The organism is Mycobacterium sp. NGS57 (genome assembly GCF_059812405.1).
In genome coordinates this window covers 1-56,235 of the sequence record NZ_JCALCP010000009.1, presented here as the reverse complement: position 1 = coordinate 56,235, position 56,235 = coordinate 1, and the positions used below count along the sequence as shown (strand labels likewise).

The 56,235-nt window shown below is 69.9% G+C and carries 55 protein-coding genes (1 of these 55 only partly in view); 21 read left to right on the top strand and 34 right to left on the bottom strand.

Annotated elements, in window-relative coordinates:
• The 4 genes in view from AC5Y43_RS17975 to AC5Y43_RS17960 are tightly spaced (at most 51 nt apart) and all read right to left on the bottom strand, a layout consistent with a single transcriptional unit that may run on beyond the window.
• Positions 1-288 carry the 5' portion of a TlpA disulfide reductase family protein gene (locus AC5Y43_RS17975; protein ID WP_499974654.1) on the bottom strand. The gene continues 297 nt to the left of window position 1, outside the view, so only the first 288 of its 585 coding nucleotides appear in the window; the start codon lies at positions 286-288; the stop codon falls past the left edge of the window.
• The gene (locus AC5Y43_RS17970) at positions 285-893 is read right to left on the bottom strand and encodes a histidine phosphatase family protein (RefSeq protein ID WP_499974652.1); all 609 of its coding nucleotides are present in this window, start codon (positions 891-893) and stop codon (positions 285-287) included. The genes AC5Y43_RS17975 and AC5Y43_RS17970 overlap by 4 nt, the downstream gene beginning before the upstream one ends.
• Positions 893-2,236, bottom strand: a complete 1,344-nt coding sequence (gene hemL, locus AC5Y43_RS17965; protein ID WP_499974651.1) for a glutamate-1-semialdehyde 2,1-aminomutase — start codon at positions 2,234-2,236, stop codon at positions 893-895. The genes AC5Y43_RS17970 and hemL overlap by 1 nt, the downstream gene beginning before the upstream one ends.
• Before the next feature lie 51 nt (positions 2,237-2,287).
• Complete coding sequence (locus AC5Y43_RS17960) at positions 2,288-2,629, bottom strand: hypothetical protein (protein ID WP_499974649.1); 342 nt, start codon at positions 2,627-2,629, stop codon at positions 2,288-2,290.
• A gap of 66 nt (positions 2,630-2,695) precedes the next feature.
• Here AC5Y43_RS17960 and AC5Y43_RS17955 point away from each other — a divergent pair, with 66 nt between their 5' ends.
• Both AC5Y43_RS17955 and AC5Y43_RS17950 read left to right on the top strand, forming a co-directional pair.
• Positions 2,696-3,091: a nitroreductase family deazaflavin-dependent oxidoreductase gene (locus AC5Y43_RS17955; RefSeq protein WP_499974647.1), complete on the top strand. Its 396-nt coding sequence runs from the start codon at positions 2,696-2,698 to the stop codon at positions 3,089-3,091.
• Between the two features lie 78 nt (positions 3,092-3,169).
• Positions 3,170-3,385 (top strand): hypothetical protein, encoded by a 216-nt coding sequence (locus AC5Y43_RS17950; protein WP_499974646.1) that lies wholly within the window; start codon positions 3,170-3,172, stop codon positions 3,383-3,385.
• Here AC5Y43_RS17950 and AC5Y43_RS17945 read toward each other — a convergent pair.
• Positions 3,382-4,740 (bottom strand): amino acid permease, encoded by a 1,359-nt coding sequence (locus AC5Y43_RS17945; RefSeq protein WP_499974645.1) that lies wholly within the window; start codon positions 4,738-4,740, stop codon positions 3,382-3,384. The genes AC5Y43_RS17950 and AC5Y43_RS17945 overlap by 4 nt on opposite strands.
• Before the next feature lie 150 nt (positions 4,741-4,890).
• On the opposite strand from AC5Y43_RS17945, the gene AC5Y43_RS17940 reads away from it, so the two are divergent.
• The 3 genes from AC5Y43_RS17940 to AC5Y43_RS17930 all read left to right on the top strand — a co-directional run bounded on the left by AC5Y43_RS17940 (position 4,891) and on the right by AC5Y43_RS17930 (position 11,442).
• Positions 4,891-5,760 carry an alpha/beta hydrolase gene (locus tag AC5Y43_RS17940; RefSeq protein WP_499974977.1) on the top strand — a complete coding sequence of 290 codons (870 nt, stop codon included), beginning with the start codon at positions 4,891-4,893 and terminating at the stop codon, positions 5,758-5,760.
• A gap of 48 nt (positions 5,761-5,808) precedes the next feature.
• Positions 5,809-7,905: an acyltransferase family protein gene (locus tag AC5Y43_RS17935; RefSeq protein ID WP_499974975.1), complete on the top strand. Its 2,097-nt coding sequence runs from the start codon at positions 5,809-5,811 to the stop codon at positions 7,903-7,905.
• A gap of 237 nt (positions 7,906-8,142) precedes the next feature.
• On the top strand, positions 8,143-11,442 hold the full coding sequence (locus AC5Y43_RS17930) for a helix-turn-helix transcriptional regulator (RefSeq protein WP_499974643.1): 3,300 nt from the start codon (positions 8,143-8,145) through the stop codon (positions 11,440-11,442).
• A 14-nt stretch (positions 11,443-11,456) separates the two neighbouring features.
• On the opposite strand, the gene AC5Y43_RS17925 is transcribed toward AC5Y43_RS17930, so the two are convergent.
• The 10 genes from AC5Y43_RS17925 to AC5Y43_RS17880 are packed head-to-tail and all read right to left on the bottom strand — an operon-like array spanning position 11,457 to position 24,685.
• Entirely contained in the window at positions 11,457-13,094 is a 1,638-nt protein-coding gene (locus AC5Y43_RS17925) for a class I adenylate-forming enzyme family protein (protein WP_499974642.1), read from the bottom strand.
• Between the two features lie 2 nt (positions 13,095-13,096).
• Positions 13,097-14,296, bottom strand: coding sequence for a MaoC family dehydratase (locus AC5Y43_RS17920; RefSeq protein ID WP_499974641.1), 1,200 nt, complete (start codon positions 14,294-14,296; stop codon positions 13,097-13,099).
• A 12-nt stretch (positions 14,297-14,308) separates the two neighbouring features.
• Positions 14,309-15,292: an acrylyl-CoA reductase (NADPH) gene (gene acuI, locus AC5Y43_RS17915; RefSeq protein WP_499974639.1), complete on the bottom strand. Its 984-nt coding sequence runs from the start codon at positions 15,290-15,292 to the stop codon at positions 14,309-14,311.
• A 7-nt stretch (positions 15,293-15,299) separates the two neighbouring features.
• Entirely contained in the window at positions 15,300-16,745 is a 1,446-nt protein-coding gene (locus AC5Y43_RS17910; RefSeq protein ID WP_499974638.1) for an aldehyde dehydrogenase family protein, read from the bottom strand.
• A gap of 25 nt (positions 16,746-16,770) precedes the next feature.
• Positions 16,771-18,483, bottom strand: a complete 1,713-nt coding sequence (locus AC5Y43_RS17905; protein WP_499974636.1) for a thiamine pyrophosphate-binding protein — start codon at positions 18,481-18,483, stop codon at positions 16,771-16,773.
• Between the two features lie 3 nt (positions 18,484-18,486).
• Entirely contained in the window at positions 18,487-19,626 is a 1,140-nt protein-coding gene (locus AC5Y43_RS17900; RefSeq protein ID WP_499974973.1) for a CaiB/BaiF CoA transferase family protein, read from the bottom strand.
• 19 nt (positions 19,627-19,645) lie between these two features.
• Positions 19,646-20,590, bottom strand: coding sequence for an SDR family NAD(P)-dependent oxidoreductase (locus AC5Y43_RS17895; protein WP_499974634.1), 945 nt, complete (start codon positions 20,588-20,590; stop codon positions 19,646-19,648).
• Positions 20,587-22,437, bottom strand: coding sequence for a flavin-containing monooxygenase (locus AC5Y43_RS17890; protein ID WP_499974633.1), 1,851 nt, complete (start codon positions 22,435-22,437; stop codon positions 20,587-20,589). The genes AC5Y43_RS17895 and AC5Y43_RS17890 overlap by 4 nt, the downstream gene beginning before the upstream one ends.
• Complete coding sequence (locus tag AC5Y43_RS17885) at positions 22,434-23,831, bottom strand: aromatic ring-hydroxylating oxygenase subunit alpha (protein WP_499974631.1); 1,398 nt, start codon at positions 23,829-23,831, stop codon at positions 22,434-22,436. Before AC5Y43_RS17885 ends, AC5Y43_RS17890 begins: the two co-directional genes overlap by 4 nt.
• Positions 23,828-24,685 (bottom strand): SDR family NAD(P)-dependent oxidoreductase, encoded by an 858-nt coding sequence (locus AC5Y43_RS17880; protein ID WP_499974629.1) that lies wholly within the window; start codon positions 24,683-24,685, stop codon positions 23,828-23,830. The genes AC5Y43_RS17885 and AC5Y43_RS17880 overlap by 4 nt, the downstream gene beginning before the upstream one ends.
• A 215-nt stretch (positions 24,686-24,900) precedes the next feature.
• Here AC5Y43_RS17880 and AC5Y43_RS17875 point away from each other — a divergent pair, with 215 nt between their 5' ends.
• Genes AC5Y43_RS17875 through AC5Y43_RS17855 form a run of 5 tightly spaced genes read left to right on the top strand, consistent with a single transcriptional unit; the run spans position 24,901 to position 31,164 of the window.
• Positions 24,901-26,523 carry an SMP-30/gluconolactonase/LRE family protein gene (locus AC5Y43_RS17875; RefSeq protein ID WP_499974627.1) on the top strand — a complete coding sequence of 541 codons (1,623 nt, stop codon included), beginning with the start codon at positions 24,901-24,903 and terminating at the stop codon, positions 26,521-26,523.
• On the top strand, positions 26,523-27,263 hold the full coding sequence (locus AC5Y43_RS17870) for a GntR family transcriptional regulator (protein ID WP_499974626.1): 741 nt from the start codon (positions 26,523-26,525) through the stop codon (positions 27,261-27,263). Before AC5Y43_RS17875 ends, AC5Y43_RS17870 begins: the two co-directional genes overlap by 1 nt.
• On the top strand, positions 27,256-28,887 hold the full coding sequence (locus AC5Y43_RS17865; protein WP_499974624.1) for an AMP-binding protein: 1,632 nt from the start codon (positions 27,256-27,258) through the stop codon (positions 28,885-28,887). The genes AC5Y43_RS17870 and AC5Y43_RS17865 overlap by 8 nt, the downstream gene beginning before the upstream one ends.
• Positions 28,880-29,662, top strand: a complete 783-nt coding sequence (locus AC5Y43_RS17860; protein ID WP_499974622.1) for an SDR family NAD(P)-dependent oxidoreductase — start codon at positions 28,880-28,882, stop codon at positions 29,660-29,662. Before AC5Y43_RS17865 ends, AC5Y43_RS17860 begins: the two co-directional genes overlap by 8 nt.
• Positions 29,602-31,164 (top strand): acyl-CoA synthetase, encoded by a 1,563-nt coding sequence (locus AC5Y43_RS17855; protein WP_499974620.1) that lies wholly within the window; start codon positions 29,602-29,604, stop codon positions 31,162-31,164. The genes AC5Y43_RS17860 and AC5Y43_RS17855 overlap by 61 nt, the downstream gene beginning before the upstream one ends.
• On the opposite strand, the gene AC5Y43_RS17850 is transcribed toward AC5Y43_RS17855, so the two are convergent.
• Together AC5Y43_RS17850 and AC5Y43_RS17845 are read right to left on the bottom strand one after the other, a co-directional pair.
• Positions 31,157-31,846, bottom strand: coding sequence for an Rv0518 family GDSL lipase (locus AC5Y43_RS17850; RefSeq protein WP_499974619.1), 690 nt, complete (start codon positions 31,844-31,846; stop codon positions 31,157-31,159). The genes AC5Y43_RS17855 and AC5Y43_RS17850 overlap by 8 nt on opposite strands.
• A gap of 5 nt (positions 31,847-31,851) precedes the next feature.
• On the bottom strand, positions 31,852-33,105 hold the full coding sequence (locus AC5Y43_RS17845) for an acyltransferase family protein (protein ID WP_499974617.1): 1,254 nt from the start codon (positions 33,103-33,105) through the stop codon (positions 31,852-31,854).
• A 270-nt stretch (positions 33,106-33,375) separates the two neighbouring features.
• Between AC5Y43_RS17845 and AC5Y43_RS17840 the strand changes: the two genes are divergently transcribed.
• Positions 33,376-33,828: an STAS domain-containing protein gene (locus AC5Y43_RS17840; protein ID WP_499974616.1), complete on the top strand. Its 453-nt coding sequence runs from the start codon at positions 33,376-33,378 to the stop codon at positions 33,826-33,828.
• Here the strand turns inward: AC5Y43_RS17840 and AC5Y43_RS17835 are convergent.
• From AC5Y43_RS17835 to AC5Y43_RS17805, 7 genes are all read right to left on the bottom strand, one after another.
• Positions 33,812-34,024, bottom strand: coding sequence for a hypothetical protein (locus AC5Y43_RS17835; protein ID WP_499974972.1), 213 nt, complete (start codon positions 34,022-34,024; stop codon positions 33,812-33,814). The genes AC5Y43_RS17840 and AC5Y43_RS17835 overlap by 17 nt on opposite strands.
• A gap of 71 nt (positions 34,025-34,095) precedes the next feature.
• Positions 34,096-34,656 (bottom strand): transport-regulating membrane protein Mce1N, encoded by a 561-nt coding sequence (mce1N, locus tag AC5Y43_RS17830; protein WP_499974615.1) that lies wholly within the window; start codon positions 34,654-34,656, stop codon positions 34,096-34,098.
• Positions 34,653-35,633, bottom strand: coding sequence for a porphobilinogen synthase (hemB, locus tag AC5Y43_RS17825; protein WP_499974613.1), 981 nt, complete (start codon positions 35,631-35,633; stop codon positions 34,653-34,655). Before hemB ends, mce1N begins: the two co-directional genes overlap by 4 nt.
• 79 nt (positions 35,634-35,712) lie before the next feature.
• A complete protein-coding gene (locus AC5Y43_RS17820; RefSeq protein WP_499974970.1) occupies positions 35,713-37,377 on the bottom strand; it encodes a bifunctional uroporphyrinogen-III C-methyltransferase/uroporphyrinogen-III synthase in 1,665 nt (554 codons plus the stop codon).
• Between the two features lie 49 nt (positions 37,378-37,426).
• Positions 37,427-38,359 carry a hydroxymethylbilane synthase gene (hemC, locus tag AC5Y43_RS17815; protein ID WP_499974611.1) on the bottom strand — a complete coding sequence of 311 codons (933 nt, stop codon included), beginning with the start codon at positions 38,357-38,359 and terminating at the stop codon, positions 37,427-37,429.
• A 13-nt stretch (positions 38,360-38,372) separates the two neighbouring features.
• Positions 38,373-39,743 (bottom strand): glutamyl-tRNA reductase, encoded by a 1,371-nt coding sequence (locus tag AC5Y43_RS17810; protein WP_499974610.1) that lies wholly within the window; start codon positions 39,741-39,743, stop codon positions 38,373-38,375.
• Between the two features lie 112 nt (positions 39,744-39,855).
• Positions 39,856-40,113 (bottom strand): glutaredoxin family protein, encoded by a 258-nt coding sequence (locus AC5Y43_RS17805; protein ID WP_499974608.1) that lies wholly within the window; start codon positions 40,111-40,113, stop codon positions 39,856-39,858.
• Positions 40,114-40,179: 66 nt separating this feature from the next.
• On the opposite strand from AC5Y43_RS17805, the gene AC5Y43_RS17800 reads away from it, so the two are divergent.
• From AC5Y43_RS17800 to cmaA2, 5 genes are all read left to right on the top strand, one after another.
• Complete coding sequence (locus tag AC5Y43_RS17800; RefSeq protein WP_499974607.1) at positions 40,180-40,500, top strand: WXG100 family type VII secretion target; 321 nt, start codon at positions 40,180-40,182, stop codon at positions 40,498-40,500.
• Complete coding sequence (locus AC5Y43_RS17795) at positions 40,493-40,783, top strand: WXG100 family type VII secretion target (protein ID WP_499974605.1); 291 nt, start codon at positions 40,493-40,495, stop codon at positions 40,781-40,783. Before AC5Y43_RS17800 ends, AC5Y43_RS17795 begins: the two co-directional genes overlap by 8 nt.
• Before the next feature lie 123 nt (positions 40,784-40,906).
• Positions 40,907-41,812, top strand: a complete 906-nt coding sequence (locus tag AC5Y43_RS17790; protein WP_499974603.1) for an HAD family hydrolase — start codon at positions 40,907-40,909, stop codon at positions 41,810-41,812.
• Between the two features lie 45 nt (positions 41,813-41,857).
• Positions 41,858-42,370 carry an FAS1-like dehydratase domain-containing protein gene (locus AC5Y43_RS17785; protein WP_499974601.1) on the top strand — a complete coding sequence of 171 codons (513 nt, stop codon included), beginning with the start codon at positions 41,858-41,860 and terminating at the stop codon, positions 42,368-42,370.
• A 10-nt stretch (positions 42,371-42,380) separates the two neighbouring features.
• Positions 42,381-43,301 (top strand): cyclopropane mycolic acid synthase CmaA2, encoded by a 921-nt coding sequence (gene cmaA2 / locus AC5Y43_RS17780; RefSeq protein WP_499974600.1) that lies wholly within the window; start codon positions 42,381-42,383, stop codon positions 43,299-43,301.
• 157 nt (positions 43,302-43,458) lie between these two features.
• Here cmaA2 and AC5Y43_RS17775 read toward each other — a convergent pair whose 3' ends face one another.
• From AC5Y43_RS17775 to AC5Y43_RS17735, 9 genes are all read right to left on the bottom strand, one after another.
• Complete coding sequence (locus tag AC5Y43_RS17775; protein WP_499974598.1) at positions 43,459-44,550, bottom strand: lysophospholipid acyltransferase family protein; 1,092 nt, start codon at positions 44,548-44,550, stop codon at positions 43,459-43,461.
• Entirely contained in the window at positions 44,532-45,656 is a 1,125-nt protein-coding gene (locus AC5Y43_RS17770) for an SDR family oxidoreductase (protein ID WP_499974597.1), read from the bottom strand. The genes AC5Y43_RS17775 and AC5Y43_RS17770 overlap by 19 nt, the downstream gene beginning before the upstream one ends.
• Before the next feature lie 63 nt (positions 45,657-45,719).
• On the bottom strand, positions 45,720-45,821 hold the full coding sequence (locus AC5Y43_RS17765) for a 30S ribosomal protein bS22 (protein ID WP_003402602.1): 102 nt from the start codon (positions 45,819-45,821) through the stop codon (positions 45,720-45,722).
• A gap of 108 nt (positions 45,822-45,929) precedes the next feature.
• Positions 45,930-46,187 carry a cell division/environmental response transcriptional regulator gene (locus tag AC5Y43_RS17760; protein ID WP_499966233.1) on the bottom strand — a complete coding sequence of 86 codons (258 nt, stop codon included), beginning with the start codon at positions 46,185-46,187 and terminating at the stop codon, positions 45,930-45,932.
• 140 nt (positions 46,188-46,327) lie between these two features.
• Positions 46,328-47,194, bottom strand: coding sequence for a pyrroline-5-carboxylate reductase (gene proC, locus AC5Y43_RS17755; RefSeq protein WP_499974596.1), 867 nt, complete (start codon positions 47,192-47,194; stop codon positions 46,328-46,330).
• 25 nt (positions 47,195-47,219) lie between these two features.
• Positions 47,220-48,059, bottom strand: a complete 840-nt coding sequence (locus tag AC5Y43_RS17750; RefSeq protein ID WP_499974594.1) for a thioesterase family protein — start codon at positions 48,057-48,059, stop codon at positions 47,220-47,222.
• Positions 48,060-48,075: 16 nt separating this feature from the next.
• Entirely contained in the window at positions 48,076-48,918 is an 843-nt protein-coding gene (locus AC5Y43_RS17745; protein ID WP_499974592.1) for a sugar phosphate isomerase/epimerase family protein, read from the bottom strand.
• Positions 48,919-48,945: 27 nt separating this feature from the next.
• Positions 48,946-49,938, bottom strand: a complete 993-nt coding sequence (locus tag AC5Y43_RS17740; RefSeq protein ID WP_499974590.1) for an Rv0497 family membrane protein — start codon at positions 49,936-49,938, stop codon at positions 48,946-48,948.
• Complete coding sequence (locus tag AC5Y43_RS17735) at positions 49,935-50,951, bottom strand: Ppx/GppA family phosphatase (RefSeq protein WP_499974589.1); 1,017 nt, start codon at positions 50,949-50,951, stop codon at positions 49,935-49,937. Before AC5Y43_RS17735 ends, AC5Y43_RS17740 begins: the two co-directional genes overlap by 4 nt.
• A gap of 82 nt (positions 50,952-51,033) precedes the next feature.
• Between AC5Y43_RS17735 and AC5Y43_RS17730 the strand changes: the two genes are divergently transcribed.
• On the top strand, positions 51,034-51,828 hold the full coding sequence (locus AC5Y43_RS17730; protein ID WP_499974587.1) for a DUF3109 family protein: 795 nt from the start codon (positions 51,034-51,036) through the stop codon (positions 51,826-51,828).
• A 4-nt stretch (positions 51,829-51,832) separates the two neighbouring features.
• Here the strand turns inward: AC5Y43_RS17730 and AC5Y43_RS17725 are convergent, their stop codons facing one another.
• The gene (locus AC5Y43_RS17725) at positions 51,833-52,555 is read right to left on the bottom strand and encodes a FadR/GntR family transcriptional regulator (RefSeq protein WP_499974584.1); all 723 of its coding nucleotides are present in this window, start codon (positions 52,553-52,555) and stop codon (positions 51,833-51,835) included.
• Between the two features lie 42 nt (positions 52,556-52,597).
• Between AC5Y43_RS17725 and AC5Y43_RS17720 the strand changes: the two genes are divergently transcribed.
• Genes AC5Y43_RS17720 through AC5Y43_RS17705 form a run of 4 tightly spaced genes read left to right on the top strand, consistent with a single transcriptional unit; the run spans position 52,598 to position 56,234 of the window.
• Positions 52,598-53,554, top strand: a complete 957-nt coding sequence (locus AC5Y43_RS17720) for a tocopherol cyclase family protein (RefSeq protein ID WP_499974581.1) — start codon at positions 52,598-52,600, stop codon at positions 53,552-53,554.
• Positions 53,551-53,880, top strand: a complete 330-nt coding sequence (locus tag AC5Y43_RS17715; protein ID WP_499974577.1) for a hypothetical protein — start codon at positions 53,551-53,553, stop codon at positions 53,878-53,880. The genes AC5Y43_RS17720 and AC5Y43_RS17715 overlap by 4 nt, the downstream gene beginning before the upstream one ends.
• A complete protein-coding gene (locus tag AC5Y43_RS17710) occupies positions 53,877-55,751 on the top strand; it encodes a GMC family oxidoreductase N-terminal domain-containing protein (protein WP_499974574.1) in 1,875 nt (624 codons plus the stop codon). The genes AC5Y43_RS17715 and AC5Y43_RS17710 overlap by 4 nt, the downstream gene beginning before the upstream one ends.
• A 9-nt stretch (positions 55,752-55,760) precedes the next feature.
• Positions 55,761-56,234 (top strand): NUDIX hydrolase, encoded by a 474-nt coding sequence (locus AC5Y43_RS17705; RefSeq protein WP_499974573.1) that lies wholly within the window; start codon positions 55,761-55,763, stop codon positions 56,232-56,234.
• Position 56,235 lies beyond the last annotated feature (1 nt).

The following is a 56,235-nucleotide window of genomic DNA, read 5'->3' as shown; positions in this document are numbered from 1 at the left end:
GCCGATCTCGGCCCGGCACGGGCCGCACCACTGTCCCCAGATGTTGACGACGACAACCTGGCCCGCGAAGTCGTCCAGCGATCGCGTGTGAGCGGGGTCGGCCAGGTCGGGGCCCGACAGCGGGCCCGGGTGGCCGCGGCTGGCGGGCGGGTCGTAGTAGATGTCGGTCTTGCCGCCGGGCGAGACGAACTCGAAGGTGCCGCCCTGGGCGACGGCGTCGCGGCCGGAGCAGCCGGCCAGCAGTATGGCCAGCGCCGCCCCGGCCGTCGCCAGTCGCCGCACGATCAACCGCCCGCCGGTTCCCGATACTCCACGTCGACCAGCCGGTCGCCGTCGTAGACGAAGGTCGTCACCGAGCCCAGCCCGCATTCGCGTCGCCGCGGGTCGTGCCACAGTCGCCGGCCGGTCAGGTGCAGCCGCAGCGTCCACACCGGCAGCTGGTGGCTGACGCACACCACCTCGTGGCCGGTGCCGCGGGCGCGTGCCTTGTCGACCGCGGTGGCCATCCGGTCCGCGACCTCGGCGTATGGCTCGCCCCACGACGGGGTGAACGGGTTGCGCAGCCGCCACCAGAACCGCGGGTCGCGCCACGCGCCGTCGCCGGGGCCGACCCGGCGGCCCTCGAAGAAGTTGGCCGATTCGATCAGGTCGGGGTCGGTGTCCACGGGCAGGCCGTGTTTGACGGCGACGGGTGCGGCGGTCTCCTGGGCCCGCTGCAGCGGGGAGGCGATGACGGCGACGATGTCGCGGCCGGCCAGCGCCGCGGCGACCGCGGCGGCCTGGGCCCTGCCGTTGTCGGACAGGCCGAATCCGGGCAGCCGCCCGTAGAGGACGCCGGCGGGGTTGTGCACCTCGCCGTGGCGCACCACATGGACGCGGGTCGTCTCGGCCATCAGCGCCCGACCTCGGCCGTGGCGGCCTGCGCGGCCGCGCGGGCCGCCACGGGCAGGGCGGCCGCGATCCGGTCGAAGGCGGTGTCGTCGAGGGCCGTCGAGACGAACCACGCCTCGAACGCGCTGCACGGCGGGTAGACGCCCGCGTCGAGCAGCGCGTGAAAGAACGGTGGGTAGCGCCACGTCGCGCTGGCCCGCGCGGACGCGAAGTCGGTGACCGGCGTCTCGGCGAAGAACACGCTGAGCATGTTGCCGGAGCGCGAAACCTGGTGTGGCACACTCTCTTTGGTCAGCGCATCAGCAAGTAGGCCGGCCAGGCGGTCGGCATTGGCGTCCAGCGCGGCGTAAGCCGCGTCGTCGGCGGCGCGCAGCGTGGCCAGCCCAGCCGCCACCGCCACCGGGTTACCCGACAGCGTGCCGGCCTGATACACCGGCCCCAGCGGCGCCAGCCGCTCCATCACGTCGGCCCGCCCGCCGAACGCGGCGGCCGGCAAGCCACCGCTCATCACCTTGCCGAACGTGAACAGATCGGCGGCGACCGGATCGATTCCGTACCAACCACTTCGGCTGATCCGGAAACCCGTCATCACCTCGTCGACGATCAGCAGCGCGCCGCGCTCGGCGGTGATCTCGCGCAGCGCCGCGTTGTAGCCCGGCGCCGGCGCGACGACGCCCATGTTGCCCGGGCTGGCCTCGGTGATCACCGCGGCGATCTGGTCGCCGTAACGCGCAAAGCTGTCCCGGACAGCGTCAATGTCGTTGTAAGGCAACACGATTGTGTCGGCGGCGGCGGCGCCGGTGACCCCCGGCGACGCCGGCAGAGCCAGCGTCGCCACCCCGGAGCCCGCGTCGGCGAGCAGCGCGTCGACGTGGCCGTGATAGCACCCGGAGAACTTGACGATCTTGGCCCGGCCCGTGAAGCCGCGGGCCAGCCGGACGGCGCTCATGGTGGCTTCCGTGCCGGAATTCACCAGCCGGATCCGCTCGACCGGCGCCACCCGCCCGACGATCTCGGCGGCGAGCTCGCTTTCCGCGGGCGTCGGAGCCCCGAACGACAGGCCCGAGGCGGCGGCCGTGGCGACGGCGTCGACGACGGCCGGGTGGGCGTGGCCCAGGATCATCGGTCCCCAGGAGCAGACCAGGTCGACGTAGCGGTTGCCGTCGGCGTCGGTGAGCCAACAGCCGCGCGCCTCGGTAATGAAGCGCGGGGTGCCGCCGACCGCCGTGAACGCGCGCACCGGGGAGTTCACCCCACCGGGAATGACGGCGCAGGCGTCCTCGAAAAGCCTCGCCGACGCGGTCACCGCGGCCGGGGCGCGCGCAGCCGCCTGGTCGGTACCCATGCCGACCAGTGTTCCAGCCGCCGTCGATCGTTCAACTACAGGGTGTAGCAGTCAGGCGCCCTGGTTGTCGGCAGCCTGGGCGGCCCGCAGGTCACGTCGGGCGGCTTCACGCTCCCGTTCGGCCGCGCGCTGGTGTTCGGCGACGTCGCCCAGGCCCTCGGCGACCGCCCGCTCGTGGACCTCGGCGGCGCGTTCGTGCGCGGCGCCGGCCTGGTAGTGGCGATGCACCGCGCGCTGGTGGGCCTCCTGGTCACGCTCGTGTGAGCGCTCGGCGCGCTCGGCGGCGCGTTCCACGTCGTCGGCCGTGACGGCCTTGCGGGCCGCCAGTTCTTCGCCCCTGCGCAGCAGCTCCCGGGCGCGTCGGCCCGCCTCGTCGCCGGGTGAATCGGCCATGGGGCGACAGTACGCTTGCGCCGCACGACCTTGATGCTCATCGGGCCCACGAGTTTGATGGGAAGCATGCAACTTCCACAACGGCTCGCGCGGTTCAACCGGCACGTCACCAACCCGGTCCAGCGGCTCTGGGCCGGCTGGCTTCCCCCGTTCGGCATCGTCGAGCATTTGGGGCGCAAGTCGGGCAAGCGGTACCGCACCCCGGTGAACGTGTTCAGCGCCACCGTCGACGGCAAACCCGGCGTGGCGATCGTGCTGACCTACGGCCCGGACCGCGACTGGTTGAAAAATCTCACCGCCGCCGGCGGCGGGCGGATGCGCCGCAACGGCAAGAGCTTCGACGTCTCCGATCCTCGGGTGGTCACCCGCGACGAGGCGGCCGCACGGGTGAGGAACGGGGCACGGCCGATCTTTTCCCGGCTGCCATTCGAGCACGCGGTGTTGCTCACCCGGGCCGGTTGACCGACTGACCGCGCGCGTCGCGCGAATAGTCGCCGACCCTGGTGAGCATCGCCGAAGTCGAAGGAGAACGGGAGCAACATGGCCGAGCCGCAGAATCAACACAAAAGTGATCCCCGCCATCACACGGTCAAGCTGAAAACGATGCTCGAGGATGTGCTTCAACACGCGCGTGAGGACATCGCCAAAATCGAAGATCCCAAAGGACAGGCCCTTTTCGAGGTGACGGCCGAAGTGATAGGCGGGCTGCTGAACGCCTACAACGACTACGAGTTAGGCGGACCGGCTTGGCGCTAGCCGTCGCGTCCGACACGGATGCGGCCGCGAGTCCGCGCGACGAAGTACAGCCCGATCACCACGACCCAAGACAGCAGGCTCAGCCAGAGCTGACTGCGCGCCGAACGGTCGAACGCCATCTGCACCAGCACGGCGGTGATTCCGGCGAGGGTGAGGATCGACAGCACCGGGAAGAACCACATCTTGATCCGCAGCTCGTCGTCGGGCGTGCGGCGGCGCAGGATGATCTGCGACAGGGCGATCAGCCAATAGACGAACAGGATGACGGCGCCCGAGGAGTTGAGCAAGAAGAGGAAGACGGTGTTCGGCGCGACCCACGCCATGACGACGCATCCGAAACCGACCGCCGACGAGCTCAGGATGGCGAGGTGCGGGACCCCGCGCCCGCTGACCCGGACCAATTGGGCCGGAGCCTCGCGCCGGTCGGCGAGCACGAACAGCATGCGCGACGCCGTGTACAGCCCCGAGTTCAGGCAGGACAGCACGGCGGTGAGCACCACGGCGTTCATCACCTGATCAGCTCCGCGCAGGCCCATGTGTCTGAGGGCGGCGACGTACGGCGAAGCGCCAGTTTCCAGCGAATTCCACGGCAGGATCACCACGAGCAGGAACACCGAACCGACGAAGAAGATCGCGATACGCGCCACCACCGACCGCGTCGCCCGCTGGACCGCGACCTCGGGATCGCGGCTTTCGGCGGCGGCGACGGTGACGATCTCCGCGCCGACCATCGAGAAGATCACCACCACGATGGCCGCGAAGACCGCCCCGACCCCTTTCGGGAAGAATCCGCTGTGCGCGGTGAGGTTGGAGAAGTCCGTGTTGTGGCCGGGCAGCAATCCCAGGACGTAGAGCGAGCCGACGACAAGGAAGACCACGATCGTGGCGACTTTGATTCCGGCGAACCAGAATTCGAACTCGCCGAACGATGACACCGAGAACAGGTTCGTCGCCGTCATCAGCAGCATCAGGCACAGCGACAGCAGCCACAGCGGCGCGTGAAACCAGTAGCCGAGAACCTTTCCTCCGGCGACCGCCTCGAACCCGACCACGATCACCCAGAAGTACCAATACAGCCAGGCGACCGAAAAGCCCGCCCATCCGCCCAGAGCGCGCGCCGCGTAATCGGCGAACGATCCCGTCGAGGGGTTGGCGGCGGCCATCTCCCCGAGCATCCGCATCACCAGGACGATCAGCAGGCCGCACAGCGTGTACGTCAGGAACGCGGCGGGTCCGGTGTCCTTGATGACCACGCCGGAGCCCACGAACAGCCCAGCGCCGATCACCCCGCCGATGGCGATCATGCTGAGCTGACGCTGCGACAATCCTTGCCGCAGTTGCGAAGCGCTGGCCATGGCTAACCACAGCACATCGATTGGCGCGACGCCACCGGCGTTTCACCGCCCGGCAAAGGTCACCGGTTCGCGACCGGGCGATCACGTGAGATCACGCAATGCTTCCAATTCGGCGTGGCTGGACCGATATCGAGCGATCGGCCCGGCATTATTGCGATCATGCCTGATCTGACCCGCCGGGCGGTGCTGCGGATGGGCGCCGGTGCCGGCCTGGGAGCCGCTGGCATCTTTGCGTTCGGTGCCGTGTTGGATCCGGTCAGGCCGCAAGCCGCGCCGGCACCGCTGGGGCCCGCCCCGTTCGAGCCTCCGACCGCCGGCACCCTGCCGACCAGGCTCACCGGTTCGTTCGTGTCGGCCGCTCGCGGGGGCATCAAGACCAACTATGTGATCGCCGTGCCGCCCGGCCAGACCGGGGCGCTGCGGCCGGTGATCGCGTTGCACGGCGTGGACGGCGACGCCAACCAGATGCTGGACATGGGGGTTCAGGAGGGGCTGGCCCGACTGGTCAAGGAGGGCAGGCCGCCGTTCGCGGTGGTGGGTGTCGACGGGGGCAACACCTATTGGCACAAAAGGGCTTCCGGCGTGGACTCCGGCGCGATGGTGCTCGACGAACTGTTGCCGATGCTGTCCACGATGGGCTTCGACACCTCGCGGGTGGGTTTCATGGGGTGGTCGATGGGCGGCTACGGCGCGCTGCACCTCGGCGCCAAGCTGGGCCCGTCGCGCACGGCCGGGATCTGCGCGATCAGCCCGGCGCTGTACACCTCGTTCGCGGGCAGCGCGCCGGGCGCGTTCGACAGCTACGACGACTGGGTGCAGAACAACGTCGTCGGCGTGCCGGCGCTCAACACGATTCCGCTGCGCGTGGACTGCGGCACCTTCGACCGCTTCTATTTCGCCACAAAGCAATTCGTCGGCCAACTGAAGACCAAGCCGTCGGGCAGCTTCTCCCTGGGCGGACACGACGTCGGCTACTGGCGCATGCAACTGCCCGGCGAGCTGGCCTGGATGGCGACCTAGCCCACGCAGATGACCGTCGAGGAAGCCGTCGCCACCAGCACACGCCGGGTGGAGCGGCGACCTTCCCGCAAGGGATTTCGTCCGGACATCGAGGGTTTGCGCGCGGTCGCGGTCGTCGCGGTCGTGGCGTACCACGCGGGCGTTCCCGGCGCCGGGGGCGGCTACGTCGGTGTGGACGTCTTCTTCGTCATCTCCGGCTTTCTCATCACCGGGCTGCTGTGGCGCGAGGTCGCCGACACCAAAACCGTTGCGCTGGGCCGCTTTTACGGCGCCCGGGCCCGGCGCCTGCTGCCGGCGGCGGCCACCGTCGGCGTCGTCACGGCCGCCGTGGCGGCCGTCGCGCTGCCGCCGCTGCAGGCACGCGCCGTCCTGCTCGACGGCATCGCCAGCGCCCTGTACGTGGGCAACTACCGGTTCGCCGGCCAAGGCACCGACTACCTGTCCCCCGGCGCGCCGTCGCCGTTCCAGCACTACTGGTCGCTGGGGGTCGAGGAGCAGTTCTATCTGGTGTGGCCGGTGCTGATCATCGGCACGGCGTGGCTCGCGCGTCGCCGAAGGAACGACCGTGCCGTCCCGTACGCGGTGACGCTGACTCTGGTCGGGGGGGCGTCGCTGGCGGCGGGCCTGGCGTGGACCCACACGTCGCCCTCGTGGGCGTTCTTCTCGCTGCCCACCCGCGCCTGGGAGTTGGCGGCCGGCGGCCTGGTGGCGCTGTCGATTCGCCGGTGGCGGCGGCTGCCGCTGCGGCCCGCGGCGATCGCCGGGTGGGGCGGCCTGGCGCTGATCGCGCTGACCTGCACCCAGCTGGGCCCGGGCACGCCCTACCCCGGCACGGCGGCGCTGCTGCCCGTGCTGGGCACCGCGCTGGTGATCGGCGGCGGGTGCGCCGCCGGCGGCCTGGGGGCCGGGCGCCTGTTGTGCCGGCCGGCGATGCGGGCGGTCGGCCGGGTCTCCTATTCGTGGTACCTGTGGCACTGGCCCGTGCTGCTGCTCATGCCGAAGCTGTTGGGGGAGCCCGACGGGCTGCCGGCGCGGCTGGCCGCGGTCGCCGTCTCGGCCGGGCTGGCCGTGATCACGTTGCATCTGGTCGAGAACCCCGGCCGGTTCGCGGCCGCGCTGCGCCGGTCGGTGAAGGCGAGCCTGGCCGTGGCCGGCACCGCCAGCGTGGCCGCGGCGTGCGCGTGCGCACTGTTGCTGACCGTGACGCCGGTGCCGGCGGGGCACGGCGCGGCGGCCGCCAAGGCCAACATCGTCACGCTGCCGCCCGCGAGCCGCGCCGAGCCGGCGGCGGTCGAGCGGGCCTTCGCGCAGGTGCGCGACGCGGTGGCGTCGTCCGTGGGCCTGCGGGCCGTCCCCGCCAACCTGGACCCGCCGCTGGCGCAGGCCGCGGCCGACAAGGCGACCGTCTTCGTCAACGGCTGCGTGCGCTCGTGGCGGGAGGTGGGCCAACCCGAGTGCGCGGCCGGTGACACCGCCTCGCCGACGACGGTGACCCTGGTCGGCGACTCGCACGCGGCCATGTGGGCGCCCGCGTTCCAGCGGGCCGCCGAGCAACAGCACTGGCGGCTGGAGACGCTGGCCAAGGTGACCTGCCCGCTGCAGGAACTGCGCATCACCAGCCCGTATCTGGGCCGCGAGTACACCGAGTGCGAACAGTGGCGCGCGCAGGTCGTCGACCGGCTGCGGGCCGAGCACCCGCGGCTGGTGGTACTGGACATGAGCCGGCGCTACGGGGCGGATTTCGGCTTCGTGTCCTACGACCCGGCGTGGATCGACACGTTGGGCCGCACCGTGGCGTTGCTGCGCGCCGCCGGGTCGACGGTGCTGGTCCTGGGGCCGGCACCGGATCCGCACGGGCCGGTGCCCGCGTGCCTGTCCGCCCATCTCGACGACGCCACCGCGTGCGCTCCGGCGCGCTCGGCCGCGGTCGACGACGACGGCATCGCCGCCGAGCGGACCGCGACCGTCGCCGCCGGCGGGCGCTACGCCGAGCTGACCGACCTGTTCTGCACCCCCGACCGGTGCCCGGCGATCGTCGGCAACACCCTGGTCTTCCGCGACGACAACCATGTGACGACCGAGTACGCGCAACTGCTCGCGCCGGTGCTCGGCGCGCTGGCCGACCGCGCCCTGGCGCCGGAATGAACTTGTCACCGCCACCGAACGTCTTATCAGTGAAAGGAATTGGGAGGTTTCCGACATGACTTCGCTGCTACTGGTCTGCATGGCCGCCGCCGTCCCGGTCGTTGGCGTCGGCGTCATTCAGTTGCAGACGCGCCTGGAGCGATGGGACTACGAACGGCACGCGGAGGACTGAAGTTCCGCCGGCTAGCCGCCGGGTCTACGCATTTATGCCGATGTTTTGGGGTTCGCCGCGCCCGCATGCTGGCTAACATGAGCGAGATCGATACGCCGCTGGTGGACTGGAGCGAGCAAAGCGTGAGCGAGCTGCCCATTGGGACCGTGACGTTGCTGCTTGCCGATGTCGAAGGGTCCACCCGGCTGTGGGAAACCCAGGCCGCCGTCATGGCGGCCGCGCTCGAGCAGCTCAATCAAACGGTGAACGATCTCGTCGCCGCCCATGGCGGGGTGCGGCCGGTCGAGCAGGGTGAGGGCGACAGCTTCGTGGCCGCGTTCTCGCGCGCCAGCGACGCCGTCGCGTGCGCGCTTCGGCTGCAGCTGGCGCCCCTGGCGCCGATCCGGCTGCGCATCGGCCTGCACACCGGCGAGGTCCAGTTGCGCGACGCCGGCAACTACGCCGGGCCGACCATCAACCGGACCGCGCGGCTGCGCGACCTCGCCCACGGCGGGCAGACCGTATTGTCCGGCGCCACCGAGTCGTTGGTGCTCGACCGGTTGCCGGCCGATGCGTGGCTGACCAACCTGGGCGTCCACCCGTTGCGCGACCTACCGCGCCCGGAACGCGTCGTGCAACTCAATCATCCCGACCTGCGCAACGACTTTCCGCCGCTGCGCACCGCGAACGACGTTGCCGGGTCTCATCTTCCGGCCCAGCTGACCAGCTTCGTGGGTCGTGGCTCGCAGGTCGGCGACATCGGGCAGCTGTTGAAGGAGAACAGACTGGTGACCCTGACCGGTGCCGGCGGGGTGGGCAAGACGCGCCTGGCGATCCAGGTCGCCACCGAGGTGGCCCGCGAGTTCGCGGGCGGCGTCTGGTTTGTCGACCTCGCGCCGGTCACCAATCCGCTTCTCGTACCCGTCATCCTGGCGCGCACGCTGGGTCTCGCCGACCAGCCGGGCCGCTCCACCATGGAGACGGTGGCGAAGTTCGTCGGGGGACGAAAGACGTTGCTGCTCCTGGACAATTGCGAGCACCTGCTGGATGCCTGTGCGGCCCTGACCGTCGCGCTGCTCGATGCGGGCCCGGACGTGACGGTGCTGGCCACCAGCCGCGAGCCGATCGGCATCGCCGGGGAGCTGACCTGGCGGGTGCCGTCGCTGTCGGTGGACGGCGAGGCCGTGTCATTGTTCGTCGACCGGGCCCGCCGGACCAGGCCGGATTTCGGCCTCACCGAAGACAATTCGTCCGCCATCATCGAGATCTGCCGGCGCCTGGACGGCATGCCGCTGGCGATCGAGCTGGCGGCCGCGCGCACCCGGACTCTGTCGCTGACCCAGATCGTCGACGGCCTGCACCACAACTTCCGCCTGCTCGCCGGGGGCGCGCGCACCGCGGTCCGCCGCCAGCAGACGCTGCGCGCGTCCATCGACTGGTCGCACGCCATGCTCACGGAGCCGGAACGCGTCCTGTTCCGCCGCCTGGCGGTGTTCATGGGCGGGTTTGACCTCGACGCCGCATACGCCGTGGGCGCCGACACCGACGCCGAGCACTATCAGCTCATCGACCTGCTCGGGCTGCTCGTCGACAAGTCGCTGATCGTCCCCGAGGAGATCCGGGGCACGATGCGCTACCGCCTGCTGGAGACGGTCCGCCAGTACGGCCTGGAAAAGCTCGCGGAGTCGGGCGAAGCCGAGGCCGTGCGGGCCCGCCACCGCGACCACTACACGGTCTCCGCGGTGACGCTGGAATCGCAAACCGGCGGCGACGGAACACCGTTGGTCCCCTGGGCCGAGCTCGAGATGGACAACCTGCGGGCCGCGCACGCGTGGAGCTGCGACGCCGGGGAATTCGAGCCGGCGCTGCAGCTCGTGTCGGCGTTGCAGCGGCTGTGGGTGACGCGGGGACGGTTCCGCGAGGGCGTGGCCGGGTTCGCCGCCGTGTTCGACGACGAGCGCTACCGAGACGACGGCGTCGCCCCCGAGGAATGGATTCGGGCGGTCGCCGATGCGGGGCTGCTCGCGGTCTGGTTCTCGGTCCCGTTCAACCTGCAACGGGCCGAAGGGGCGCTCGCCGCGGCGCGCGAACTCGGCGACCCGGTCCTCGTCGTGCACACCCTGGCGACCTGCGGCATGCTCGCCTTCAACGACGCCGAGTTGGCCAAGCCGTATTTGGACGAGGCCGTCGAGTTGGTCCGCGCGTCGGGCGACCGGTCCGGCCTTCATCTGGTGCGCGCCTACGAATGCTTCGCCCGCAATGCCGCCGGCGATCCCATCGCCTCGCAAGCGGCGGGCGAGGAGGCGGTCGCGGTGGCCGACGCGCTCGGCGACAGCTTCATGTCGCGATACAGCCGGACGTTCCTCGTCGGATCGCTTGCGCTGCAGGGCAAGCTGACGGACAGCCTTCTCGTGGCCCGTTCGCTGGTGGACGAGGCGCGGGCGGCCGGGGACCGCACGATGGAGGCGTTCGGTCTGATGGCCTTGGGAAACCCTCTCGTGTACACGGGCGATGCCGCGGCCGCGCGCGCGACGGCACAGGCCGCCCTCGAAGTCGCCGCCGAAATGGGCGGATTCCACGAGGACAGTGCGTACGTGGGCCTGGCCTACGCCGCGCTGGCCGGTGGCGACGCCGCCGCGGCGAAGGAATTCTGCGATGCGGCCTGGCGGCACACATATCCGCTGAAGGAACTGTTCACCCGGAGCCTGGTGCCGATGGCCGAGGCGGCCATGTGCTGCGGCGATCTGGTGACCGCCCGCCGCTGGGCCGACGGCACCGCCGCGGTCGTTCCGGGGGCCTACCGGGCATGGGCGCTGGTGTCGCGCGCCCGGGTGGCCATCGCGCAGGGCGAATTGCAGCAGGCCGACCGCGACCTGCACGACGCCATCGAGGTCGCCGAACGCACCGGCGGGTACCTGCGCCTGCCCGACACGCTCGAATGCCTCGCCGGGTTGGCCGGCGACCCCGCGCACGCCGCGCGGCTGTTCGGTGCGGCCGAGGGCATGCGGCGGCGACACTGCGAGGTACGCTTCAAGGTCTTTGACAAGGCCTACGACGAGTCGGTGGCGGCGACGCGTAACGCGCTGGGGCAGAATCTATTTGATGCCGCGTGGTCCGAGGGCGCCGCGCTGTCCACCGGCGAGGCCATCGCCTATGCACAGCGCGGCCGCGGCGCCCGCGGCCGCCCGGCCAGCGGCTGGGAGTCGCTGACGCCGACCGAGCGAGAGGTCGTCGGACTCGTCGGAGAAGGGCTGTCCAACAAGGACATTGCCGCGCGGCTGTTCATCTCCCCGCGCACCGTGCACTCACACCTCACGCATGTCTACGCGAAACTCGGGGTGTCGTCGCGGGTGCAGCTCGTTCGCCAGGCCGACCGGCACGCCTAGGGCGCGGCCGAAACTCACGCGAGCCGCTTGGCGGCCAGTTCCCGGAGCTCGCCGGCCTTGATCTTGGCGTTGCCGGTCACCGCCACCTCGTCCTCGCGGAAGAACAGCACGTGGCGGGGCACCTTGTAGCTCGCCAAGCGCTGCCGCAGGAACGCCGAAAGCTCTGCGGTGTCGATGGTCACGCCGTCGTGCGGCACCACGCAGGCGACGACGGCCTCGCCGAGGGTTTCGTGCGGGACGCCGACGGTCTGCGCCACCTTGACGCCGGGGTGCGCCATGAGGGCCTCGTCGACCTCGCGCGGCGAGACGTTGGCGCCGCCGGTCTTGATGATGTCGGTGAGTCGGCCCTGCCAGTACAGCCGGCCGGCGTCGTCGAGGTAGCCGCCGTCACCGGTGGGGAAAAAGCCCTCGGCGTCGAGGGTTTCGTCCAGCGGCGTACCGATGTAGCCGAGCATCAGCGTGGGACCCTTGACGTGGATCTCACCCGACTGGCCGCGTGGCACGACGGCTCCGGTCAGCGGGTCGCTGATCTTCAGCGTCGCCCCGGGCAGCGCAATCCCGAAGCTCTCGGCGTGCACGTCGGGCGGGGTGTTGGCGGGGTAACCCGTTGTGATCGTGAAGGTTTCGGTGTTGCCGTAGGCATGCCCCGGTTCGTACCACTCGCCCGAAACCGTGGGATGGTGGGCGATCGGGGTCTTGAAGTCCGCGTACCGCACGCTGCTCAAATCCGCCCGGTCCCAGTTGGGCGCACCCTCCAGCTGGGCCCACTGATGCGGCCAGGCGAACGGGAAGTTCACCCGCTCGGCCTGGATCAGCTCGAGCGCCTCGGCGGCGTCGAACGTCGACTGCAGCACCAGCGACCCGCCGCTGGCCAGCGTCGAGCCGAGCACCATCGCGAAATTGCCCGACCAGAAGAAGCCGTTGGCCGTCCAGCCGCGGACGTGGTCGCCGGGGCCGAACCCGTACATGCGCCGGAAGCGCCACAGCTGGATGCACACGCCGCGATGCGCGCTGAGGATGCCCTTCGGCTTGCTGGTGGATCCCGACGAGAAGAACAGCACGGCCGCGTCGCTGGGCGACGCCGCCCCGGCCGTCGCCTCGACCAGCTCGCGCGGCTCCTCGGCCCCGGAAGTCAGGAAATCCGACCATGTTTCGATGCCCTCGGCGGCCGGATCGCCGACCGCGACGAGGCGGCGCAGGAACGGATAGTTCGCCGGGTCCAGGGCGGCCAGGACGGTGGCGAAGTCCTTCGACGGCACCTTGCGCTCGAACAGCAGCACCGAAACGGCCGACGCCCGCAGCAGGTGGTCCAGCTCGGACGGCGTGGAAAACGTGCTGAGCGTGACGGCCACCCCGCCGGCCAGCGACGTGCCGAACACCGCGGCGAGCCATTCCGGCCGGTTGGTCATCAGAACGCCGACGCGGCCGTCCTTGCCCAGGCCGCCCGCGCGCAACGCGCGCGCCACCTCGATGGCGCGCTCCCACAGCTGCGCGTACGTCCAGCGCACCGCGCCGTCGGCGGTCCGCCACACGACGGCCTCGCGGTCGCCGTACGCCTGCGTCACCTCGCGCAGGAAGCCCGGCAGCGTGAGCGCGCCCAGCCCGGGCTCGTCCGCCAGCGGCGGCCCGGACACTATCGAAAGCTGTTGCATCGCTACAGCGGCAGCTCGACCTCGGCCGTGCAACCCACCAGCATCTCCCCGTTCTGGTTGGTCAGCCGCAGCTTCACCTGCACCAGCGGCACGCCCCACGTCGACTCCGGTTGCTTGTCGACGATCTCGGCGTCGAAATAGGTGACGTCGCCCTCGAACGCCGGCGTGCGGAAGTCGGCCTTGGAATGGCGCACCATGCCCTCGTGGCCGGCCCAGTACGCGAGGTAGTCCGTGCACCACGCGCCCATCGTCGCGCCGTAGCCGTAGGCGCGGGCCATGCCGACCTCGCTGGCCCGCTCGGCGTCGATGTGCCCGCGCGACGGGCCCACGTACAACCCGTCACGCTTGCGCGGGTCGATTTTCGCGTCTTCCTCGTCGAACGCGAAGTCCTTGCCCCAGCCGGGATCCTGATAGACCCACGGGTCCTCGATGCCGCGCGGCGCCACCCATTCGAAGGTGCCCCAGATGTTGAACAGGAACGCCCGGTATTCGGTGGTGAAGCTGGCGATGCTGTGCGGACCGATCACGCGGCGCGGCAACGTGTCGCCGACCTTCACCTCGTCGAAGCGCGGCGAGACACCCGTGCGGTTGGACTCGAGCCACTCCCGGCGCAGCCGCTCGACGGCCTCGAGTTCGGGCTGCGTCCAGCGCTTGATCTCGCCCAGCTGGTTCTCGAACATCCCGCGCTTGGTCGCTTCGTCGTAGAGATAGCGGATCGCGGTGGAACGTTCGCGGGCCACCAGGGTGCCGTGCTGGTTGGTGTGCACCGTGTCGCCGCGCGAGAACATTGTCGGGCCGGCGAATTTCGTCTCGGTCACCTTGTAGTCGTGGAACCGGCGCTCCTGGAACAACTTGTCCCCGGGCCGCACCGGGCAGCCGTAGAACCACCATTCCTCGCCGCCGAAGATCAAGTGGCTGTTCGGAATGTGGCCCACGCACGCCGGCGCGGCGCCGTGGCCGTAGTCCAGGGCCACCGCGATGGACTGCGGCGCGACGATGCCGCCGAACTTCGAGTCGCGGGCGAATTTCTCGTCCCAGTGCACCGGATTGGGGTAGTCCATCGCCATCACCCAGCGCCGGATGTCGGAGGAACTACACGGATCCCACAGTTGCCCGCCGCCCACCGGCTTGCCGACCCGATGGTCGACGTCGGACAGGTCGAGTTGCACGCCCTTGGCGCTCTTGGCGCTCTTATCAGTCATCTGCCGCCCCATTTAGCGGTTGACGTCGACGACGATGCGACCGCGCACCTTGCCGTCCATCAGCTCGCCGGCCGCGGCGATCGCCTCGCCCAGCCCGATCTCGCGGGCGATCGAATCCAGCGCGCCGGCGTCCAGGTCGCGCCCCAGGCGCTCCCAGGCCGTCAGGCGCCGCGCCTTGGGCGCCATCACGCTGTCGATGCCGAGCAGGGAGACGCCGCGCAGGATGAACGGCGCGACCGTGGCCGGAAAGTCCATGCCCTGGGCCAGACCACACGCGGCCACCGCGCCGCCGTAGCGCGTCTGCGCGCAGGCGTTGGCCAGGGTGTGGCTGCCTACGGTGTCGACGACACCCGCCCAGCGCTCCTTCTGCAACGGCTTGCCGGCCTCGCCGAGTTCGGCGCGATCCAGCACCGTCACCGCGCCCAGTCGCTGCAGGAACGGCTCTTCGGACGACTTGCCCGTCGCGGCGGCCACTTTGAACCCGGCCGCCGTGAGCAATGCGATCGCGACGCTGCCGACGCCGCCGGTCGCCCCGGTCACCAGCACCTCGCCCTGCTCGGGTAAAACCCCGTGCTGCAGTAGCGCTTCCACGCAGAGGCTGGCGGTGTAGCCGGCGGTGCCGATCGCCATCGCCTGGCGGGTGGTGAAGGCCGACGGCAACGGGATCAGCCAGTCGCCGTCGAGGCGGGCGCGCTGAGCCAGCCCGCCCCAATGCGTTTCGCCAACGCCCCACCCGTTGAGCACCACGGGGTCGCCCTTTTTCCAGTCGGCGTGGCCGCTGTCGGTCACCACGCCGGCGAGGTCGATGCCCGGGACCATCGGGAACTTCCGCACCACGGGCGACTTGCCGGTGATCGCCAGGCCGTCCTTGTAGTTCAGGGTGGAATACTGCACCTCGACCGATACGTCACCCTCCGGCAACTGCGCCTCGTCCACCTCGGCGACCCCGACCGTCTGGCCCGCATCGCCCTTTTCGATCAGAACTGCTGAAAACACTTGTGTTTCATCCCTTCTGTGCGGGCGCTTCTTTTAGCCCGTAGCCCAACGTGCTCTTGATCTCCAGGTATTCGTGGAACCCGAATTCGCTCCACTCGCGGCCGTTGCCGCTGCGCTTGTAGCCGCCGAACGCCGCGTTCATGTCGAAGGCGTGGTTGATCGTCACCCAGCCGGCGCGGATCTTGCGGGCGACCTCGCGCGCCTTGTCCAGGTCGGCGCCCGAGACGTAGCCGGCCAGGCCGTAGTCGGTGTCGTTGGCGATCTCGACGGCCTGGTCGAGGTCGTCGTAGCCGAGCATGCATAGCACCGGCCCGAAGATCTCCTCGCGCGCGATCGTCATGTCGTTGGTGACATTGGCGAAGACGGTCGGCTTGACGTAGTAACCGTTGTCCAGGCCCGCCGGCCGGCCCGGGCCGCCCGCGACGACCGTCGCGCCCTCGTCGATGCCCTTCTGGATCAGGCCCTGCACCTTCTCGAACTGCGCCTTCGACGCCACCGGACCGATCGCCCGCGCATCGTCGGGGCTGCCCACCCGTACCTGCTCGGCGACCTCACGGGCGATCGTGATGGCCTCGGCCATCCGCGAATTCGGCACCAGCATGCGCGACGGCGCGTTACAGCTCTGCCCCGAGTTCGGCATCATGTTCACCACACCGGCACGGACGCTGTCGGCGAAACCCGCGTCGTCGAGCACGATGTTGGGGCTCTTGCCGCCGAGCTCCTGGGTCACCCGCTTGACCGTCAGGGCGGCGTTGGCGGCCACCTCGACGCCGGCGCGCGTGGACCCGGTGAACGACACCATGTCGATGTCGGGATGGGCGGCCAGGGCGGCGCCGACGCCGGGCCCGTCGCCGTTGACCAGGTTGTAAACGCCGGCCGGCACCCCGGCGGCGTCAAGGATCTCGGTGAAGAGATACGCCGAGAACGGCGCCACCTCAGACGGTTTCAGGATCATCGTGCACCCCGTCGCGAGCGCCGGGTACACCTTGACCGCGATCTGGTTGAGCGGCCAGTTCCAGGGCGTGATCAGCCCGCACACGCCGATCGGCTCCTTGACGATCAGCGTTTCCCCGTGCTGTTCCTCGAACCGGTAGTTCTTCAGCACGTCGATGGCCGTCACCAGGTGACCGAGCCCGAGTTGGACCTGCGGTCCCGCGGCCAGCGACGGCGGGGCGCCCATCTCCTCGGTGACGGCGTCGGCGAGATCGCCGGCGCGCCTCTGGTATTCGGCGAGGATGGCCTGCAGCAGGTCCAGGCGTTGCTCGCGGGTGCTTTGCGACCAGCTGCCGAAGGCGCGCCGGGCCGCGTTGACCGCGACGTCGACGTCGGCGGCCGACCCGAGCGAGATCTTCCCGCCGACCTGCTCGGTCGCGGGGTTTTCCACGTCAAACGCGTTGGGCCGCACGGGGTCGACCCACTGGCCGTCGATGTAGAACTTCAGGTATTCGCGCATGAATTCATACCCTTCCTTGCTGGTCTTACTGGGTGCCTTCGGCGTACCAGGTGCGGAATCGGTCGTACTTGGGCATCTCCTCGGAGTTGGCCTTCGGGTCGATGCACACGTGTACCACACCGACTTTGCCGCTGGCGTAGGCGCGGGCGATCGCCGGGCCGATCTCGTCTTCCTTCTCGACGAACTCACCGTGGCACCCGAAGCCCTCGGCGATCTTGTCCATCCGGACCTCCTTGCTCCAGTGCACACCGGGCTGCGGTGACGGCTGGGAGAAAGTGCGCTTGTAGACGCCGACCTCGAGGCCCCATTGGTGGTCCACGCCCACCACGCACACCAGCGGAAGATTCTGCCGCGCAGCGGTTTCCAACTCGGCAATGTGGAACAGGAACGCCGAGTCGCTGGTCAGCAGCATCACCGGGCGCTTGCCACCCTCGGCCACCGAGGCTCCGACGGCGTAGGGCAGCCCGGTGCCCAGGTGGCCGAAGTTCTGGTTCCAGATCACATCGCGCGGCTTGGACTGCGAGTAGGTCCACTGGAAGATCACCGTCGCGCCGCCGTCGCGCACGAGAATGCCGTCATCGAGTTGGTTGAACGCCTTGGTGGCCTCGACGACGTAGCGCGCCGGGTGGATCGGCGAACGTCCGGACGGTGCCGATTCAGCCAGATCCGCAAGCTCTTTCGCGTCCTTGTCGATCAGGGACTGCAGCGCGGGCGCGGGTTTGCGCGGGGAATCCTTGAGCGCGTCGACCAGCTGCGGCACCACACCGCGCAGATCACCGACCAGCGGCACGTCGAACTGGCGGTTGACGCCGATCGCGGCGGGGTCCTGCTCGACGTACACCCATTTGCGGTTCGCATCGTTGCCGGCCCAATGCTGGGTCCGGCCGTAGTGCATGGGCTCACCGAGCTCGGTGCCCAGCGCGACACACAGGTCGGATTCCTCGACTGCCTCGTTGGCGGCCGGCGAGAACAGGTAGGGGAATGTCCGCTCCTGCAGACCCGGGATGTACGACGTGCCGCCGGAGGTCTGGATGACCGGGCAGGCCATCAAGTCGGCAAGCTCCTTCACCGCGGCGCCGGTGCGCGAGGTGTGCACGCCGTGTCCCACCAACAGGATCGGGCTCTTCGCTTCGCGAATGAGCTTCGCGGCCTCGGCGACCTCAGGGGTGCCCGCCCCCTGGTTGACGAGCCGGTACCGGTTGGGCGGCAACGGATCCGGCACGTCGAGCTCCTCGAGGATCACGTGCGACGGAAACTCGACGTAGGACGGGCCCGGGGTGCCGGACATCGCCCTGCGGATGGCCTCGTGGATGATCTCGTCGGTCTGATCGGCGTACTCGATAGAGGAGCTGTACTTCACCGAAGCCGCGAAAAGCGGTTCCTGCTGGACGAATTGGATTCGTCCGCGCCGCACCCGGCGCTCGGTGATGCGGGCGCGCTGGCCGCCGAGGAAGATCACCGGCGAGTTCTCCACCAGCGCGCACTGGATGGCTCCGGCGATGTTGGCCATGCCCGGACCGAGCGTGCCGATGCACAGGCCGGGTTTACCCGTCATGCGCGACGCCGCCTCGGCCATGAATCCCGCGCTCAGCTCGTGATGCGGTGCGACCACCGACCACCCGCGCGCGTCGGCCTCGGCGAACATGTGCACGAAGTTCGGGTCCGGGATGCCGAACAGGGTGTTCACGCCCTCGGCCTCGAACAGGTCGAGAATGCGTTTGTACACGGGCACTCCCATGGCTTAAAGCTCCTTTCCGTCGCGAGCGCCGATCTCGGCGAGCACTTCTTCGGTATGGGCGCCGAGCTCCGGCGCCGGCCCCGCGACGCGACCCGGCGTCTGGGAGAACCACGTGGGCACGCCGGGAAAGCGCACCGGCCCGTGCGGGGTGTCGACCGTCTCGAACATGCCGACGGCGGCCAGGTGCGGATCGTCGAACAGCGCGCCGGGAGTGTTAAGCGGCGCGGCCGGTATCTCGAGTTCGCGGAACAGCTCCAGCCATTCCTGCGTCGAGCGCTCCTTCATCGTCTCGGCCAACAGCCCGTAGACAGTATCGATTTGGCGCGCGCGCTGCTCCAGCGTCGCGTACAGCTCGCCGGCCCACGGCGGCCGCACGGCGTTGGTGAAGGCGTTCCAGTGCTTGTCGTTGTAGATCAGCGCGGCGATGTGGCCGTCACTGGTGCGGTAGGGGCGGCGGTTGGGCGCCACCGTGCGCGGGTACACCGCGGGCCCCAGCGGGGGGTCGAACATGGCGCCGTTGGCGTGCTCGACGAGGATGAACGACGCCATGGTCTCGAACATGGCGACCTCGACTTCCTGCCCCTCCCCGGTGCGTTCGCGGTGGAACAGCGCCATGGTGGTCGCGTAGAGCGCCGTCAGCCCGGCGACCTTGTCCGCCATGATGGTCCCGACGTAGTCGGCCTCGCCGGTCAGTTGCTGCTGCACCGCGGGCAGCCCGCATTCGGCCTGGATCGTGTCGTCGTAGGCGGGCCGGTCGCGGTCGGGCCCGCGCCGGCCGTACCCGTAGCAGTTGGTGTAAACGATCGAGGGGTTGATTGCGGCGACGTCGTCGTAGCCGAAGCCGAGCTTGGCGATCGCCTTGGCGCGCATCGAGTGGATGAACACGTCCGCGGTCTGCACCAGCGCGCGCAGCGCCCGCGTTCCGGCGTCGGTCTGCAGGTCCAGCACGACGCTGCGCTTGCCGCGGTTGACGTTGACGAACACGCCGCTCATCCCCGGCGCCGGGCCGACGGAGATGTAGCGGGTGTTATCGCCCTGGGGCGGTTCGACTTTGATCACGTCGGCGCCCATGTCGGCCATGATCTGGGTGCAGTACGGTCCCATCACCATCGCGGTGAGGTCGATCACCCGCAGACCGGCCAGCGGGCCCGCGCCCGCCCGGTCAGCCATGCAGCACACCCCGTTCGCTGCAGCGGTGCGCCAGCTCGAAGCTGTAGCGGATGTGGCGGCCGTGGCCGTCGGGCACGACCGGGAAAACCAGCGGTGCCTCGACGCTGCGGATCGCGTCGAGGTGCGCGCCCACGTCCTCGACCGTCCACGAGGGCCGGTACACGCCCGGGCTTTCGGCGATGACGGCCCGCGCCACCCGGCCCGCCAGCGCGATGAAGACCTCCCCGGTCACCGAACAGTCCGCGTGCGCGAGCCAACCCACCACGGGCGCGACGAGTTCGGGACCCATCGGCGGGTAGGCCGAGGTGTCGATGCCCTCGGCCATGCGGGTCACCGCGGCCGGCACGATCACATTGCACCGCACGCCGTCGGCGGCGCCCTCGAGCGCCGCGACGCTGGCCAGCCCCAACACGCCGGCCTTGGCCGCGGCGTAGTTGGCGACGTCGTGGTTTCCGTACAGCCCGCCGATGGACGAGGTGAGCACGATGCGCCCGTAGCCGGCGTCACACATCACCGGAAACGCCGGCCGCACAACGTTGAACGCGCCGCGCAGGTGTACGTCGAGCACGGCGTCGAAGTCCTCGTGGCTCATCTCCTTCAGCGAGCCGCGCCGCACGTTGCCGGCGTTGTGGATCAGCACGTCGATGCGGCCGTAGCGGTCCAGCGCGGTCGCGATGATGGCGTCACCGCCCTCACGGGTCGCGACCGACTCGGTGCACGCGACGGCTTCGCCGCCGGCCGCGGTGATCTCGTCGACGACGCGCTGCGCCGCCCCTGCGTCCGCGCCGTCGCCGGCCAGGTCGCCGCCGGGGTCGTTGACGACGACCTTCGCCCCGCGTGAGGCGAGCAATTGCGCATAGGCGCAACCCAATCCGCGGCCCGCGCCGGTCACCACGGCGACCCGGTCGTCGAATCTGAGTTCGGGCGTGCCGGTCATTCGCCCAGGACCAGGCCTTCCAACTCGCCGCTGTCCCGCCACGCCCGCAGTAGGTCGTCGAAGGCGTAAAAGCCGGGCGAGTAGGGCTCGCCGATCGCCGACCGGATGCCTTCCCCGCCGCCGCCACCTTCGTTGTTGTAATAGCCGGGTGTGCAGGAGACCGCGAAATCCATTGCGTCAATCGACAGTTCGCGGATCGTCTGGACCCAGTTGTCCTGGGCCTGCTGGCTGGGCTCGACGGTCTTGGCGCCGCGTGCGATCGCCTCGGAAACGATGTAGGCGATGTGCTGGGCCTGCTGCTCGAGCATCGCGGTGGTGTTGCCCGACACGCCACCCTGGATGAACCCGGTGAAGAACTGGTTCGGGAAGCCCCGGCTGGTCATGCCGTGCAGTGACTTGTAACTGTCGCGCCAGTGATCGAACAGCGACAGGCCGTCGCGGCCCTCGATCGCGTCGACGGCGTAGCGGCGGCTGATGTCCGTGGTGATCTCGAAGCCGCTGGCGAAGATGACGCAGTCGACCTCGTACTCGACGCCGTTGGCGACGATCCCTTTCTCGGTGAGGCGTTCCACGCCTTTGGATTCCGACACGTCGACGAGCGTGACGTTCGGGCGGTTGAACGTCGGCAGGTATTCGTCACTGCTGCAGGGGCGCTTGCACATGAACCGGTAGTACGGTTTGAGCGCTTCGGCGGTCTGCGGGTCGTCGATCATTTGCCCGACGCGGCGCCGCAGCCGCTCCATGACCTTGTAGTCCTCTTCCTCACGGATGGCCATGATCTGCTCGATGCTCAGTGCCGTCGGGTCCCCGGCGGCGGCGATCCGTGCGGTCAGGTTGCGCCCGAGTTCGGTCCAGAAGTCGCAGACCATGTCCGGCTCGTCGAACACGGCGCCGTCGCCCAGCGGCGACCAGCGGTGGAAGTTGCGCTTGCGCTGCTCCTGCCAACCCGGCCCCAGGGACGCCGCCCACTGCGGGTCGGTCGGCTCGTTGCCCCGCATGTCGACCGAGGACGGCGTCCGCTGAAACACGTAGAGGTGCCGAGCATCCCGGCCCAGATGCGGCACCAGCTGCACACCGGTGGCGCCCGTGCCGACCAGCGCCACCCGCTTGTCCGCCAGCTTGCGCAGCCCGCCGCTGGCGTCCCCGCCGGTGTAGTCGTAGTCCCAGCGGGCGGAATGGAACATGTGGCCCCGGAAGTCCTTGATGCCCGGGATGCCCGGTAGCTTGGGCCGGTTGAAGGAACCCTGCGCCATCACCACGAAGCGGGCCCGGATGTCGTCGCCGCGATTGGTGCTCAGCCGCCAGCGCTCGACCGTGTCGTCCCAGCGCGCCGCGCGGACCTGGGTCGAGAAGATCGCGCCGTCGTAGAGACCGAAATGCTTGGCGATGCGCCGGCAATGCTCGTAGATCTCGGCGCCGTCGGCGAACTTCTTCGACGGAACGTAGTTGAGCTCCTCGAGCATCGGGATGTAGCAGTAGGCGTCGTTGTCGCACTGGATGCCGGGGAAGCGATTCCAGTACCACACCCCGCCGAAGTCCCCGCCCATCTCGATGGTGCGCACGTCGTCGACGCCGGCCTTCTTGAGGTACGCACCCGCCAGCAGCCCGGTGATGCCGCCGCCGAGGACCGCCACCTCGACGTCCTCGTCGATGGGCGTGCGCGGCGTCACCGGGGTGTGGGGGTCGACCTCGGCGAATTCGGCGAAGTCTTCTTTGAGTTCGAGGTACTGCTTGCTGCCCTCGGGGCGCAGTCGCTTGTCGCGCTCGTGAAGGTACTTGGCACGCAGCGCATCGATATCGATGTCGTCGGGGGTCTGCGTCGGGCCGCACGTTTCAAACAGTGTCATTGGTCTGAGAGCTCCTGCGGTTCGCCGGTACCCATGTACTTCGACAATTGGTAATGCAGATTGACCGTGCTGCGTTCGCGGTACGGGTTGGGCCTGGTGCCCGGGAAGCCAAGCGATTTCATGCCCTGCTGCACGGCCGCCATGTTGGAGAAGTCCTGCGGTAGCACCGACCGCCACCTCGGGTCACCGACCGGCGTGTACTCCCACTCCGTCTGCGGCTCTTGGCCTTTCGGGAACAGCTCGAAAACCGACACCTCGAAGATGCACTTGTCGGGGTTGTAGCTGGGGTGCGGCCGCGCGCTGTAGCACAGCGCGCTGGTCAGGCCCTGGCCGATCTGGAAGTTGGGGAAGATCTGCCAGGCGGTGCCGGCCTGGCCGAGGATGTCCGCCGGGATCGTCGGCCAGGTCACGCCGCGGGCCTCGTCGTCGCGGCGCGCCGACGCCAGCCAGTGCTCGAGGACCTTGTCCGCCGGTGTGCCCTCGGGCAATTCGTCGACCAGCCGCTTGGCGGCGTTCACCAGCGTCTGGGTGGTGGTGGCGTTGGTCTCCTCCATCGTGTACACCTGCATCTCGGCGGTGGACACCCGCGGGTCGGCGCCGGTGCCGAGGCGGATCTTGGACTTGGTGGCCTCCAGGTCCTCGGGGGCGTCGTAGCCGATGTTGCTGTGCTTGCCCTGCGCCTTGGCCCAGCCCTTGAATTCGCCGAACTTGTTGAACTCCGGGTGCGTCGTGAAGACGTGGTAGGTCTCGTTGAAGGCCTCCATCGCGACTTTCCAATTGCAGTCGAACGACAGCCATTTGCGCCATTTGTAGCGCATGTTCTCCAGCCCGAAGGGGTCGAGGATCTTCGCGGCGGGGAACAGATAGTCGGCCAGCGGCTCGCAGTCGGGATCCATGTTGATCCACAGCCAGCCGCCCCAGGTGTCGACCTTGACCGGGCGCAGGTGGGTGTTGTCCGGCGTCAGCGCGCCCTTCCAGTCCTGCTGTTCGCGGATGTGGGTGCACGCCCCATCCAGGCCGTAGGTCCAGCCGTGAAAGCCGCAGACGAACGACTTGCGGGCGCGGCCGCAGGCGTTCTTCGCGCCCTCGGGCGTGTCGATCAGCCGGCGGCCGCGGTGCATGCACACGTTGTGATGCGCCCTGAATTCGCTTGCGCCCGTGCGCACCACGATGATCGAGTCGTCGAGGATGTCGTAGGTCAGGTAGCCGCCCACCTCGGGCAGCTCCTCGACGCGGCCGACCTGCTGCCAGACCTTGCGCCACAGCCTGTCTCGCTCGGCTCGGGCGTAGTCCTCGCTGATGTAGGCACCGACGCCGATCGTCATCGGCCTCGAAAGTTCCTCGGGTGCTGGACCATTCACAGCGGGCTTTGCGCCCTTGGCCAAATCGGTCATTCCATCCTCCTGATCGCCGCGCGGAAGGATTCGTCTTTGAGGAACAGCGAGGTGTTGTCGGCGCCGAGGTGACTCCATTTGAGGTCGAGCCCGCCGTCGACGAGCAGCGTCTGGCCGGTGATGTAGCTCGACAACTCCGAGAGCAGGAACAGGATGGCGCCGGCCTGTTCCTCGGGGCGCCCGCGCCGGCCCATCGCGATCGCTTGCCGGTCGCGGTCGGGGTCCTCGTCGACGTAGGTGCGTGAGGCCGCGGTCTCGGTGACCCCCGGCGCCACCGCATTGACCCGGATCCCGGCCAGCGCCAGCTCCAACGCCATGGTGCGGGTCATCGCCGCGATCGCAGCCTTGGCGGTCCCGTAGGCGATGTGAAACGGGGCGGTGTTCATGCCGCTGATCGAGGAGATCGACACGATCGACCCGGGCCGCCGCCGCGCGACGAGTTCGGCCGCCACGGCCTGGCTCATGAAGAACGCGGTCTCGAGGTTGTCGGCGAAGATCTTGCGCCAGTCCTCGCGCGCCACCCGGGTGGACGGCATCCACGTCGACGGCTCGGCGCCGCCGGCCACGTTGACCAAGCCGTACAGGTCCCCGTCGGCGCGTCCCGCCCGCTCGAGGACCGCGGCGATGCCGTCGTCGGTCGACGCATCGGCGGCGACGGGCAGCACCGCCAGACCCTGGTGCGCGAGCGGGGCGATGTGCTCGTCGAGGTTTTCCTTCGAGCGGCTCACCGCGATCACGGTGGCCCCGGCCCGGGCGGCCATCGCGGTCACCGTCGTGCCGATGCCGCCGCCGCCGGCGCCGGACACCACCACGATGCGGCCATCAAGCCTGAAGCGTCTGAGGAAGTCCTCCATTACCTGCTTCCGTCTACCGGGGAGCGGCCCGCCGCCTAGCTTTTGTCCGGACAACATAGTAGGTTCTGCCCGTCGGAGAACACTATTCCCATCGGCGGACATGCCTGTCAAGGGCGAGAACGGCGTCTCGGCAGCTATTGTCTGGACTAGCTGGACTTGATAACGTCCAGGCCCAGATGGGCGCTTCCGGCAACCGGGAAGGATCTGGGCCAGACATGTCCAATTCGCAGGCCATCTCGTCGCAGCCGTCGCGGTACGCGGCGGATCACCGGGTCGAGGTGGCGCCGGGCTGGCGGCTCGAGCGGGTCACCGCGCCCAGCCGGCTGTTCGGCGCCAACGGCCTGCGGACCGGTCCGGACGGCCGTGTCTACATCGCGCAGGTGACCGGCAGCCAAATCAGCGCGCTGGATCACCGCACCGGGCAACTGGGCACCGTGAGCGCCAAGGGCGGCGAGATCATCGCGCCCGACGACGTCGCATTCGACCCCGGCGGCAACCTGTACGCGACCGAGGTGATGGACGGCCGGGTCAGCATGCTCGACACCGCCGGACGGGCCCGGGTGCTGCGCGACGACGTTCCGTCGGCCAACGGCATCACCTTCCATGGGGGCCGGTTGTTCGTCGGCGAATGCCGTGAGGGCGGGCGCCTGCTGGAGTTCGACCTCGGCGGCGGGCCGCCGCGGGTGCTGCTGGAGAACGTGCCGTCACCGAACGCGATGGAGGTCGGCCCGGACGGACTGCTGTATTTCCCGGTGATGGGCGCCAACGAGATCTGGCGCGTCGATCCCGACGGCGGCGAACCGCAATGCGTCGCGGGCGATCTCGGCGTGCCCGACTCGGTGAAGTTCGACCCGCACGGCCACATCGTCTCGACCCAGGTGGCCAGCGGGCAGGTGCTGCGCATCGACCCCCGCACCGGCGAACGGCGGGTGCTGGCCCAGCTGAACCCGGGGCTGGACAACTGCGCCTTCGTCGGCGAGGCACTGCTGGTGTCCAACTTCACCGGCGAGATCACCGAGATATCCCCGGCCGGCGCAACGCGAACGGCGTTGCCGGGCGGCCTAAACTGGCCGCTGGACCTGACCGTCGGCGACGACGGGCGGCTCTACATCGCCGACGGCACATACTTCTACACCGCCGCTCCCGACGGGTCGCTGCAGACCGTCGGGATGTTGTTCAGCCCCGGCTATCCCGGCTTCCTGCGCGGCGTCGCCACCGGCGGGCCCGGCGAGTTCGTCGTGACGACGTCGGGCGGCCAGGTCGCCCGCTACCGGCCGGCCGCGAGCGAAACCGAGGTGCTGGCCGACGGTTTCGATCAGCTCTACGGCGTCGCCGTCGGCCCGAGCGGGGTGTTCTTCGCCGAACTGGGCACGGGACGGCTGCTGTCGTTGCGGCAGGGCGGCGGTATCGACGTGCTGGCCACCGGGCTGCGCGACCCGATCGGCGTCGCGATCGGCGCGGACGGGTCGTGCCTGGTGGCGGAGTCGGGCGCCGGGCGCGTGATCCGCGTGGACGGATCGAAGACCGACACCGTGGTCGCCGACCTGCAACGCCCGCAAGGTATCTCGGTGCGCGACGGCGTGCTCTACATCGTCGACGCCGGCGCCAAGGAGCTCATCGCCTTCGACCTGCACTCCAACGCCGCGCGCACCGTCGCCTCCGGGCTGCCGGTCGGCCCCCCGCCGGGCGTGGTGCCCAAGCAGTTGAAGGGCATGCCGCCGTTCTCCGGCCCGCAGGGTCCCTTCGCCGGCGTCGCCGCGGCGGCCGACGGGACGGTGTACCTCTCCGCCGACGGCGACGGTAGCGTGCTGGCGTTGCGCCCATCGCGGGATCGCTGATGCCCCAGGCCCTCTCGAACGACCACCGCTACCTGCAGATCGCCCGCACGCTGCGCAAGGAGATCGTCGACGGGGTCTATCCGGTGGGCTCGCAGCTGCCGACCGAACACCAGCTGTGTGAGCGATTCGCGGTCAGTCGTTACACCATCCGTGAGGCGCTGCGCCGGCTGCGCGAGGACAACCTGGTCGCGTCGCGGCCGCGGGCCGGCACGCGGGTGGTTCCCCGGCCGGCGTCGAGTTCCTATGCGCAAGACACGATGTCGATCGACGACCTGCTGGCGTTCGCGGCCGGCGCCCAGCTGAGCATCGAATCCAACGAGATGGTGACCATCGACGACGAGCTGGCCGCCCGGACGGGACTCGAGACCGGCAGCCAGTGGCTGTCGGTGCGTGGCTACCGGCAGGCCGACGGCGCCCCGGCGCCCCTGTGCCGCACCGAGTACTACATCAACCGCACCTTCGCCGCGGTCGGCCGGCTGCTGCAACGCCACACCGGCCCGATTTTCCCACTGATCGAGGACCTGTTCGGGGTGAGCGTCGCCGAGCTGCGCCAGGAGATCGCCGCGGTGCTGCTCTCCCCCGACCTCGCCGGCGGCCTCGGCGTCGAGCCCGGCACCGCCGCGCTGCAGATGCGCCGCACCTACCGCACCTCCGACGGCGAGGTCGCCCAGGTCACCGTCAACACTCATCTGTCGTCGAGCTTCCGCTACGCAATGACCATGCGGCGCGTGAATGGCTAGGCCGGCCCGCGCGGATACCGCACGCGCGGCAGAGGCATACCGGCGCGGGCTGTGGGTGCACACCACACTGGCCGACTCACTGCGCGCGGCCGCGGAAACCACGCCGCGCCGAACGGTGCTGGTGGACAACGACACCCGGCTCGACTGCGCGACGCTGTGCGCCCAGGCCGATGCGCTCGCGGCCGCCCTGCTCGCGCGGATTCCGGTTGGCAGCGTCGTGTCGTTCATGCTGCCCAACTGGCACGAGGCCGCCGTCGTCTACTTGGGCGCGACGCTGGCCGGGATGGTGGTGAACCCGATCCTGCCGTCACTGCGCGACAACGACCTGGGTTTCATCCTCGAGGACGCCGCGACGGCGATGATCTTCGTCCCGCACCGATTTGGCAATCACGATTACGCGGCGATGCTCGGACGCGTGACGGGGGCGCTGGCAAAAACGGGCCCGGCCCCCGAAGTTGTGGTGCTGCGCGGCCCCGAAACCGGACAAGCGGGCCCGTACACGCCGTACGCCACGCTGCTAACCCCAGGGCAGGAAACCGCCCAGCTGCCGGCCCTGGACGCCGATGCCGTGCGGATGGTGCTTTACACGTCGGGCACCACCGGGCGGCCCAAGGGCGTTCTGCACAGCCACAATTCGATACACGCCCTGATCCGTCAGCTGCGCGAGCACTGGGCCGTCGAGCCGGGCGACACGTTCCTGGTCCCGTCGCCGATCGCTCATATCGGCGGCTCGATCTACGCGTTCGAGTGCCCGCTGCTGCTGGGCACCACCGCGGTGCTGATGGACCGGTGGGATCCGGACGCCGCCGTGGCACTGATGGGCGCCGAGCGGTGCACCCACATGGCCGGGGCCACACCGTTTCTGCAGCAGCTGCTGACCGCCGCCGAACGCGTCGGCACCCGGCTGCCCGACCTGAAAGTGTTCATCTGCGGCGGCGCCTCGGTGCCGCCGTCGCTGATCCGCAGGGCCGCGGCGTATTTCGCGTCCGCGGCCGTCACCCGCGTGTACGGCTCGACGGAAGTCCCGGTGACGACGGTGGGTTCGCTGGACGACGCCGATCGCGCGGCGGACACCGATGGGCGGGTCGGCGTGGCCGAGGTCGAGCTCGCGCCGGACACCGGGGAAATCCGCGTGCGGGGTCCGCAGATGCTCGTCGGCTATCGGCACCCCGAGGACGACGTCGAATCATTCGACGCCCAGGGCTATTTCCGCACCGGGGACCTTGGTCGCTGGGTCTCAGCCGGTGTCGAAGGACGGTACCTGGTGGTGACGGGCCGGGCCAAGGACGTCATCATCCGCAACGGCGAGAACATCTCGGCCAGGGAGGTCGAGGACCTGCTGGCCGACCACCCCGGCATCGCCGAGATCGCGGTCGTCGGGCTGCCCGACGAGCGCACCGGGGAGCGCGCGTGCGCGGTGATCGTGCCCGCGGGGGCGGCGAGCCCCGACGTCGCGAGCCTGCTTTCGCTGCTGGAAAGCAAGGGCGTCGCGAAATTCAAGGCGCCCGAACGCGTGGTGATCTGGGACTCGCTGCCCAAGAACGACGCGGGCAAGATACTCAAGCACGAGATCCGGGCGGCTTTGACACGCGCGGAGACACGGGCGGAGACCAAGGATGGATGAGATGCAGGTCGCGATCGTCACGGGAGCAAGCAGCGGCATCGGCCTGGGCTGCGCCACCAAACTCGCCGAGATGGGGATGGCGATCGTCGGCACGGGCCGCGACGAGGACCGGCTGGCCGGGCTGGCGAGCGCCGTCGGTGACCCGGACCGTGTCGCGACCCTCGCCGTGGACCTCACCGATGACGAGGCGCCGCGACGCATCGTGGACCTCGCCGTGGCGCGGTGGGGCCGCATCGACTTCCTGATCAACAACGCCGGGGTGGGCAGCCCCAAGCCGCTGCACGAGACCGACGACGAAACGCTGGACCACTTCCTGGGTTTGATGCTGCGCGCGCCGTTCCGGCTCGCCCGCGACGTGCTGCCCCACCTGCGGCCCGGCTCGGCGATCATCAACATCACGTCGACGTTCGCGGTGATCGGCGGGCTGCGCGGGGGCGCCTACTCCGCGGCGAAGGGCGGGCTGACCGCGCTGACCACGCACATCGCCTGCCAGTACGGCGCATCCGGCATCCGCTGCAACGCGGTCGCGCCCGGGGTCACCCTGACCCCGATGGTCGAAAAGCGCCTGGAGGACGAGCGGTTCCGCAAGATCAACACCGAGATGACGCCGCATCAGCGGCTGGGCAGCATCGATGACATCGCCAGCACGGTCGCGTTCCTGTGTTCGCCGGGCGGCAGTTTCATCAACGGCCAGACGATCGTCGTCGACGGCGGATGGAGTTCGACGAAGTATCTGTCGGAGTTCGCGCTGAACTCCCAGTGGTCTGCTCGGTGAACCTGTTTGCGGCGCTCGACCAGGCCGCGAACCGGTTCGCCGACCGGGGCGCGGTGTACCACGGGGACCGCTGCGTGTGTACGTGGGCCGAATTGCGCGACCGCGCACTGCGTTTGGCCACCTCCATCCGGCACCAGGTGGGCGCGGGTGCGCGGGTCGCGATCGCGAGCCACAACCGCCCCGAGATCGTCGAGCTGATGTTCGCGATCTGGGCCGCCGAGTGCGTCGTCGTCCCGGTCAACTACAAACTGCATCCGCGCGAGATGGCGCAGATCCTCGACGACGCGGGCGCGTCTCAGGTCTTCGCCTCCCCCGCTATCGGCGACGAGCTCACGCAGGTCACCACGGCACCGATCGAAGCCCTTGGCTCCGAAGGCTATTCGCGCCGTTTCGGCGCTGCCCCGTCGGCGCCGCCGCGCACCGACCCCTCGACGCTGGCCTGGCTGTTCTACACCAGCGGGACCACCGGCCGGTCCAAGGGCGCGATGCTGTCGCATCGCAACCTCACCGCCATGGCCGTCGCGCACCTGGCCGACATCGACGCCCCGAACGAGGACTGCAGCCTGGTGCACGCGGCGCCGATGTCGCACGGCTCGGGGCTTTACGTCCTCCCCTACGTGCTGCGCGCGGCTCGCCAGGTGGTGCCCGCGTCCGGCGCCTTTGATCCCGGGGAGTTCCTCGACCTGTGCGAAAAGCACCCGGGCAGCAGCGCGTTTCTCGCCCCGACGATGGTGCAGCGGCTGGTGCAGACGGGCCGCGCCCGTCCCGCCAACCTGAGGACCATCGTCTACGGCGGCGGGCCGATGTACATCGACAGCCTGAAGGGCGCGATGGCGGCGTTCGGCCCGATCTTCGCGCAGATCTACGGCCAGGGCGAGGCGCCGATGACGATCACCGGGCTGCGCCGCGCCGACCACGAGGACGCGCACCTCGTTGATGACGCGGTGCTCGGCTCGGTGGGCTATCCACGGTCGGGGACCCAGGTCGCGGTGCTGCGCGCGGACGGCAGCCCGGCCTCCCCCGGCGAGATCGGCGAAATCGTCTGCCGCGGTGACGCGGTCATGTCCGGATACTGGCGCAACCCGGACGCGACCCGCACCACCCTGCGCGACGGCTGGCTCTACACCGGCGACCTGGGTTCGTTCGACGCGCGCGGATTCCTGACGCTGCGGGATCGCTCCAAGGACGTCGTCATCAGCGGCGGCACCAACATCTACCCGCGCGAGGTGGAAGAGGTCCTGCTCGAGCACCCCCGGGTGGCGGAGGCGTGCGTGGTCGGCGCGCCCGACGCCGAATGGGGCGAGGTGGTGGTCGCGTTCATCGTCGGCACGCACGGACGCGGCGGCACGGACGATCCGGTCGATCCGGCCGAGCTGGACGCGCACCTGGTGGCGCGCATCGCGCGTTTCAAGCGACCCAAGCGCTACGAATTCGTCGACGACCTACCGAAAAACAGCTACGGCAAGGTGCTCAAGCGCGAGCTGCGCGCCACGCTCAGATAGCCAGCTGCGTGCGGATCAGCGGCGCGATCATGTCCGCCAGATACTGGTGTCCCGCGTCGGTCGGGTGCACGCCGTCGGCGCCGATCAGCTCGGGTCGCCCGACAAACCAGCGCTCGGCGATCGGGTCGACCCATGTCGCTCCCGCGCCCAGCGCCGCACCGAAGAGCACGTCGCGAATCCGCAATATCGAGCCGGGCACGTCGGCGCTCGGCCACGCCGGCCCGATCACCAGCAGCCGCGCCGACGGCGCGCGGGCGTGCGCCAGACCGAGTGTGTCGCGAGCCTTTCCGGCCAGCAGCTGCGGATCGGCGCCCTCGTCGTTGCGGGAGCCGAAGAACACCACCAGTGCGTCGTCGTCCTTGACCGCCCTGGCGGTCAGGTCCGCGAAGACGCTGCCCTGGTCGCCCGGCGTGACGTAGCCGGCTCTCTTCTCCGCGGCCACATCGGGCACTATCCGCGCGCCGTCGGCGGCCAGCATCTGCCAGGCGCGCGCGGTCCACGACCGCGATCCCAGTCCGCCCTCTTTGGTGCCGGTGGTGTAGGAGTCGCTGACCACCGCGACGTGGTTGAGGCGCGAGTCGATGGTCAGCAGGTGGTAGTCCCGCGCCGGATTGCCAAGACGCCCAGGAACAGCGGCGACCACAACGGCCAAGCCGACGACAAGGGTGAACAGGCGACTCACGAAGTTCACACCGCGCGGGCCGAAACCGCTTCCAGCCCACCGTCGATCGGGTGCACCTTGGCGCTGACCGGGCCGACGGCCCCGACATTCTCGGCGTCGGCGGGGCGGATGTGGACCAACTTGCGCATCCAGCGGCGGGCGGGCTCCTCGACGAAGTGATACATCAGGATCGAGAGAACCACGGCGATCGCGAGCAGGCCGACGACATTCCATTTCCACGGATCGTCCTGCGGCGTGAGCTCGAATTGCTCGACTGCCCATCCCCAGGCGGTGTGCACCAGCTCGTGAACCATGTACAGGCAGAACGAGATCTGCCCGCCGTACACCATCGCCCGCGTCGACAGCATCCGCGGCAGGCCGCCCAGGCCGATGGCCAAGGTGATCACCAGCGGGACGAACAGCACGTCGACCACCCCGCCGCTGTCGTTCTCCACGACGCCGGCGATCGGGTGCGCGTCGAACCAGTAGAGGACGCCGACCATGGTGGCCAGAAGCAGCACGGCGACGTAGCCCGCGACGCGGCGACCACGCGCGGTCATCCGCAGCCGGCGCACCGCGGCACACGCCAGGGCGCCCGCGGTGAACTGCGTGACGATGCGCGGCAGCCAGCTCCACGGCGTATAGAAGTGTCCGCTGGCCAGCAACATGACGATCGGCGGCAGCGACGCCGCGAACGCGAGCAGCATCAGGTTGCGCGCCCGGGTCGCCTGCTTCATCCGCAGGATCACCAGCACCAGCACGCCGAAAAGCAGGTACGCCAGCCATTCCGCGCTGATCGACCAGGCCGGGCCGTCCCAACTGGAGTCGTCGAAGAACGGCACAAACCACAACTGCACCAACAGGATCTGGCGCACGTAGCTGATCGCGGTGAGCTGGCCCGCGTCCGGCGACGGCACGTGACCGACGTGCAGGGTGAAGATCACCCACAGGGCGGCCAGGTGCAGGGTGACCAGGTACACCGGCCACACCCGGGCCAGCCGCAGCCACAGGAAGTGCAGGGTGGCGCGCGCCGACCACGACCGGCCCAGCCGGTCGAGGTAGTTCCACGTCAGGACGAATCCACTGAGGATGAAGAAGAGGTCGACGCCCTGGGCGCCGCAGTTGAGCACCGGCGCGAGGGCGTCAAGGAGTCCCGGCGAGACATCGCCCAGCATCGGCCGGAAGTGGAAGAGCACCACCCACACCGCCGCGACTATGCGGAGTCCCGTCAGGGCCTTGATCTCGCCCTTGATCTCTCCCGTGATCTTTCTGGTCCCCACAGGGCTTTTCTTTCCGTCCGGACCGCGCCGTTTCGTGTTCCGATTGCCAGGCTGACCGCTCGTTCTCGCCATCACGCAAGGCCCCCCGACCGGGCAACCGGCAGCCCACGCAGCCTAACAGCGGGGGTGCGGCGGCGGCGTGAGGGACCGTGGCGTGGCAGGCCGTTTGCTTGCCCGGGACGCTTCTTAGCAAAGAGTTAGAGGCGGCTTCCGGTCCCCTTAGGTTTTGCGGGCACCGTAGTAGACAAGGTTTCTGGGAATGGGGCGCACATGACGATCGCAAACATCGCGACTCGACACGGGTACGGCACGGTTGACTGCGATGGCGCCCAGATCCGGGCCCACTGCCGGCACTTGGCGACCGTCGTGACCATCCGCGGCGACATCGACGCCGTCAACGTCGATCGGGTCACCGAGCACGTTCGCCGGTTCGTCCTCGGGGGCAGCCCGCTGGTCCTCGACGTGAGCGAGGTCAGTCACTTTGCCGCGGCGGGCATTTCGCTGGTGCACCGGCTCGACGAGGCCTGCCGCGCCGCCGGGGTGGAGTGGACCCTGGTGGCGAGCCCGGCGGCCATGGAACTGCTGGGTATCGGCCGTGACCAGGACGAGAACGGGGAAATGTTCCCGATCGCGCGGTCGGTACGCGAGGCGCTGCGCACCCTGGCCGACGCGATCGTCGACCGCCGTCAGTTCGTGCTGCCACTCATCAAGAAGACGGCTTAGCTTCTTCGGGGCTTTCTCGGACGACCCGCCTCCGCATCAGCCGGGCGACTCCGAGCACCGCCAGCACCCCGGCGGCCGACGCCAGCACCGCGATCAGCAATAACAGCTGGGGGTTGTAGACCAGCGACGTCGTCGACGGCTGCCCATCCGCGATGGGCCCCACGGTCACCGTGTGGCGCGCGTGCACCCAGCACATGGCCGCGCCCGCCAGCGCGGTGCAGGCCAGGCAGAGCTGGATCCAGGCGATGACGGCCCGGTAGCGGGCGGTCACGGCATCGGCCCGTCGTCAAGGTCGTCACGGTCGTCACGGTCGTCGCGGTCGATGTCGGATCCGGCGGGCTCCACCCGCTCCTGGACCAGCGGGGTCAGCGCCGCCCGCAGCTGACGATGCCGACGCGCCCAGGCCTGGGCGGTGCGGTCCCCCGTGAGCTTGAGTCCGACGCCGATGCGGTGGCGCGGCACCCCGGTCAACTCGCCGAGCGCCCGCGCCGACTGCCACCGCGCCAGCTCCTTGCCGGAGGCCTCGTGGTGCTCGGCCTCCGGGTAGACCTTGAGGATCTCGCGCACCAGGAGGGTTTCGGTGCCCTGCCGCAGGGCGTCCGCGGTGAGCTCGACCGAGACGTGGATCCGTGCCGCTTTCACCTGCAGCCCGACGAACGCCGACACCAGCACCAAGAAGATCGCCGGGACGACGAACGACACCGGCGCGCCACTCCATATCTGGATCAGGACCATGGCTCCGGCCGCCAGCGGGCCCAGCCCGACCCACCACCAACTGGCGCCGCGCTCGTAGAACAGCGGCTCGGCTGCTCCGTTGTCTGCCGTCACGAAAGCCAGCCTGCCGCATCCGCGGCCCAATAGGTGAGCACGACGTCGGCGCCGGCGCGCCGGATGCTCGTCAGCGATTCCAGCGCCGCGGCCCGCTCGTCGATCCAGCCGTTGGCGGCCGCCGCGCAGATCATCGCGTACTCCCCCGAGACCTGATAGGCGGCCACCGGCACCGCCGAAACCGAGGCCGCCGCGGCCACCACGTCCAGGTACCCCATCGCGGGCTTGACCATGATGATGTCGGCGCCCTCGTCCAGGTCCAGCCGGATCTCGCGCAGCGCCTCCCGGAAATTGCCCGGCTCCTGCTGGTAGGTGCGCCGGTCGCCTGACAGGCTCGAGCTGACCGCCTCGCGGAACGGGCCGTAGAACGCCGAGGCGAACTTCGCCGCGTAGGCCAGGATCACCACGTCGCTGTGGCCGGCGGCGTCCAGGCCGTCGCGGATCGCCGCCACCTGACCGTCCATCATCCCGCTCGGCCCGACCACGTGGGCACCCGATTCCGCTTGTGCCACAGCCAGTTCGACGTACCGATCCAACGTCGCGTCGTTGTCGACCCGGCCCCTGGCGTCCAGGACGCCGCAGTGCCCGTGGTCGGTGAACTCGTCCAGGCAGGTGTCGGCCATCAACACCGTGGCGTCACCGAGGTCCTTGGCCAGATCGCGCAGCGCGGCGTTGAGGATGCCGTCGGGGTCGGTGCCGGCCGACCCGGTCGCGTCCTTGTCCTGCTCGCGGGGCACCCCGAACACCATCAGCCCACCCACCCCGGCCGCGACGGCCTCTTCGGCGGCCTTGCGCAGCGAATCCCGGTTGTGCTGAACCACGTTCGGCATAGAAGCAATCGGTCGCGGTTCGTCGATCCCGTCGGCCTCAGCGCCAATGAACATCGGCAGGACCAAATGCCTTGGCTCCAGCGATGTTTGCGCCACCAGGCGACGCAACGCGGGGGTCGAACGGAGCCGGCGCGGCCGCTGCCTCATTTTCGGACGTTGACTCTGCGTTGAGGGCAGAGGTAACTCGCACTTTTGCGCCACCGGCGCAGAGTCAACGCAGGATGAGTCATCGCCTGCGGCTCTTCTTGCGCGGCGGTGGCAGCGCCCCCTCGGCGCGCAACCGCGCGGCGTGCTCGGCCAGGGCGTCGACCAGCGGGCCCACGGCGGCGGTGTCGGGTTGCACGTCGACCCGCAGGCCGAACTCGGCGGCGGTCTCGGCGGTCTTGGGGCCGATGCAGGCAATGATCGTGCGCGCGTGCGGCTTTCCGGCGATGCCGACCAGGTTGCGCACGGTCGAGCTGGAGGTGAAGCACACCGCGTCGAAGCCGCCCGTCTTGATCATTTCGCGGGTGGCCGCCGGCGGGGGCGCGGCGCGCACCGTCCGGTAGGCGGTGACGTCCTCGATCTCCCAGCCACGCTCACGCAGCCCCTCGGCGAGCGTCTCGGTGGCGATGTCGGCCCGCGGCAGCAAGACCCGGTTCACCGGGTCGAAAATGCTGTCGTAGGGCGGGAAGTCGTCGAGCAGACCCAGCGAGGACTGCTCCCCGGCCGGCACCAGCTCCGGGCTGATCCCGAAGGCGCGGACGCGGTCGGCCGTCGACTCACCGACACAGGCGATCTTCACCCCGGAGAACGCGCGGGCGTCCAGGCCGAACTCGCCGAACTTCTCCCACACCGCGCGCACGGCGTTGGTGGAGGTGAATACCACCCACTGGAAGCGGCCGTCGACCAGGCCCTTGACGGCCCGCTCCATCTGGGCGGGGCTGCGCGGCGGCTCGACGGCGATGGTCGGGACCTCGATCGGCAGCGCGCCGTAGGAGGTCAGCCGCTCGCTCATCTCGCCGGCCTGGTCCTTGGTGCGTGGCACCAGCACCGTCCACCCGTACAGCGCGCGGCTTTCCCACCAGTTCAGCTTCGCCCGGCTGGCCACCGTCTTGCCGATGGTCACGACCAGCGGACCGGTCATCGGGCCGGCCGGGTCGGCGCCGCCGCCCAGGACCGCCGGATCGCTCAGGCCGCCCAGCGTGGTCTCGACCGAACGCTGCTGGCAGGTGGTGCCCTGCGCGGTCACCACGCAGGGGGTTGTCTCGGCCAGCTCGTGCTCGATCAGGGCGCGGGCGGCGTCGGGCAGGTGCGAGGCCGTGGCCTGCAGGATCAGCGGGCCGGGTGCGGCCGCCAGCGCGTCCCAGTCCACGTGGGGGTCGCGCACGTCGGCGACCGTGTGCGACGAGCCCAGCGGCAGCCCGGCGTAGGTGGGCACGGCGCTGGTGGCGGCCAGGCCGGGCACGATCTCGACGTGTAGGTGGCTGCGCGCGACGGCGTTCACCTCGGTGATCACCGCGTCGACCGTCAGCGGGTCGCCCGCCACCAGCCGCACCACGTCGGCACCGGAGCGGGCCTCGGCGACCAGCGTCTTGGCGACCTCGGCGGGCTCGCCCAGGGCCGGGCGGACGTCGGGACCGCCGGTGATCACCGCCGGCGCGGCCTGACCGGCGTCGCCGTCGGGGCTGCCCTCGCCGTTCGCGGGGGCCGGCTCGGCCGGCGCCGGGCCGGACACGGGTGGCAGGTCCTTGCCGATCAGTGCGAGCACGGGCTCGGGCACGTCGGGGTCGGTGAACACCAGGGCGGCGTTGGTCAGCACCGAGGCGGCCCGCGCGGTCAACAATCCCGGGTCGCCGGGACCGGAACCCACGAACGTGATGTGGCCCGGTCTCGGCTTGCGGCCTCGCATGCTTGGTTGGCGAGTCATTGTCGCTCCCAGTTCATCTCTCGGCGTCGTTTCAGTTCCCGCGGGCCGCCGACATCAGCTCCCGCGCCCCCAGCTCGAACAGCTCCGCGGCCACCGAAAGCCCCAGCTCTCGGGCCCGACCGGGAGTGCCGATGCCGGACGCGCGGATCACGTCGGACCCGTCCAGCGCCGCCACGCAGCCGCGCAGCGACAGCTCTTCGAAGACGCGGCCTTCCTCATCGATGGACTCGACCACCTCGGCGATCGCGCCCACCGGTGCGGAGCAACCGGCCTCCAGTTCGGCCAGCAGGGCTCGCTCCGCGGTGACCGCCGCGCGGGTGTCGGCGTCGTCCAGCTCCGCCAGCACCGCCGCCAGCCGGCCGTCCCCGGCTCGGCATTCGACGGCGAGCGCGCCCTGCGCCGGTGCTGGCAACATCTGCACCGGCTCCAGCGTCTCGGTGACATCGTCGAGGCGGCCCAGCCGGGCGAGACCGGCCCGGGCCACCACGATCGCGTCAAGATCACCACTGCTTACCCTGTTCAACCTGGTATCTAGGTTGCCTCGTAGGGGGCGGATTTCCAAACCGAGACCCAATGCTCTAAGCTGTGCCGCCCGCCGCGGTGACGACGTCCCGACCAGCGAACCCGCCGGCAACTCCCCGAGCACCAGCCCGTCGCGGGCGACGAGCGCGTCGCGGGGGTCGTTGCGCGGGGGTATCGCCGCGATGGTGAACCTGGGATCGTCGGCGGTCGGCAAATCCTTGTGGGAGTGCACCGCGGCGTCGACGCGGCCGTCCTCGATGGCCTCCCGCAGCGCGGTGGTGAAGGCGCCCACCCCCAGAGTTTCGATCGGCGCCGACGAGCGGTCACCGGCGGTGCTGACGGTCACCAGTTCCGCCGGGTGGCCGTTGGCGATCAAAGCGTCCCTGACTACCCCGGCCTGGGTGGTGGCCAACAGGCTGCCCCGGGTACCTATTCGGATCACGTGCGCCAATCGGCTACTCGCCGGACTGTGCCTGGGTGCCCGCGTCGAATCCGCTTGGCACGACGGGCAATTCACCGGCGGCTACGGCATCGACGGCGGTCTGGTCGAGCTCGAACAGCTCGCGCAAAGCCTCGGCGTAACTGTCGCCGCCCGGCGCGCTGGCGAGTTGCTTGATGCGGACCGTGGGGGCGTGCAGCAGCTTGTCCACCACGCGGCGCACGGTGCGGGCGACCTCCTCGCGGTGGGTGCTGTCCAGGCTCGGCAGCCGGTTGTCCAGGCGCAGCAGCTCGGCTTCGACGACGTCAGCTGCGCGCTGGCGCAGCGCGGTCACGGTCGGGGTGACCTCGGCCATCCGCTGCCCGGCCAGGTAGGTGGCGACCTCGGCGGCCACGATGTGGCGCGCGGCGTCGACGTCGGCGGCCGCGGCGTGGGCCGACGGCTCGCGCTGCACCCGATCCACGTCGACGACCCAGACGCCGGGCAGCCCGGCTACCGCCGGATCGACGTCGCGTGGCATGCCCAGGTCGCAGATCACCAGGGGGTGATCCGACTCGTCCCGGACGGCGCCGGCCAGCGCGTGGTGCACGTCGGCCAGCGAGACCACGGGGCTGACCGCCCCCGTGCAGCTGATCACGACGTCGGCGTCGCCCAGCGCGTCGGCCAGCCGGTCCAGGGTCAGCGCCTCGGCCCGCACGCCGGTCTCGCGAACCTTGCGGGCCAGCCGCTGCGCCCGGGACAGCGATCGGTTGAGCACCCGAACGTGCTCGATGCCGGCCCGGGTCAGGTGCGCCGACGACAGCGCGCCCATCGCTCCGGCGCCGATCACCACGGCGGTCTTGCCGGCCAGTTCGCCCAGCTTGCGTTCGGCCATGCCCAGCGCGACCGACACCACCGAGGCACCCGCGGCGTCGATGGCGGTTTCGGAATGCACCCGCTTGCCCACCGACAGCGCCCGCTGGGCCAACTCGTGCAGGACGCGGCCGACGGTGCGATTGGTCTCGGCGGCCGCATACGCGCGGCGCACCTGGCCCAGCACCTGCTGTTCGCCGACCACCGCCGAGTCCAGGCCGCTGGCAACCGCGAACAGGTGCTCGACGGCGGCCTCGCTGTAGCGCACGTAGGCGTACTTGGTGAGCTCGCCCATCGACATCCCGGAATGGTCCGACAACACCTGCCCGACCACCGCCAACCCGCCGTGGAAAGCGTCGACCACCGCGTAGACCTCGACCCTGTTGCAGGTCGACAGCACCATCGCCTCGGTCACCAGCGGCGACTGCAACACCCGGTCGACGATCTTGACCTGATCGGCTTCGTCGATGCTGAGTTGCTCGAGGACGGAGACCGGCGCACTGCGGTGCGAAACCCCGAAGAGCAGGATGCTCACGGCAGCATCACCTGGCCAGCTCCCTTGCTTGATCCAGTAACTGAACTGGTGTCCACGGTAAACGTTGATCAGCTGGGCTACCAAATAATTGCCGGCTCCCGCCGGCCTTGGCTCAGGAAGCCAGATCGGCGCGCAGCCGCTCCTCGTCGATGTCCCAGTAGCTGTGCTCGCGGCCGTCCAGCAGGACCACGGGCAGCCGGTCGCCGAATTCGGCCCGCGGCCCGGGGTCGCCGGCCAGCGCCGTGGCGTCGACGTCGGTTGTCAGCAGCTTGAAGTCCAGCTCGGCGGCCAGCTCGGCCAGGCGGGCGTGCACCCGCGCGCAGATGGTGCAGCCGTCGCGGGTCAGCAGTTCGACGGTGTGCCGCGTCATGGCATTAGTGTGCCGCGTGCCCCAGTCTGAATTGTGGGGCCGCGGCAAAGTCATTAGCTTGCCGCTATGGGCGCTGATGAGACGTTGCGCGTGGAGCCCGCGGCGCTGCAGGATTTCGCGGTCTCGATCGGCGGCGCGGCCGAACATCTCGTGCGCCAGCTGGCGGAGCTCGACGACCTGGTGGCCCAGATGCTGGGCGGCTGGCGCGGGGCGTCGGGGACGGCGTACGGGTCGGCGTGGGAACTGTGGCACCGGGGCGCTCACGAGGTGCACGCGGGCTTGTCGCTATTGGCGCATCTGGTGGGCAAGGCCGGCGGGATTTACGGGGAGAACGAGGCGGTGGCCTCGGAGATGATGCGCACGATGCGCGAGGTCAGCGGTGGCTGAGGCGTTTCGCGTCGATCCCGACGAGCTGGCCGATGCGGTGCGGCGGATGTCCGAATTCCAGCGCCGCTCCGAAGATCTGCTGACCGAAATCGATTCTCGCGTAAGGCGTTTGCACGCGACCTGGACACGGGAAGGTGCCGCGGGTCACGCCGAGGCGCATCGGCATTGGGCGCGCGGTGAGGCGATGATGCGCGAGGCGCTGGGTCAGTTGCGGGCCGCTGGCACGACCGCGCATCGCAACTACACCGGTGCGATGTCGACGAATCTGCGCATGTGGTCGTGAGCTGTTAGCACCGTTGGGGTGCGGCCGCGGCTCTCGACAGCGCGGCGCGACGTGCCTGCCGGATAGGGTTGTATACCTGCCTGCCAAGGACGACGGGGCACGAGCGATCTAGGAGGTGTGGCGATGGCTTCGGATTCAAGTGGTGCGGAGCCCTCCGGCCGCGCTGACCCGGAGGCGCTGGTCGACAACGCGAGCGCCAACCGCGCGCTCGACGACCTGCAGGCCACAGCCCCGGCCGAGGGTCGCCCGCAGCCACCGGTCGACCTGACCGCGGCTGCATTCTTCGACGTCGACAACACCCTGGTGCAGGGTTCGTCGGCCGTGCATTTCGGTCGTGGGCTGGCGGCGCGCCACTACTTCACCTATCGCGATGTGCTCGGATTCATCTACGCCCAGGCCAAGTTTCAGTGGCTCGGCAAGGAGAACAGCGACGACGTCGCCGCCGGGCGGCGCAAGGCGCTCGCCTTCATCGAGGGCCGCTCCGTCGGCGAGCTGGTGGCGTTGGGCGAGGAGATCTACGAGGAGATCATCGCCGACAAGATCTGGCCCGGCACCCGCGCGCTCACCCAGATGCACCTCGACGCCGGCCAGCAGGTGTGGCTGATCACCGCCACGCCCTACGAACTCGCGGCGACCATTGCCCGCCGGCTCGGCCTGACCGGCGCGCTGGGCACCGTCGCCGAGTCGGTCGACGGGGTTTTCACCGGCCGGCTCGTCGGCGAGATCCTGCACGGCCCCGGCAAGGCGCACGCGGTGCGATCGCTGGCGGTCCGGGAGGGCCTCAACCTCAAGCGCTGCACCGCCTATTCCGACAGCTACAACGACGTGCCCATGCTGTCGCTGGTGGGCACGGCGGTCGCCATCAATCCCGATGCCCGCTTGCGCGCCCTGGCCCGCGAACGGGGCTGGGAAATCCGCGACTTTCGCACCGCGCGCAAGGCCGCCCGGATCGGCGTGCCGTCGGCCCTGGCCCTGGGTGCGGCGGGCGGCGCGCTGGCGGCGCTGGCATCGCGGCGCCAATCGCGCTGATAAGCTGCGCCGCTAGCACGTAGTCGAGGGGAAGAGCAACGCGTCATGACAATCCCAGAATCGACCCAGGGAATCATCGGCAGCCATTACCGGGCGCTGGACTATTTCCAGGTCGGACGCGAGAAGATCCGGGAGTTCGCGCTCGCGGTCAAGGATGACCACCCGACGCACCACAACGAGGCCGACGCCGCCGATGCCGGCTACCCCGAACTGGTGGCCCCGCTGACGTTCCTGGCGGTCGCGGGACGGCGCGTGCAGCTGGAGATTTTCACCAAGTTCGACATCCCGATCAACATCGCCCGGGTATTCCACCGCGACCAGAAGTTCCGGTTCCACCGGCCGATCCTGGCCCACGATAGGCTTTACTTCGACACCTATCTAGACTCGGTGATCGAGTCCCACGGCACCGTGCTCGCCGAGATCCGCAGCGAAGTCACAGACGCCGAGGGCAAACCGGTTGTCACCAGCGTCGTCACGATGCTGGGAGAGGCCGCACACCAGGACGCTGGCGCTGAAGAAACCGTCGCCGCGATTGCATCCATATCTGCCGGAAAGTAGGGTCCTGTCAATGTCAAAGGGTGAACCGGGTGGCACCCAGCTGAAGCCGCCGGTCGAAGCGGTCCGATCCCACTACGACCGATCCAACGAGTTCTTCAAGCTGTGGCTCGATCCGTCGATGACCTACAGCTGCGCCTATTTCGACGAGCATCCGGACCTCGAGCATCCGAACAAGACGCTGGAGGAAGCCCAGTTCGCCAAGCGCAAGCTCGCGCTGGACAAGCTCGGCCTCGAGCCGGGCATGACGCTGCTCGACATCGGCTGCGGCTGGGGCTCGACGATGCGTCACGCCGTGGCCGAATACGACGTGAACGTCATCGGCCTGACGCTCAGCGAGAACCAGTACGCGCACGACGTCGAGAAGTTCAAGGAGGTCGACAGCCCCCGCCGCAAAGAGGTGCGGATCCAGGGCTGGGAGGAATTCGACGAGCCGGTGGACCGCATCGTCTCGCTGGGTGCCTTCGAGCACTTCGCCGACGGCGCCGGCGACGCCGGGTTCGAGCGCTACGACACCTTCTTCAAGAAGTACTACAGCCTGACGCCCGACGACGGCCGCATGCTGCTGCACTCGATCATCATTCCGACCCCGGAGGAAGCCGAAGAGCTCGGCTTGGTCACCAACATGAGCCTGCTGCGGTTCATCAAGTTCATCCTGACCGAGATCTTCCCGGGCGGCCGGCTGCCGCGCATCCCGCAGGTCGACCACTACTCGTCCAACGCGGGCTGGAAGGTCGACCGCTACCACCGGATCGGCAAGAACTACGTGCTGACCCTGAACGCCTGGGCCGAGAAGCTGGAAGCCTGCAAGGAGAAGGCCATCGAACTGCAGGGCGAAAAGATCTACGACACCTACATGCACTACCTGCGCGGGTGCTCGGACCTGTTCCGGGACGGCTACACGGACGTCTGCCAGTTCACCCTGGTGAAGTAACCGCTTGCACGCAAAACGCCCCGGCGTCTCTGATTGAAGAGGCGCCGGGGCGTTGCGTTATCCGCGAGTCCGACGCCACTGCGAAATTCAGCCCGGATTGTCGCAGCCAGGTTCGGCTCGCGAAGCCGGGGCGGGCCCGCGAAAGACGAAACCGGGCTCAGCCGAAGAAGATGTTGCGCCGGCCGGCCAGCAGCCGGTAGAGCGTCTGCTGGATGGTCTCGCGCACCTGGTCGGTCAACTCGAAGGTGACCATCGGGTCCTCGGCGTCGGAGGCGGCGTAGTCGTTGGTGTAGATCGGCTCGCCGAACGCGATGCGCCACTTGGACGGCAGCGGCACCAGCCCCGCGGGCCCGGCCAACGGGAACAGCGGGGTGATCGGGAAGTAGGGCAGCCCGAACAGCCGCGCCAGCAGCTTGACGTCGGCGACCATCGGGTAGATCTCCTCCGAACCGACGATCGAGCACGGCACTATCGGCGCCTTGGTCCGCAACGCCGCCGTCACGAAGCCGCCGCGCCCGAACCGCTGCAGCCGGTAGCGGTCCCCGAAGCGCTTGCCCAGCCCCTTGTAGCCCTCCGGGAACACGGCGGTGAGCTCGCCGGCGGCGAGCAACCGGTGCGCGTCGGTGGTGCAGGCCATGGTGTGGCCGGCCTTGCGCGCGGCTTCACCCACGACGGGCAGATCGAACACCATGTCGGCCGCCAGCAGCCGCAGGTCGCGCTGCGCGGGATGTTCGTCGTGCACGGCGACCGACAGCATCAGCCCGTCGAACGGCAACACCCCGGCGTGGTTGGCCACCACCAACGCGGCGCCGTCGCTCGGCAAGTTCTCGATGCCGCTGACCTCGACCCGGAACCACGACCGGAAGAAGAACCGCAGCAAAGGCCGGACAATCGCGCTGTTGAAGTGCGGATCGAACCCGAATTCGTCGACGCTGTAGTCGCCCGTGATCCGCTGCCGCAGGAAGCCCGCGACGGCGGCGACCCGCTGCGCCAATTCGTTCAGCGGTGCCTCACCGGTCGCCGACGCGCCCGCGGCGCGGCGGTGCTCGTCGATTTCGCGGACGACCGCGGCGATCTGTTCGGCGGAAGCGCGCCCGCGCGGATCGGACAGCAGCGAGGGATGTTGGCGGGAGGACTCCGCGCGCTGATCGGCTCTCCGACGCGCCGCTACCCGAGCCCTATTGGTATGCAGTGGAATGACATTCGCTCTGGTTTCGCCAGCCACGATACCTACCTGCCCCCACCCCATGGAATTGCATTTCGGCTTCCCCAGCGCTGCGCTAACGCTATGGCGCGACCCTCCAGGGAGCGTACCCGATCGGGGTCGATTATGGGAGTGAGGCCGCGCCCGCGCACGTAGTCGTCGAACGCCCCGGCGGTCGTCCATTTCGGCTGGTAGCCGAGCTCGGTCCGCATCCTGGTGGTGTCCATGACGCGGCCGTAGCTCAAATACTGAAACTGATCGCGATTGATTTCGGTATAGCGGTTAGCCCGTCTCAGCGAATCCAGCGCCCAGACACCAAACCCCGGTACGGGCACCGGGATTCGGCCGGCGCGGCGGATCGCCTGGGACAGCATCATGATGCCGTCGGCGCCGACGTTGAACGTGCCGGCCTTGCCCGCCATCGCCGCGCGCTCCAGCACGCCCAGTGCGTCCTGCTCGTGCAACAGTTGCAACCGCGCGTCGCGGCCGAACATCGTCGGGACCAGCGGCCCGGCCAGATACCGCGACAGCGTGGTGTCCATCGCCGGGCCGATCATGTTGGCCAGCCGCAGGATCGTCACCGCGATGTCGGGCCGCCGCCGGCCCAATCCGCGTAAGTAGCCCTCGATGTCGAGGCTGTCCTTGGCGAAGCCGCCGCGGAACGGTCGGCGACTGCTGCTGTCCTCGGTGAACATGACGGGATCGTGCGCGCTCGACCCGTACACCTCCGAGGTCGACTTCAGCACCACGCGGCGCACCGAGGGCGCCTTCTGGCAGGCCGCGAAAAGTTGCATCGCGCCCATCACGTTGATTTCCTTCAGCGCCGCGCTGCCGCCGGACCGCGGCGCGTACGACGCCGCCGCCGCATGCACCACCGTGTCGACCTCGCCGTTGCGAATCACCTTGGCAATGAACGGATTACGAATGTCTGCGCGGACGAACTCGGCGCGCCCCATGCGGCGCAGCATGTCCTTGCTGGGGGCGATCGCGTCCACCGCGATAACGCCCTTGATCAACGGGTTCTGCGCGAGCCGGGCGGTCAGGTAACCGCCCAGGAACCGGCACGCACCGGTAACCAGCACGACCTTGGGGTAGTGGACGGTATCGCCGGTGCCTCCGGCGCCGGAGTGCTCCCCGCTCGACTGATCCACTCGACCAGCCTAACGGCCGGACGGGTCGACGGCGTTACTGCGACGTGACGGGCTCAGCGGCGGTTACTTGCCAAGTTTTCTGCGCTGCACCCGCGTGCGGCGCAGCAGTTTGCGGTGCTTCTTCTTCGACATGCGCTTGCGCCGCTTTTTGATGACTGAACCCATGAACTCCGCTATCTCCGCCGGTGACCGCTGCTCTGACCCGGACACTTTACCCGGCGCGCAGCGCGGAACACCAAACCGGCCGGGGAGAGCGCAGGGCCGGCTCCCGGGTCAGCCCGCGTCGAAGTACGAAGTCTCCAGCATGTCGTGGACAGCCTTGGCGTGCACCCGGAAGGACCGCCCGACCCGGACCGCGGGCAGCTCGCCGTTGTGCACCAGCCGGTACACCGTCATCTTGGAGACGCGCATCAGCGCCGCCACCTCTGCGACGGTCAGAAATTGTGTCCTGGCCTGCTGGCCATCGACGGAACCGGAGTCCCGCCCCTTACCAGCGGAATCTCGTGCCGATGGCCCGTTCGTAGACGTCATCGCTACCCAATCGTGTCAGGCTCGCGCAATGCCAGCGGCTTCCCCTCCGCTGGCACCCACACGTGCATACAAAGAGGAGAATAGCGGGACTAGTGGGGTTAATGGTACTGGTGAGGGACAATCAATCCGGAAATCTCGAATTATTCCGATGTAATTCTTAGCTGCTCAGAGCGTCTTTTTGCGGCCTGAACGGCCGCATCGACGGCTGCGCGCAGCCCGCCCCGTTCCAGTTCGCGCAGCGCAGCGGCGGTGGTGCCGCCGGGGGACGTGATCGTCGCGCGCAGCTGCGCGGCGGTGGCGTCGGCGGCCCGCGCGGTCCCCTCGGCGCCGCGGCCGGCATCCGTCCGGTCGAGCAGCATCGCCGCCGAGCCGGCCATCGTCTGGGTGGCCAGGTCGGTGGCGACCTGGCGGCTCAGGCCCGCCGCGACGCCGGCGTCCACCAGGGCCTCGACCATCAGGAAGAAGTACGCCGGGCCCGAGCCGGACACCGCCGTCACGGCGTCGATCTGGGATTCCGGGACGGTCAGCACGCCGCCGACGGCGTCGAACAGGGCCGAGACCTCCGCGAGCTGTGATTCGGTGACGAAGCGACCCTTGGCCAGCGCGGTCACCCCCGCACCCACCAACGCCGCCGCATTCGGCATCGCCCGGACCACCGGCGTTCCGGCCGCCAGCTTGGCTTCGAGGTAACCGATCGTGACCCCCGCGGCGACGGTGACGAAAACCTGTTCGGCACTGTCGATCTCGGCCGCGACGGCCGCGCGGGCCAGCTCCTCGGCCACCGCCTCGACGTCGGTCGGCTTCACCGCGACGACGACGAACGCCGCGTTGTCCACCGCGTCGACCACCGGAGCCACGCGCACCGAATAGGCGGCCGCCAGGTACTTGGCGCGCTCGGGCACCCGTTCGGCCACCACCAGGTCCTTGGCCTGCCGGCCCGCGCGCAGCAGGCCCGACAGCAACGCCTCGCCCATGCTGCCGCCGCCGATGATCGCGATTCTTGCCATGGGAGGAAAGCATTCCAGACAGCGGCTACTGGCCGGCGGCAGGGACCAACGCCAACTGCCGCGCCTGCACGACGAGGCGGCCCAGACTGTCCACGACGATATGGTCCTCGTCGAACCAGTCGTGGCCGATCTCCATGCAGGTCGCGATGATGCGTAGCCAGCCGTCGGCCGGCAGCGCCCGCAGGAAGGCGGTGAGTTGGACGGTGGGCGCCCAACCGGTGCGGTCCACGGCAAAGGTCACCGGCGCCGACAGGTCGCCGCACATGAGCGCGAACAGCGGGTCGGGAGCCACGCCGCGGGGGCGCGCCCACATCTGGATCACCGGCGGGCCCCCGCCGTCGCCGGGCCCCATGGTCGACAGCAGGGGCCGCACGTCGCAGCCCTCGCCCAGGTGCACCAGACCCGCCAGCGGGTGGCCCGGCCCGATCGGCTCCACGTCGTCGGGCGGTTCGGGTGCCATGAGATCGATGACCGGGTTGGCCGAGAGCAGCGGCGCGACAGTGGCACCGGAGGCGCCACAAGCGTCGTAGTGTTCCGGTTCGCCCAGGTTGACGACCGCGTGCACCGCGGTGCGTTCGCCCTGCATGAGCTCGACGTCGACGACGCTGATCCGCCGGCCCCGCTTGCGGACCGACGTCACCAGCTGCATGACGCCCGGATCGGGCGCCGACAGAAAGCTTGCCGACACGGCCACCGGCTCGAGCCCGGCCGCGCCGCCGGCGGCGCGGGCGGCGTTGGCGCACAACGCCAGCATCGCGCCGCCGTGCACCTTGGGCCCGATCGTCCAGCGCTTGTCGAGCTCACCCTCATAGACGCCGGGGCCGGCCTCCCGCAACGCCATCGCGGTGGTGAATAACGCGTTCATGTAACTCCTGAAAAGGTCACCGCATGAGGTGGGTGCGGGCGAACTGCAACGATTCGACGAGCATGGCCTCGCGCTCGTGGGCCGAGCGCGCGCCGGAGGTGGACACCTCGAGGATCACATGCCCGGCGAACCGGCCGCCGGCCAGCATCTGGCACACCTCGGCGGTGGGCTGGGTGCCGCGCCCGGGCACCAGGTGCTCGTCGACGGGCAGCCCGTTGCCGTCGCACAGATGCAGGTGCACCAGACCCGCGCCCATCCGCCGGGCCATCTCCACCGAGTCGGTGCCCGCCGTCGCGGTGTGGGACAGGTCGAGCGTGTAGTGGGCGTGGTTGCCGTCCAGGGGGTCATAGGACGGCGAGAACGCCGAGATCGCCGCGCCGGGGCCGCCGCCGCGGCGGCGCATCCGTTCCAGCGACTGGCCGCTGCCGAAAAACCGGTCGGCCCGGAACGGGAACATGTTCTCCACGGCGACCAGCACGGCGCTGGAGGCCTCGAGCGCCGACACCTGCTCGCTGAAGCCCTCGGCGTAGCGCCGTTGCCAGCGAAAAGGCGGATGGACGACGACGGTCTGGGCCTCCAGCTTTTCCGCGGCCCGCACGCTGCGTTCCAGCTTGGCGATCGGGTTGGCGCCCCAGACCCGCTGCGAGATCAGCAGGCACGGAGCGTGGACGGACAGCACCGGGAGGCGATAGCGCCGGGACAGCTTCCGGACGGCGTCGATGTCCTGGCTGACCGACTCGCCCCACACCATCAGCTCGACCCCGTCGTAGCCGAGCCTGGCCGCGTACTCGAAGGCGGCCTCGGCCCGCAGCGGGTACACCGAGGCCGTCGACAGGCCGACTTTGATTGCTGGGCGCAATGGTCTGGTGGGTTCTGGTTGGCGGTCCTAGCCCGACTGGAGCGACAGCACCAGCGGGCCCAGGGTGATCAATGCCCCCACCGCGACGGCGATCAGCGTGCTGGCGATGTCCTCGGTTTTACGAACCACCCGGACCCCCACCACCAGGCCGAGGATGACCAGCACCGAGAGCACCAGCGCCACGATGCTGTTCCAGCGCCACAGCTCGTCGAACGCGACGAACAGGCCGGCCCCGAACGCCACGGCCAGAATCGACTGGAACACCACCAGGGCGCCGCGCCACAGGGACTCGAGCCGGCCGGGCCCCGCCCGCCGCTCTTCGGCCTCGGTTGCGAGATCGTCTTCGACGTCTCCTTCGGTCACCGCATCGGCAGCGGCCCCGCCGCGGCGCCGGGCCACCTCGTCGGCGAGCGTCTGCCCCCCGAACAGCGTGGAGTCGGACTGCAGGTAGGAGCGCACGTAGGCGGAGTCCTCGGCGGCGGGTTCGGCCTCGCGGACCTCGGAGTCCATCACGTCCACCGGGATGTCGGCGTAGTGGTCCAGCGGGTCGGGGCTCATGTCCTCGGCGCCGGACTGACCGCCGCGCTCGCCCGCGGCCTCGGTGTGCGGCAGGGGCCGCGGGTAGGCGCTGCGCTCGGGGCCCGTGGGGCGCTCGGGCTGCGGCGGCGACTTGGGCCAGCGCGGCTCGGGTTCCGACCAGTACGCGGTTTTGGGCCCGTCCTCGACGATCGGTTGGGCTTCCGGCTCGGGGTGGACCTCGGGTTCGGCGGCGGGCTCGTCGACCTGCACGTCCGCGGGGGCCTGATGCTCGGTCGCGGGCTCGTCGTCGTCGCGGATGACCGGGATCTCGCCGGTGAGCTCGGCGACCGTCACCGCGTCGCTGTCACCGCGACGACGACGGCGCCGCCGGGTGACCGCCGGGGCGCCGATCGTTCCGTTTCTGGCCAGCAATTCGGCGACCGAGATCGGCCTGCTGCCGGGGGCGTCTTCTTCGGTGGTCTCGGAGTGCGGTCGGGTCATGATTTGTCGCCTCTCGATCGGTTCGCGTTCCGATCAGATTTCTGACCTCCAGCATCGCGCACCGAACTCTCGACGAGTGCCGTTCCATCGGCTTCGCTGTCGAGTTTGCGCAAGATGAGACCCTCCCGTAGCGCCCACGGGCAGATATCCACCGCTTCGATCGACAGCACTCGCATACTTGCCTCCGCCACCAGCGCACCCGCCACGATCTGCGGCGCCCGCTCGGCGCTCACTCCCTCCAATTCGGCCCGGTCGGCGGTCGTCATCCTAGAGATGAAAGATATGAGTTGTCTGAGGCCGTTTGCTGTGAGTGTCCGCTTCACCCGCGGCCCGGCCGCCGACGGCGCCGCGCCGGTCAGCCGCGCCAGCGACCGGAACGTCTTCGACGTGGCGACCGCGAGGTCGAAGGTGCCGGCATCGAGAACCGTCTGGCAGGCCTCGGCCAGCTCGGCGTCCAGCCAGTCACGCAGCATCGCCACCCGGCGCCGGCCGGGCGGGTCGTCGGGCAGCCATTCGCGCGTCAATCGCCCCGCGCCCAGGGGCATCGACAACGCGACCTCGGGCTCCTCGTCGACGCCGCTGGACAATTCCAGCGAGCCGCCGCCGATGTCGAGGTTGATGATCCGCCCCGCGCTCCACCCGTACCACCGCCGCACCGCCAAAAACGTCAGCCGCGACTCGTCGACGCCGCGCAGCACCTCCAGCTCGACACCGGTCTCCTTGCGCACCCGGGACAAGACGTCGTCGGAGTTCTCCGCGTCGCGGACCGCCGAGGTGGCGAAGGCCATCAGCTCCGCACAGCCGGAGCTGTCGGCGATCTTGGCGAATTCGTCGATCGTCGCCACCAATTTGTCGGCGCCGCGCTTGGTGATCTTGCCCGAGCCGTCGATGGATTCGGAGAGGCGCAGCGTGGCCTTGGTCGAACTCATCGGCGTCGGGTGCCCGCCGCGGTGGGCGTCGACCACCAGCAAATGAACCGTGTTGCTGCCCACGTCGAGCACGCCTAACCGCACAGCAACAACCTAATGGTGGGCGGCTCGCGTCGCAGGCACAGGTGGCAGGGTGTTGCGGGATTTGTGGTCTAACGTTGACGGAATGGGGAATTCGCACCCGACAACGGGCCATTTCGGAAAAGAGGTCGAGTTGGACTTCGCCCGTGAATGGGTGGAGTTCTACGACCCGGACAACCCCGAGCACCTGATCGCGGCCGACCTCACCTGGCTGCTGTCGCACTGGACGTGTGTCTTCGGCACCCCGGCCTGCCGCGGCACGGTGGCGGGCCGCCCGAACGACGGATGCTGCTCGCACGGCGCGTTTTTGTCCGACGACGACGACCGCGCCCGGCTCGACGATGCGGTGAAGACGCTGACCGACGACGACTGGCAGTTTCGCGAAAAGGGCTTGGGCCGCAAGGGCTATCTGGAACTCGACGAGCACGAGGGTCAGCCGCAGTACCGCACCCGCAAACACAAGGATGCGTGCATCTTCCTGAACAGGCCCGGGTTCGCCGGGGGCGCCGGGTGCGCGCTGCACACCAAGGCCCTCAAGCTGGGTGTGCCGCCGCTGACCATGAAGCCCGACGTCTGCTGGCAGCTGCCGATCCGGCGCAGCCAGGAATGGGTGACGCTGCCCGATGGCACCGAGATCCTGAAAACCTGGGTCACCGAATACGACCGCCGCGGCTGGGGCTCCGGCGGCGCGGACCTGCACTGGTATTGCACCGGCGATCCGGCCGCGCACACCGGCGCCAAGCAGGTGTGGGAAAGCCTGGCCGACGAGCTCACCGAGCTGCTGGGCGCCAAGGCCTACGCCGAGCTGGCGGCAATGTGCAAGCGGCGCAGCAAGTTAGGGCTCATCGCGGTGCACCCGGCGACACGGATCGCCGAATAGCCGCTCAGGTGGCTTGGGTTTTCGTGTAGGACAACACCATTCGCAACGCGCTGGCCTGCAGGTAGCCCTCGACCGCGGCGCCGGCGGCCGCCGCGTCGCCCGCCAGCACGGCGTCGGTGATCGCGCGCAGATCGGCCTCCACCGCGGCGGCGTCGGCGTAGGCGCCGGTGAGCTCGTGCTCGCGGCCGCCGAACGCGTGCTCGACCCAGCGGTACAGCAACCCCAGCGCGCGGTTGCGCGTGCCGTGGATGAGCACGCGGAAGTAGGCGAGGTCGGCGGCCTGACGGTCCGCCGGGCTGTCAACCAAGGTCACCGCTGCGAGCGCGTCCCGCAGCGCGGCGGCGTCCTCTGGCGCGCGTCGCTGCGCCGCCAAGCGGCCGATCATCGGGCCCAGCGCCGCCCGGATTTCCAGCAGCTCGGCCAGGAACTCGGGGCCGAGTTTGCGCACCAGCGCCTCGACGACCGCGGGGTGGGTGAGCGCCTCGGGGTCGCACACGACGTTGCCGCTGCCGTGGCGGGCTTCGATGAGGCCCATCTGCTGCAGGCGGGCCAGTCCCTGGCGCAGTGACGTGCGGTTCACGCCGAGCTGTTCGGCCAGCTCGCGCTCGGGCGGCAGGGTCGAGCCCGGCGGGAACGCCCCGTCGAGGATGGCGTCGGCGATCGATGCGGCGATCTGTTCGTCGACGCGCTGGCGATCCGGCGGGTGCAGCACACTTGACTGGTTCATTGGCTCAACCAATATAGTGGACGGGCCGGCGGGAGGTGAGCAATGAACGACGAGTTGCGGTCGGCCGCGTCGCCACGCTGGCGGGGCAAGGCCGGTCGCCTGGAGGTCTGGTACGCCACCCTGTCGGATCCGCGGACGCGCGCGGCGCTGTGGATTCACTGCGAGACGGTGGCGCCGCTGCAGGGCCTGCCGTATGCGCACGGCTGGGCGACCTGGTTCCCGCCCGACGGCGCGCCGTGCACCGGGCGATTCGGCCCCGAACCGGCCCGGCCCGCGGCGGGCGCGGCCTGGTTCGACGCGGCGGGGGTGCGGGCGGCCCCGGGCAAGCTGGCCGGCCGCGCCGGATCGCTGGCGTGGGACCTGACCTGGACGGACGACGCCGCGCCGCTGTGGACGTTTCCCCGCGCGGCGTGGGAACGGGAGTTGCTGCCGGGCGCCCAGGTGGTCGTCGCGCCCACCGCCGAGTTCGCCGGATCGCTGGCCGTCGATCACGCCGGCACCGCCTTGCGCCTCGAGGGGTGGCGCGGCGGCGTCGCGCACATCTACGGGCACGGCAACGCCCGACGCTGGGGGTGGGTCCACGCCGATCTCGGCGGCGGCGACGTCATGGAAGCGGTTGCGGCGGTCTCCCACAAACCGGGCCTGCGCAGGCTCGCGCCGCTGGCGTTCGTCCGGTTCCGCATCGACGGAAAGGATTGGCCCGCAAGTTCTTTGCCGTCGCTGCGGATGCGCACAACGCTGCGCCTGCGGCACTGGCAGCTGGAGGGACGCATCGGCGGTCGCCAGGTGCTGATCCGCGTCGACCAGCCGCCGGAGAGGTGCGTGAGCCTGGGCTACACCGATCCCGACGGGGCCACGGCGGTGTGCACCAACACCGAGCAGGCCGACGTCTACCTCGACATCGACGACCGGCACTGGTCGGTGCTGGGCACCGGGCATGCCGAAGTCGGTTTGCGCGGCGCCCTGGCGCCCGACCTCGACGAAAGGATCCCCTCGTGAGCTTTGCACTGGACCCGCCGCTGCTGTTCGCCGCCGGGCTGCTCATCGAGCGCAGGCTGCCGTCGGAGCGCCGCGACCTCGCCGAGGCCGCCACGCTCGGCGTCTTCTTCGGCGGGTCGTTCGGGCTCTACAACAACGTGCCCGGCCTCGGGGTGCTGTGGCGGCCTTTCCGTGCGCAGAACGGTCGCGACTTCATGTGGAATAGCGGCGTTTTCGGCATGCGCACCGAGAAACTCGACTGGCCCATGCACGCGGCGGCGGGTGCCATCTTCGCGACGTATCCGCTCTTCATCAAGATGGGGCGCCGGCTCGGGCGCCGCAGATGAGCCGCCTCACGGCGTCGTTCGGCAGTGCGCTGCTGCCCGAGGAGCACGGCGGCCCGGCGCCGGCCCAGTTCGTCGACCGCGTCGAGCGCTACCTCGAGCGACTACCCGCGACGGCACGCGCGGCCACGCGGGCCGGAATGCTCGCGGTGACCGCGGCGAGCTACCTGACCACCGGGCGGCCGCTGACCCGGCTGGACCCGGACCGCCGCGACCGGGTGCTGCGGCGCGTCGCCGCGCTCGGGCCGGACGCCGGGGCGGCCGTCGAGGCGGTTAAGGCGATCGCCCTGCTGGCCAACGGCGCCGACACCTATGCGCCCGAACTGCTTTCGCATGCCCGGCAGGATGACGCGGCGCGTCCCGACGCGCCATTGACCATCACCCCCTCGACCGAGAGCCGCTCCGTCGTCACCGCCGACGCCGTCGTCGTGGGCTCCGGCGCCGGCGGGGCTATGGCGGCGCGCACCCTGGCGCGCGCCGGGCTGGACACCGTCGTGCTCGAGGAGGGCCGCCGCTGGACGGTCGAGGAATTCCGCACCACCCACCCCATCGACCGCTACGCCGGGTTGTACCGGGGGGCCGGGGCGACCGTCGCGGTGGGACGCCCCTCGGTGGTGCTGCCCGTCGGGCGGGCGGTCGGGGGCACCACCGTGGTGAATTCCGGCACGTGCTACCGGCCGCCGCCCGCCGTGATGCGGCGCTGGCGCGACGAATTCGGTCTCGCCCTGGCGGGTCCGGAGCGACTGACCAAGCGCCTCGACGAGGTCGAACGCACGCTACGGGTGGCGCCGGTGCCGCTGGAGATCATGGGGCGCAACGGCCGGCTGCTGCTGGATGCCGCCGCGACCCTGGGCTGGCGGGCGGCGCCGATCCCCCGCAACGCGCCGGGCTGTGCGGGCTGCTGCCAGTGCGCGATCGGCTGCCCGCGCAACGCCAAGTTCGGCGTGCACCTCAACGCGCTGCCGCAGGCGTGCGAGGCGGGTGCGCGGATCATCTCGCGGGCCCGCGTCGAGCGGGTGCTGCACTCCCGCGGTCGCGCCCGCGGCGTGCGGGCCCGCCGGCCCGACGGCACGGCGCTGGACATCCTCGCCGGCACCGTCGTCGTCGCCGCCGGCGCGACCGAGACCCCGGGGTTGTTGCGGCGCAGCGGCTTTGGCGCACACCCGCGCCTGGGCCGCAACCTGGCGCTGCACCCGGCGACGATCCTCGCCGGGCGCTTCGAGGAGGACGTCGTCGCGTGGCACGGCGTGCTGCAAAGCGCGGCCGTCCACGAGTTTCACGAATCCGACGGGGTGCTGATCGAGGCGACCTCCACGCCGCCGGGGATGGGGTCGATGGTCTTTCCCGGCTACGGCGCCGAATTGCTGGGCTGGCTCGACCGCGCGCCGCAGGTCGCCACATTCGGCGCCATGGTGGCCGATCGCGGCGTCGGCTCGGTGTCCTCGGTGCGCGGCGAGACGCTGGTGCGCTACCGCATCGCCCCCGCCGACGTGGCCAAGCTGATGGTCGCGCTCGAGGCGATGGGCCGGCTGCTGTTCGCCGCCGGCGCCGTCGAGGTGCTCACCGGGCTGCCCGCCGCCCCGACGGTGACGTCGCTGCCCGCGCTGCGCGACGCGCTGGGCCGCGCCGATCCGCGCGGCCTGCACCTCGCCGCCTTTCACCCCACCGGCACCGCGGCCGCGGGCGCCGACGAGCAGCGCTGCCCGGTCGACGAGACCGGGCGGCTGCGCGGCGTCGACGGTGTGTGGGTGGCCGACGCGTCGATCCTGCCCAGCTGCCCGGAGGTGAACCCGCAGCTGTCGATCATGGCGCTGGCGCTGGGCGTGGCCGACGAGGTCGTGAGCGCCCGCCGATCGGCCGCACTCGTGTGTTAAGAACGGTGCGTGCCGATCCCCGACTTCATCGTCGAGCTCCGCCGCGCGATCGGCCACGCGCCACTGTGGTTGGCCGGCGTCACCGCGGTGACGATCCACGAGCGAAAGGTGTTGCTGGTCAAGCGCTCGGACAACGGCGCGTGGACGGCGGTGACGGGGATCGTCGAACCGGGAGAGAACCCCGCGGACTGCGCCGCGCGCGAGGTCCGCGAAGAAACCGGGGTCACCGCGCGGGCCACCAGGCTCGCGTGGGTGCATGTGACGCGGCCCGCGGTACACGCCAACGGCGACCAGGCGCAGTATCTGGATCATGTATTCCGCATGCAGTGGCTGTCCGGCGAGCCGTTCGCGGCCGACGACGAGTGCACCGCAGCGGCGTGGTTCGACCTCGATGACCTTCCGCCGATGACGGCCGACATGCGACGCCGTATCGCGTTGAGCGACAGCGACGATGCGCGGACGCTTTTCGACAGCGAAGGCTAGC

Coding starts and splice junctions, on each gene's coding strand:
- AC5Y43_RS17865 (WP_499974624.1), top strand. CDS start 27,256: ATGGCTAGGCCGGCCCGCGCGGATACCGCACGCGCGGCAGAGGCATAC.
- AC5Y43_RS17730 (WP_499974587.1), top strand. CDS start 51,034: ATGGGGAATTCGCACCCGACAACGGGCCATTTCGGAAAAGAGGTCGAG.
- AC5Y43_RS17905 (WP_499974636.1), bottom strand. CDS start 18,483: ATGGGAGTGCCCGTGTACAAACGCATTCTCGACCTGTTCGAGGCCGAG.
- hemB (WP_499974613.1), bottom strand. CDS start 35,633: ATGAGGCAGCGGCCGCGCCGGCTCCGTTCGACCCCCGCGTTGCGTCGC.
- AC5Y43_RS17955 (WP_499974647.1), top strand. CDS start 2,696: ATGCAACTTCCACAACGGCTCGCGCGGTTCAACCGGCACGTCACCAAC.
- AC5Y43_RS17860 (WP_499974622.1), top strand. CDS start 28,880: ATGGATGAGATGCAGGTCGCGATCGTCACGGGAGCAAGCAGCGGCATC.
- AC5Y43_RS17720 (WP_499974581.1), top strand. CDS start 52,598: ATGAACGACGAGTTGCGGTCGGCCGCGTCGCCACGCTGGCGGGGCAAG.
- AC5Y43_RS17930 (WP_499974643.1), top strand. CDS start 8,143: ATGCTGGCTAACATGAGCGAGATCGATACGCCGCTGGTGGACTGGAGC.
- AC5Y43_RS17835 (WP_499974972.1), bottom strand. CDS start 34,024: ATGTGCTGGGTGCACGCGCGCCACACGGTGACCGTGGGGCCCATCGCG.
- AC5Y43_RS17760 (WP_499966233.1), bottom strand. CDS start 46,187: ATGACGTCTACGAACGGGCCATCGGCACGAGATTCCGCTGGTAAGGGG.
- AC5Y43_RS17960 (WP_499974649.1), bottom strand. CDS start 2,629: ATGGCCGATTCACCCGGCGACGAGGCGGGCCGACGCGCCCGGGAGCTG.
- AC5Y43_RS17880 (WP_499974629.1), bottom strand. CDS start 24,685: ATGGAGGACTTCCTCAGACGCTTCAGGCTTGATGGCCGCATCGTGGTG.
- AC5Y43_RS17895 (WP_499974634.1), bottom strand. CDS start 20,590: ATGACCGGCACGCCCGAACTCAGATTCGACGACCGGGTCGCCGTGGTG.
- proC (WP_499974596.1), bottom strand. CDS start 47,194: ATGGCAAGAATCGCGATCATCGGCGGCGGCAGCATGGGCGAGGCGTTG.
- AC5Y43_RS17970 (WP_499974652.1), bottom strand. CDS start 893: ATGGCCGAGACGACCCGCGTCCATGTGGTGCGCCACGGCGAGGTGCAC.
- cmaA2 (WP_499974600.1), top strand. CDS start 42,381: ATGTCAAAGGGTGAACCGGGTGGCACCCAGCTGAAGCCGCCGGTCGAA.
- AC5Y43_RS17775 (WP_499974598.1), bottom strand. CDS start 44,550: ATGGGGTGGGGGCAGGTAGGTATCGTGGCTGGCGAAACCAGAGCGAAT.
- AC5Y43_RS17945 (WP_499974645.1), bottom strand. CDS start 4,740: ATGGCCAGCGCTTCGCAACTGCGGCAAGGATTGTCGCAGCGTCAGCTC.
- AC5Y43_RS17820 (WP_499974970.1), bottom strand. CDS start 37,377: ATGCGAGGCCGCAAGCCGAGACCGGGCCACATCACGTTCGTGGGTTCC.
- AC5Y43_RS17710 (WP_499974574.1), top strand. CDS start 53,877: ATGAGCCGCCTCACGGCGTCGTTCGGCAGTGCGCTGCTGCCCGAGGAG.
- AC5Y43_RS17805 (WP_499974608.1), bottom strand. CDS start 40,113: ATGACGCGGCACACCGTCGAACTGCTGACCCGCGACGGCTGCACCATC.
- AC5Y43_RS17875 (WP_499974627.1), top strand. CDS start 24,901: ATGTCCAATTCGCAGGCCATCTCGTCGCAGCCGTCGCGGTACGCGGCG.
- AC5Y43_RS17785 (WP_499974601.1), top strand. CDS start 41,858: ATGACAATCCCAGAATCGACCCAGGGAATCATCGGCAGCCATTACCGG.
- AC5Y43_RS17950 (WP_499974646.1), top strand. CDS start 3,170: ATGGCCGAGCCGCAGAATCAACACAAAAGTGATCCCCGCCATCACACG.
- AC5Y43_RS17920 (WP_499974641.1), bottom strand. CDS start 14,296: ATGACTGATAAGAGCGCCAAGAGCGCCAAGGGCGTGCAACTCGACCTG.
- AC5Y43_RS17910 (WP_499974638.1), bottom strand. CDS start 16,745: ATGCGCGAATACCTGAAGTTCTACATCGACGGCCAGTGGGTCGACCCC.
- hemL (WP_499974651.1), bottom strand. CDS start 2,236: ATGGGTACCGACCAGGCGGCTGCGCGCGCCCCGGCCGCGGTGACCGCG.
- AC5Y43_RS17725 (WP_499974584.1), bottom strand. CDS start 52,555: ATGAACCAGTCAAGTGTGCTGCACCCGCCGGATCGCCAGCGCGTCGAC.
- AC5Y43_RS17800 (WP_499974607.1), top strand. CDS start 40,180: ATGGGCGCTGATGAGACGTTGCGCGTGGAGCCCGCGGCGCTGCAGGAT.
- AC5Y43_RS17790 (WP_499974603.1), top strand. CDS start 40,907: ATGGCTTCGGATTCAAGTGGTGCGGAGCCCTCCGGCCGCGCTGACCCG.
- AC5Y43_RS17885 (WP_499974631.1), bottom strand. CDS start 23,831: ATGACCGATTTGGCCAAGGGCGCAAAGCCCGCTGTGAATGGTCCAGCA.
- AC5Y43_RS17925 (WP_499974642.1), bottom strand. CDS start 13,094: ATGCAACAGCTTTCGATAGTGTCCGGGCCGCCGCTGGCGGACGAGCCC.
- AC5Y43_RS17870 (WP_499974626.1), top strand. CDS start 26,523: ATGCCCCAGGCCCTCTCGAACGACCACCGCTACCTGCAGATCGCCCGC.
- AC5Y43_RS17765 (WP_003402602.1), bottom strand. CDS start 45,821: ATGGGTTCAGTCATCAAAAAGCGGCGCAAGCGCATGTCGAAGAAGAAG.
- AC5Y43_RS17855 (WP_499974620.1), top strand. CDS start 29,602: ATGGAGTTCGACGAAGTATCTGTCGGAGTTCGCGCTGAACTCCCAGTG.
- AC5Y43_RS17890 (WP_499974633.1), bottom strand. CDS start 22,437: ATGACACTGTTTGAAACGTGCGGCCCGACGCAGACCCCCGACGACATC.
- AC5Y43_RS17750 (WP_499974594.1), bottom strand. CDS start 48,059: ATGAACGCGTTATTCACCACCGCGATGGCGTTGCGGGAGGCCGGCCCC.
- AC5Y43_RS17740 (WP_499974590.1), bottom strand. CDS start 49,938: ATGACCCGACCGCACTCCGAGACCACCGAAGAAGACGCCCCCGGCAGC.
- AC5Y43_RS17840 (WP_499974616.1), top strand. CDS start 33,376: ATGACGATCGCAAACATCGCGACTCGACACGGGTACGGCACGGTTGAC.